Raw genomic sequence first — 57,671 nt, forward strand, 5'->3', positions numbered from 1 at the left:
GCATCGGTGGAGGCATCGTTGGGATACCACCCTGATCGTATCGGAGTTCTAACCTAGGACCGTAATCCGGTTCGGGGACAGTGTCAGGTGGGCAGTTTGACTGGGGCGGTCGCCTCCTAAAGAGTAACGGAGGCGCCCCAAGGTTCCCTCAGAATGGTTGGAAATCATTCGAAGAGTGCAAAGGCAGAAGGGAGCTTGACTGCGAGACCTACAAGTCGAGCAGGGACGAAAGTCGGGCTTAGTGATCCGGTGGTACCGCATGGAAGGGCCATCGCTCAACGGATAAAAGCTACCCTGGGGATAACAGGCTTATCTCCCCCAAGAGTCCACATCGACGGGGAGGTTTGGCACCTCGATGTCGGCTCATCGCATCCTGGGGCTGAAGTAGGTCCCAAGGGTTGGGCTGTTCGCCCATTAAAGCGGTACGCGAGCTGGGTTCAGAACGTCGTGAGACAGTTCGGTCCCTATCTGTCGCGGGCGCAGGAAATTTGAGAGGAGCTGTCCTTAGTACGAGAGGACCGGGATGGACGTACCGCTGGTGTACCAGTTGTCTCGCCAGAGGCATGGCTGGGTAGCTACGTACGGAAGGGATAAGCGCTGAAAGCATCTAAGCGTGAAGCCCCCCTCAAGATGAGATTTCCCAATTAGTAAGACCCCTTGAAGACGACGAGGTAGATAGGTTCGGGGTGGAAGCACAGCAATGTGTGGAGCTGACGAATACTAATCGGTCGAGGGCTTATCCTAACTACAATGATTCTAGAGCAAATGAAACTTTCGCGTTCAGTTTTCAAGGCGCAATCCTTGAATATCTGTTTGGTGGCGATAGCGGAGGGGTTCCACGCGTACCCATCCCGAACACGACCGTTAAGCCCTCCAGCGCCAATGGTACTTGGACCGCAGGGTCCTGGGAGAGTAGGACGTTGCCAAGCAGATTGTTATGACTATTCTATTTAGTCAAGTAATAGTCCGCAATATTCCCTGATAGCTCAGTTGGTAGAGCACTCGGCTGTTAACCGAGTTGTCACAGGTTCGAGTCCTGTTCGGGGAGCCATCTGGAGAGATGTCCGAGCTGGTCGAAGGAGCACGATTGGAAATCGTGTAGGCGTCACAAGCGTCTCGAGGGTTCGAATCCCTCTCTCTCCGCCAGTTTGGACTTTACTGAGGCCCGTTGGTCAAGGGGTTAAGACACCTCCCTTTCACGGAGGTAACAGGGGTTCGAATCCCCTACGGGTCACCATAGAATATACATAAGGACACTTAGCTCAGCTGGGAGAGCACCATCTTGACAGGGTGGGGGTCAGCGGTTCGAACCCGTTAGTGTCCACCATAATTTTTTCAACGTCGCGGGGTGGAGCAGTCCGGTAGCTCGTCGGGCTCATAACCCGAAGGTCGTAGGTTCAAATCCTGCCCCCGCAACCAAATGGAGCTGTGGTGTAGAGGCCTAACATGCCTGCCTGTCACGCAGGAGAACGCGGGTTCGAATCCCGTCAGCTCCGCCATTCATTTTTATAGGCACTTGCCTATGGCCCGTTGGTCAAGGGGTTAAGACACCTCCCTTTCACGGAGGTAACAGGGGTTCGAATCCCCTACGGGTCACCATATTCTCAATTCATGAGAGCCATTAGCTCAGTTGGTAGAGCACCTGACTTTTAATCAGGGTGTCGAAGGTTCGAGTCCTTCATGGCTCACCAGAATATACAAACGAAGTCTGCGTGTTGACGCTGGCTTTTTTTTATTTTCAAAATTCAAGATGGAAATATACTTATTTGTTCCCTTCTTATCACTCTCCCCTCTATTCAGAATAGCATTTGCTAATTCTTCAAACACTTTTTGCTTTACTCTATCATCTAAAGAACCGTGTAATCTTAAGCCATGTCTCTTCGTTCTTTCCTTCCTCACCACCGTTCCACATCGTTATGCCCTTTCCCCATGCGATAGGCCGACGGACTCACTCCGTACACCGAAGCGAATTGATTCGAAAAATAATGAATAGAGTCGTAACCGAGCAAGAGAGCGATTTCCGTTATGGATTGACGGCTTTCCATCAAAAGGACGGCCGCCTTCTTCATGCGTGAGCGAAGAACGTATGCCTTGGGCGACATGCCGGTTTCTTGCTTGAACAAACGGTAGAATTGGGACTTTTCCAGCCCGCACTGCTCGCACCAGCGGCCATGTGTATATCGGCGTTCGGGATGCTCGTCCATCTGCTGCAGCACTCTTGCGATTCGATAATCCATGGGATAATCCGCTGAAGTAACGTCGCTCCATTGCAGCAGCCAAGCATAGAAGCAGGCCGATACGGCTTTGGACGTATATTTGCCGCTGCGATTATAGGCCGCGAGAGTATGCTTGATAAGCTCGATTAGGTGCGGATACGGACGCAGCGACATGCACGTCGGTATTGAGTCCAATTCGGGGCAAGGCTCAATCGCCGTTAGCCACCGAGGATTATAATCATCCCATTCATAGGCAAAGGTCGGTTGTTTCGGCTGTGGCACACTCCATAAATCACAGTATATATTGCATGCATCCATTGTCTCGCTCGGGGTATGTTCGAAGTAATGCCACTCTCCAGGTCGGACGAAGATTAAAGTGCCGCTGGATACGGCATAGCGCTGGTCATTCACCAGCATATGTCCGTGTCCCTCCGTGAATAGGTGAAACGCATAACTGTAGCCTCTGCGCCGCTGTTCTTCCGGGGCTCCGCGATAATTATACATATGAGCCGCTCGGATATGAGGAAGCGTGTCCGCCAGTGATTTCATCATTTTACCTCCAACATGATCGGAATATTGTATAAATGAAAGGAAGCTATCTTAAATACGAAACGTTACGTAAATGATACAATGATTCCATAAAAATGTCATGTAGTAGGAGGAATATCATGCGTTTTAGACAAGTGCATCTCGATTTTCACACTTCGGAGCATGTTCCCCATATCGGGAGAAAATTTTCTAAAAGTAATTTTCAGGAGATGCTCCGTGTCGGTCATGTCGATTCGATTACGGTCTTCGCTAAATGCCACCACGGGTGGGCTTATTTCCCATCTGCAACGAACGAAATGCACCCAGAGCTTGACTATGACCTGCTAGGGGAGCAAATTGAAGCTGCACATGAAATCGGCGTAAATGTGCCAGTCTACTTATCGGTTGGCTTGGATGAAAGATTGGCTTGGCAATACTCCCAATGGCTCATTCGCAGTGAGGAAGATCGGACGAATTGGGTCGACTCCTTCATGAAGCCGGGCTATCATCAATTTTGCTTGAACACGCCGTATTTGGATATCGTTATCAAACAAATTCAAGAAGTTGCGCGCAAATATGATGCGGACGGCATTTTCTTGGATATTGTCGGCGAACGGACGTGCTATTGCCCAACCTGCTTGAAGCAAATGCAGGAAGACGGCTTGGATCCGCACAATAAGGAGCATGTTATCGAAAATGGGCGCCGCATATACGCAAACTATACGAAGAGCGTGCGCGATGCCATCGACGAAATCAAACCGGGCCTGCCCGTGTTTCACAATGCAGGGCACATACATCAAGGACGCCGCGATTTAATGAATATGAATACGCATCTTGAATTGGAATCGCTTCCTACCGGGGGTTGGGGATACGATCACTTCCCATTATCGGCACGTTACGCTCAGCCTATCGGAATGGACTTTCTTGGGATGACCGGTAAATTCCATACATTCTGGGGCGAATTCGGCGGATACAAGCATCCGAATGCGCTGCGTTACGAAACGTCGCTGAATCTGGCTCACGGCGCCCGCTGCTCTATTGGCGATCAGCTTCATCCGGAAGGTGAGATGGATAAGGCAACGTATGAACTTATTGGCAAAGCCTATGCGGAAGTACAACGGAAAGAAGCATGGTGCGCAGGCACGGTGAACCATGCAGACGTAGCGCTGCTTACGGTTGAGGCGGCAGGCGTTCAGCAAGATAGCGGGGCGATGTACTCCGGAAAAATCGATATGGGAGCAGGACGAATGTTGCTGGAAGGCAAAATCCTGTTCGATGTGGTTGATTTGAAATCGGACTGGAGCCCTTACCGCGTGCTCATTTTGCCGGACGCGATCGTCATGACGGCGCAGGTGCGCGACAAAGTGGAAGCGTTTATTGCAGCAGGCGGCAAAGTGCTTGCAACAGGACGCTCCGGCCTGAACGAGGAACTCACGAACAACCTGCTGCCGTTAGGCTTTAAAGACGTCGGAGCCAATCCGTTCCGTCCGGATTATTTCCGTCCGGCGTTCGCGTTGCCGAACCTTGGGGACGCTGCTTACATTATGTATGGCGAAGGCCGCCGCATTGAACTGACGGACGGCACGGAGCTTGGCCGCCGTGAAGATCCGTATTTTAACAGACAAGCTTTCCGTTTCTGCTCTCATCAGCATACCCCGACTTCTGCACAATACGGCGGTCCTGGAATGGTGGAGTCGAAGCACGGAATCTATATAGCATGGAATGTATTTGAGGATTATGCGACAAAGGGCAGCCTTGTATTAAGAGAAATGGTAGTCTATGCTCTTCGCCGCTTGCTGGGCGAACAAATTTCCTTGAAGACGACATTGCCGGCTCAGGGTATCACGACGCTGCAGCATCAATCACAAGAGAAGCGGTTCATCAATCATCTCTTGTATGCTTCGCCAGTGAAACGCGGGGAGCGGGTTGAAATTATCGAAGACATTATTCCGCTTTTCAATATTGAAGTGGAGGTTCGGCTTCCAGAGCAGCAGGTGAAGCGGGTCTATTTGGCGCCACAGATGACGGAGATCGGTTATGAAGCGACTGGGCGCGGTATCCGCTATGTTGTTCCTCAATTGGAATGCCATCAAATGGTCGTTCTGGAGTATAATTAACTCGTACCTTTCATAGGAGGCAAGCGGCCGTATTGAGGGGGAGCATGTGACATTAGCATTAAAAGACACCTTGGGAATGGCGAGGGAGGAACGAACGTGGTTGACTTAGGAAAAGTGTTAGTGGAAGAGTTTCGGGGAGACTGGCTTGAATGCGCGTATACGGGCCATGTGGCAGGCGTCAATGAACATGGGGAAACGCTGTTTCATGTCGGCGACGAAGGCTATGTGAGCTTCATGCGCTCTTCGTCCAAGCCGGTGCAGGCTTTGCCTGCGTTATTGGCTGAAGTTCCGGAGCATTACGGCTTAAGCGATGAAGAAATCGTGCTGATGACAGCCTCTCACCGCGCTCAGAAGTTCCATGTGGAAGCACTTGAGTCTTTTATGAAGAAAACGGGAATTACGGAGGATAAGTTCGTGTGCAAGCCTACTTATCCGCTGAACAGCGCCGCCAAGGACGAGCGGATCGCGCATGGCGAGCCGCCGCGCTCTTTGTATCACAATTGTTCAGGCAAGCATTTGGGCGTGCTGGCTTTGTGCAAAATGATGGGCTGGCCGACGCATAATTATGCAGAGCCGGATCATCCCGTACAGCAGCACGTGTTAAAATTGATGTCGCAATTGTCGGATATGCCGGCGGATAGAATCAAGCTCGGCACGGACGGCTGCGGATTTCCCGTATATGCCATACCAATCCGCAACATCGCACTATTATATTTGCGCCTGGCTTGTCCGGACTTGATTGCGGATGAAGAGGTGCGCAAAGCCGTTGTCCGGCTGACGACACTGATGAACAAGCATCCGTTCTACGTATCGGGCACAGAGTTAATCTGCCCAACGCTCCTGCAGGATGCCAATATCGTCGCCAAAGGCGGAGCCAAGGGAATCTATTGCTTCGGACTGCGCAAACAAAGAATGGGAGTCGCATTCAAGGTAATGGACGGTTCGGAGGATCAATGGCCGCTCATTGTCGCTCATATATTGAAAGAAATTGAGTATCCGAATGTAGAGACCATCGAGCGTTTGAAGCGATTGAGTCCGGCGGAAACGAAGAACGACAACGATAGAATCGTCGGATATCGCGAGCCTAAGTTTCATTTGCAATGGAGTAAGAAATAAGAGAAAAGTATCGGAGAGCCTGCTTTGGAAACTGCCAGTCAGCTTCTAAGCAGGCTTTTTTTAACTATTTGGTGTTAATTTAAGTATAAAGGATAAGAAAAAAATACCACAAAATTTCATAAAAAAAGATTTGCAATTCGATATTCAGTCTGATATATTAATAAATGTCCTCGCTAAAACGACATGTGAAACAAGGACAAAGCTAATCATTCAAGAGATGCGGACATAGCTCAGTGGTAGAGTATCGCCTTGCCAAGGCGAGGGTCGCGGGTTCGAATCCCGTTGTCCGCTCCAGATAAATATGTGCCCTTAGCTCAGCTGGATAGAGCGTTTGACTACGAATCAAAAGGTCGGGAGTTCGAATCTCTCAGGGCACGCCATATATGCTTTTCTACAGCATATTCTACTAAGCCGGTGTGGCGGAATTGGCAGACGCGCGCGACTCAAAATCGTGAGGGAAACCGTGGAGGTTCGAGTCCTCTCACCGGCACCATAAGATGTTCGGGACGTAGCTCAGCTTGGTAGAGCACTTGGTTTGGGACCAAGGGGTCGCATGTTCAAATCGTGTCGTCCCGACCACTAACATGAAGAACCGTCGGTTATATGCCGGCGGTTTTTGCATTTTATTTTGTGCATTCGATTACTCTTCGCATAATTTGGCATAGACTACTTCTTGACTAGGTTGCATCCTCTATTCATATCCGTCTTTTCAGTTCGTTTACATTCCTTTTTTCCTATACATCTTCCAGTGTGGTCACTGGGGTTTCATATTTTTTTGTGCTGCGTTGAACGATTGAACCGCCTTGTTCGTATTACTTGCGACTGCAGTCATTAGAACATAAATTACAAGGAGCGTGAGAGTAATTGACCGAACAGGATACCATTGATCGTGCTCAAGCGGGTGATACGGCTGCGCTCGCGCTCCTTTTGCAGAAGCATTACACATTTGTGCGCAGCTATGTGCTGAAGCTAACTATGAATCCAACATTGACGGATGATATTGTGCAGGACACGATGTTGAAAAGCATGGAAAAGTTGCATTTGTATAACGGCGCTTCCAAGTTTTCGTCTTGGCTTATTACGATCGCCACTCGAATCTATGTGGATCTAACGAGGCGACAGAAGGTGGAGAAGCGCTGGCAAGAACAGGCGACACGATCTCTCCGATACCAGATGGAGGCTCATAACGAAGAATGGACGGATATGATTGATTCATTAGGCAAGCTTCCGCCGGAGCAGCGCGCCGCAATCTTATTAAAGCATTATTACGGCTATACCTATCCGGAAATAGCGGAAATGCTCAATTGTAGCGAAGGCACTGCAAAATCCCGCGTATTTTACGGCATTGAGCACATTCGAAAGGAGCTGAGATAAACATGGAGCATAAGAAATTGCCGGAGACCGAAGAAGAATGGTCCGCTATGCTCAAGGAACAATGGACCAAGCTGGATGTGTATAGCGAACAGAAGCCCGTGCCAAGTCAGACGTTTCTTATCGGAATGTTAACGGAACACAAGCAAAGGCAGAAGCGCGCGTTATGGCGCGAATTAAGTGTCCTGTGGCTGGCAGCTGCAGCTATGCTGCTTGGCGGATTTACATTGGCAGTGACCGATATCTCCGTGTATGTAATGATGCAGCTCGTGTTATTTGTCGGCATCCTAGGGGGATTGCTCATGCGAGGATATGTGATGAAAAGACGCAGAAGAGGTGCGCGTCATGAATAATCTGAATTCAATTCCGTTGTGGGGATTGTTCCTGTTGGGAGCTATATTGGTGACGCAGGGGACGTGGCTTTTTCTGCATGCCCGCAAGCACGGCTATTATCCGTGGTTATGGGCCTTGTGGGGCTTCCTTAGCTTTCCGCTGCCATCCCTAGTGTACGTGCTCTTTGTAGCTCAGCCATGGAGAAGGACAATACCTAAGAACAGACATACGCGTGATGGCGAATAACTTACTTTATGGAATAGAGGGGATAACGAATGGAGATGGCTTGGGCGGATATTCCTTGGAATATCATTATGCCGCTTATCGTTGTGCAGCTCATCTTGATGGTAGTTGCTCTGGTATCGCTGAACAAGACAGAATGGACCAACGGGCCGAAATGGCTGTGGCTTATCATTATTATCGTGTTAAATATTCCGGGTTGCATCGCTTATTTCTTAATAGGTAGAAAGGAGAGAAGATGAGCCAATTCGTTATTACACAATTGAGCAAGCAGTATGGCAATCATAAGGCGGTGGATGCCGTTAACTTTACGATACAAAGCGGAAGCTGCACGGCCCTTCTCGGTCCGAACGGGGCGGGAAAGACGACGACGCTGCACATGCTGACAGGAGTGACCAAGCCAAGCTCCGGGACAGTCGCGATGATCGATGGGGCGGGACGGGAACATCGCGGGGATCTGAGACGCTGGATCGGATTTATGCCGCAGTCGCCCAGCTTTCATTATTGGATGACAGGCCGGGAGTGGCTGCAAATGATGGCTGAATTAACAGGCAGCAGCAAGCGTCAAGCTCGTGCAACGGCGGATGAATGGATGAAGACTGTCGGTCTGGAGCATGCGGGGCAGCGCAGCATTGGCGGATATTCCGGAGGTATGAAACAGCGACTCGGCTTGGCGCAAGCTATGATCGCGCGACCGGAGCTGCTCGTGCTTGACGAACCGGTGTCTGCGCTCGACCCGATCGGCAGGCGTGAGGTCATGGCATTGCTGGAATCGTTGAAGCGGCGAACGACGATTCTATTCTCCACTCATGTGCTACACGATGCCGAGGACTTATGTGATGAGCTGATTATTATGAAGCAAGGTAAAGTATTGATGCAGGGCAAATGGGATGAGCTTCGTAAACAATCGGAATCACCGTTATTTACGATTGAGGTGGAGCATACGGCGGCAGCTCTTGCTTGGCTGCGAGAGTTAGCCGATATGCCGCTCGTAAAGGAAGCGAATGTACGCTCCGCACGAGCGGAGCTAGTCGTGAGCGATCACGATGCCGCAAGGGAATTTCTGTTGAAGCAGATTCGCGAACGCAGAATACCGCTTGTGCGATTCGAGGCCGGCGTGACAACCTTAGAACAGCTATTTATGAAGGCGGTGAAGTGATGAAGGCATGGTCCGTCCTTTACCGGAAAGAATGCACGGAGATGCTGCGTAATTATAAATGGATTTGGGTGCCGCTAGTATTTGCTGTCTTAGGTATTGCTCAGCCAGTCACGATGAAGTTTATGCCCGATATACTATCGATGGCAGGAAGCTTGCCGGAAGGCACGATTCTGCAGATCCCGACACCTGTGGCAGGAGAGGTGCTCGGCCAGACCCTGAATCAATTTAACACGGTTGGAGTACTTGTACTTGTGCTTGCATTGATGGGTTGTGTATCGGGAGAAGTGAAGTCGGGAGCGGCTGCCGCACTGTTGGCCAAGCCGATCTCCCATGTCAGCTATATGATGGCCAAATGGGCAGGAGCCATCTCCTTAACGATTCCATCAGTCCTGCTTGGTTATTTATGCTCATGGTATTACACGGAACAGCTGATCGGACATGTGGATATATTAAATGGCGCGGCAGCAGCCTGCCTTGCACTAGGTTGGTTCATCTGGATCTCCAGCTTAACCGTAGCTATGAGCGCGCTGATTAATAATGCGGGCGGTTCAGCCTTTACAGCGCTTGCTGCCGCTATGTTGACGAGTATTCTAGCGGGCCTGCTTCCGGCGTCAAGCGGATGGATGCCTTCCAAGCTGCTGCAGGGAGCCCAACTGATGCTGATGAATAGTGAACTGCCATTCCCATGGCCAATTGCGGCTATGACAACTCTGTTTCTTATAGCAGCCTTTATGGTCACAGCTGTTATTCGCAACGCCCGGCGCGGCACGTGGCTGCCGGCGTCGCACTAATAAATGAAATGAGACAAGCAAGTATAGACTTCCCCTTCATTTGGCCAAACTAAGAAAAAAGAGTAAGAGGGGATTGTTATGGCTCGGGAACCCCGGACCTATACAAGGTTCTATTTTCGATTGAAGCAATGGAAAAAGCGTCTGCGGCGATGGAAGCGTCCGCTCTGGTCATTGGCAGCCATTCTATTGTTTCTAACGATGTTAACAATCGGTATTCAATTGTCGGATAACATACGCAATCTGGTGGAAGGTAAAGATAATACGGCATCGCTGGAGACATTTGCAATGTTACAGGGTGATGAATTCACACAGTTGGATAAGTCAGCACAGCTTGTCCTGAATCAACTGATGAACAAGGATGAGAAGCGAGAGGTCGTCCACCGGAAGCAATACATTTGCGGAAAAAGCGATAAAGCGCTAGGCAAGCAGAACTCGCGCGACATTATTCAAACGATGCTGAATCATCCGGATTGGCTAACTTCGGTAGACAGTGAAGGCCGCGTTATTTTGGAGGAGCAGGTTGACGATATGTCGGAAACTTGCAAGGAGCAAGCGCACATTGGGCTGGATAAAGACGGAAACTTAACTTTGTATGACGGTCCGCCGCAGAAACAGAAAGCGATAAGGACTTTTTTTCAACTGGATGTAGAGTCCATGGAGAGCGCGCTTCCGCCTAAAGTGCTCAAACAGCTGTATCAGGGCATCCGCATTACGGACATGGATGAATATCATAGTGTATTATCCACGTTCAGCGACTATGCCGTGGAAGAAACTGAAAAAGTGATGAAACCAACGCCAGTCGATTGACGTAATATTAAAAAACAAAGAAGGTAGGACGCCGTAAACCGACGTCCTTCTTTTTTTTTCTGAAGGGGTACCGGATTAAAAAGAGAGGGTGGAAATGGAATGGATTGCCCCGTTCAGCTTTAAAAGAAAAAGCGGTTTACGGTCATAATATAGCTATGCTGAAAGGGGAATGCCAATGGATCTAATTCTCATATTGCTCATTATTTTGGCGTCGACGAAGATAGCGGGGGATCTTACTGTACGATTGGGGCAGCCAGCCGTACTTGGCAAACTGCTCGTCGGTATTATTATCGGACCTGCCGTGCTCGGGTGGATTACAGATGGTGAGATTATTAAAGAAATGGCGGAAGTCGGCGTTATTTTGCTTATGTTCATCGCTGGTCTGGAAACCGATCTGGATCAATTGAAAAAGAACTGGAAAGCGGCGTTCGCCGTGGCGATTGGCGGCGTCATCCTGCCGTTCGTCGGAGGCTACAGCGGCGGCTTGCTGTTCGGACTCGATAACAATCAAGCGATGTTCCTTGGCTTGTTGCTTTGTGCTACATCCGTAAGCATTTCGGTGCAAACGTTGAAGGATCTGGGACAGCTAAGCACGAGAGAAGGCACGACTATATTGGGAGCCGCCGTCGTCGATGATGTCCTTGTGGTCATATTGCTCGCTTTCATGCTGAGCTTGCTAGGAGCGGGCGGAGAAGCATCGCTTGGACTTATAATCGGCAAAAAGGTGCTGTTCTTCGCAGTTGCGATTGTTGCGGGCATTTATGCGGTTCCCCGTCTCATGAAATGGCTGGCGCCGCTGCGGGTGACCGAAGCGGTTATTAGCGCAGCGCTGATTATATGCTTTGCGTTTTCCTGGTTTGCCGATTACCTTGGCGTGGCGGGAATCATCGGCGCCTTTGCCGCCGGAATCGCCATCTCGCAGACGAAGTTCAAACACGAAGTGGAGCACCGGCTCGAACCGATTGCGTACGGCATATTCGTTCCGATATTTTTTGTAAGCGTCGGAATTAACGTAACGTTCGAGGGGATTGGGGAGCATATTGTCTTCATTATTATATTTACGGTCATCGCCATTGTTACGAAGCTGTTCGGTTGTGGCTTCGGAGCCCGCATAACCGGCTTCGATCGCAGAAGCGCCTTTGGGATCGGCGCAGGAATGGTATCCCGTGGAGAGGTTGCGTTAATTATTGCCACAACCGGTCTGGAGGGAGCGCTTTTTGACAAGGTGTATTTCACGCCGATTGTCATCGTCATCATTTTGACCACATTGGTCACGCCTCCGATGCTGAAGGCTGCATTCCGCCAGCCTAAAGCGGAAGCAAAGCAATAGCGGCACGAAAATAACGTAGCTTTCAGAGCGAAAACATGTATCTATTGATTCATTCTCTTCCTATCGATCTGTGTTATAATGGGGTGAACACATATGTTCGCTTACGGTTATAGGGACATCGGTGAGGGAGAGATTTTTTTTGCGTATTTTAGGAATTGATCCCGGCATTGCCATTGTCGGGTTCGGGTTCGTTGACAAACAAGGCAGCAAGGTCGTTCCGGTACAGTACGGCTCGATTCAGACGGAAGCGACGACAGCGCCCGAGATCCGGCTCCTGCAGGTGTTCGAAGCAGCCGAACAGCTGCTGGACAAATACAAGCCGGATGCCATGGCGGTAGAGAAACTGTTCTTCAATCGCAATGTCACGACAGCATTCTCCGTGGGACAAGCCCGTGGAGTCATTATATTGGCTGCGGCTAAGCGCGGCATCTCGATTGCAGAATATACTCCGATGCAGGTAAAGCAGGCCGTCGTCGGATACGGGAAGGCCGAGAAGAAGCAAGTGCAGGAGATGGTGCGCATATTTTTGAAGCTGAAGGAAGTCCCCAAGCCGGATGATGTGGCGGATGCGCTTGCCGTGGCCATATGCCACGCGCACTCCAGCGGACTTAACGACAAATTGAACGGGGTATCGCGGATATGATCGATTTTTTGCGCGGGCAGGTAGCCCATTTGGAAACGGATTATATTGTTGTGGATGTACAAGGTGTCGGCTATCAAGTATATACGCCGAACCCATATGCTTTTGCCAAGAGCGATAATCCTGTTACCGTATACACGCATCATCATGTGCGGGAGGATGCCATGCTGTTGTTCGGCTTCGGTTCGCGGGAGGAGCAGAAGCTGTTCCGCCGCTTGATCGATGTGAATGGCGTCGGCCCTAAAGTCGCCCTGGGCATACTGGCCGGCGGGAAGCCGGAGAGCGTTGTGATGGCGATTCAGCAAGAGAACCTGGCTTTCTTGACGAAGCTGCCAGGCATCGGCAAGAAGACGGCGCAGCGGATTATTCTTGATTTGAAGGACAAGCTCGACGGCATTGGTTTGAATTTGGGCGCCGGCGCGCTGTTTATGGATATTGCGGTACCAAGAGACGACGCATCGGACAGCGCATGGGGAGAGGCAAGGGAAGCCTTGATGGCGCTAGGATACACGGACGCGGAGCTGGACCGGGTATGGCATGACTTGCAGCATCGTGTTCATGCTGACGAGAGCGTCGACTCTTTAATGAAGAAGGCGCTGCAATCGTTGTTTAAAGGTTAAGAAAGGCGGTTAAGATGGAAGAGCGCATCATATCAGCCAATTACATGATGGAAGACCAAGTCGTCGAATTGAGCCTCCGTCCGCGGTATCTGTCTGAATATATCGGGCAGTCGCAGGTGAAAGACAATTTGAAGGTGTTTATCGAGGCGGCGAAAATGCGAAAGGAAGCGTTGGATCATGTTCTGTTGTATGGACCGCCAGGACTGGGAAAGACGACGCTATCCAATATTATCGCGAACGAACTCGGCGTCAATATCCGCACTACTTCCGGCCCTGCGATCGAGCGCCCGGGAGATTTGGCGGCGATACTGACGAACCTGCAGGAGGGCGACGTGCTGTTCATCGACGAGATTCACCGCCTTCACCGCACGGTGGAGGAAGTGCTCTATCCCGCAATGGAGGACTTTGCGCTGGACATTATTATCGGCAAAGGTCCGAGCGCGCGGTCGGTCCGTCTCGATCTGCCCAAGTTCACGCTGATCGGGGCGACTACGCGCGCAGGCTTGCTGTCTGCGCCGCTCCGCGACCGATTCGGCGTCATGAGCCGGCTAGAATACTACAATAAGGACGAGCTCAGCTATATTGTGACGCGGGCCGCCGATATTCTGGATGTTCAGGTCATAGGCGAATCTTCCGATGAGATTGCCGTCCGTTCCCGTGGGACACCGCGGATTGCGAACAGGCTTTTGAAGCGGGTTCGCGACTTTGCGCAAGTCCGCGGAGACGGCATTATTACGCCAGAGATTGCCAAGGAAGCGCTGCAGAGCATTCAAGTCGATCCAATTGGCTTGGACCAGATTGACCATAAGATGCTGCATTCGATGATCTCGCATTTTCGCGGCGGCCCCGTTGGACTGGATACGATCGCAGCGACAATCGGCGAAGAGAGCCAGACGATTGAAGACGTATACGAGCCATATTTGCTGCAGATCGGCTTTCTTCAACGTACACCGCGCGGACGTGTGGTGACGCCACAGGCGTATACTCATTTAGGATTGCCAATTCCAGAAAATAAATAACTGAAATCATAGTGCTGTTCAAAAAAATTAAATAGTTTTCAAACGGAGAGACGTGCAGGAAGGGGCATGGGGAACATGGAAAAAAACAACCGGAACGTTATCCGAAGAACGGCAGTGGGGATGATGGCGGGAGCTTTGCTTATGAGCGGGGCGTCGCTTGCGCCGCTGCCAGGCGGAGAGTCGCAGCTCATTGCCCATGCGGCGGGAGCTGCAGCTGACAAAGAGGCAGTGCCTACGCAGAACGCCAAGAGCGAGGACATCCGTGTCGCATTATTTGCGAATCTGCCGAAGGGCTCGCCAGGGGAGACATCGCACATTACGATGTCTTCCACCTCGCAGCTTAAGATTGAAGCGCGTCATAACGCGGAGAGCGCGGGCAGCGTTGATGCCGGTGCCGGGCAGGTCAGGTTCAGCGCTGACGATTATAAGGTGAAGCTAATCGAGACGAAAGATAAAGCGGCCGCAACCGCGGTGCTGAAAAAGGCGCAAGCGGGCAATGATGCAGTCATGATCGAGATGCCGCGCCGGGGGGCAACCTTCTATGCGGTATATGCCGGGAGCTATCCGACAGGCAAAGCGGCGAATCAAGCTTTGAACCGACTGACAAACGATGACGGCGTAGCCGCTTTGCTGAAAGGCTACGAACCGGCCGTAGCGGGCCCGCATTATGTGCAGACGGGGACCTACGCTTCATCCAAAGAGGCGCAAACGGTTCAGGCAATGCTGCTGGATGCGGACGTGGACGCTTTTGTCGTCACCATGATCGCGAACGGACAGCTGCAGACCTCCGTATGGGCCGGACAGGCGGAATCTGAAGCGCAGCTTGAACGCATCAAGGCCTCCATTGAACATAAGAACCTGTCTGTATCTGTGCGTCCTGCTCAAGCGCAAGGAGCTCTTATACATACGATAGAAGAGACAGCAAGCGGAAGCTTGCCCCATTTGCGCGTCAACGGAACCGTCAAATGGCTGGTGAAGCCAGCCGATCAGAAGAATACTATTAAAATCGCGGAACGACATGGACGAGCCTATCGCGGCGAGATGGAAGTTAGCCTGCATAATGAGGCGCTTGCGTTGGTGAATGAAGTGCCGCTTGAGCAATATTTAATCTCGGTAGTCGGCGGAGAGGTGTATTCGAGCTGGCCGCAGGAAGCGCTGAAAGCGCAAGCGGTGGCGGCCCGCACGTTCGCTCTGTATCAAGGCACGAAATTCGAAATCGCCAATGTGGTGGATACGACGTTAAGCCAAGCATATTATGGCGTGGAGAAGGAACATCCGAACATTAAGCAGGCCGTCGAGGACACAGCTGGACAAGTATTGATGCAGAACGGAAAAATAATCGAAGCGATCTTCAGCTCCAACGCCGGGGGCAAGACAGCGGATCCAAGTGAAATTTGGGGCGGGTCCTATGATTATTTCCAAGTGGTGGACAGCCCTGATGATGCCGTGGAGGAAGGCAAGAAATCATGGTATCGCGTTATTATGCCTGACGGCAAATCGGGTTACGTCCGGGAAGATGTGGTCGACAAGACCGGACGCCATGACGATGCTGGATCTGAGCTCGTCATCGTGAGCGAGGATGGCACGAATATCCGCCCGACCCCGGCCATTCAATCCGATGTGAAGCCGATCGCCAAAATGAACAAGGGCACATCGCTGGCTGTCATCGAGACCGTTGCGGAGTCGACGGAAATGAATTGGATGCGCGGCCCGTATACGTCCGAGCAAATCACCAGCTGGTTGAAGAGCCGAACGAAGACCGAGTTGAATGGCCCGGTTACCAGCTTGAAGATTACGGAACGAGGCCCATCCGGCCGCGCCGTCAAGATTGAAGCAAACGGCGTTCAAGTGAGCGTCAGCTATCCTGATAACTTCCGGTATGCGTTCGGGGGACTTCCGAGCACGCTGTTCGATATTGTGTCCACCGGCGCAAATGCGGCTGCAGGCACGGATGGCAACAAGGAAGTGAACGGAGCCGGCGAAGAACAGGCCGCCAGCGGCACGAAGCAATCCGGCGAGAAAGTGCCGGAGAATGGAGTTATGCTTGACGAGAATGGAAAAAGCGGCGACGCCAGTTCGGAACCAACCTTCCTGTTCGTCGGCAAGGGCAACGGCCACGGTGTAGGAATGTCGCAATGGGGGGCCAAAGGACTAGCCGATCAGGGGTATGACTACAAGAAAATTTTGCAATACTATTACAAAAATGTAGAGCTTGTGAAGCGTTAGGACGGACAACCAATGAATGTGGACTTATTTGATTTTCATTTACCTGAACATCTAATTGCACAGACTCCTTTGCAGGAGCGGACAGCTTCTCGTCTCTTGACGTTGAACCGTCGCACCGGAGCTGTTGGACATCATATATTTTCAGACATTTTGCAATTTTTGCGCGCCGGGGATTTGCTCGTCTTGAATGATACCCGGGTAATTCCCGCCCGGCTGTTCGGCGTAAAGCCGGATACCGGCGCCAAGGTAGAGGTACTCCTGTTAAAGCAGGAGCGGGATGATTGCTGGGAAGCATTAGTTAAGCCTGCGAAGCGGTTGAAGGAAGGGGCCATCGTCCATTTCGGCGATAAGCTGCAGGCTGAGGTCATCGAGGAGCGCGAGATGGGGGGAAGAGTTCTCCGTTTCTCTTATGAGGGCATCTTCAACGAAATCTTGGACGAGCTCGGTCAAATGCCACTGCCGCCTTATATCAAAGAGCAATTAGAAGACCGGGAGCGATACCAGACGGTCTATGCGAAGCATGAAGGATCGGCGGCTGCACCGACAGCAGGCTTGCATTTTACGAAGGAAATATTGAACGATATCAAACAGATGGGTGTCCGCATCGCGTATATTACGCTCCATGTTGGGCTGGGAACGTTCCGCCCCATGTCTGCTGATACCGTGGAAGAGCATGTGATGCACTCGGAGTATTATGAACTAAGCGAAGAGACAGCCGCGCTTATCAATGATACAAAGCGTCAAGGCGGACGAATTGTGGCAGTAGGCACCACATCCGCGCGTACGCTGGAGACGGTGGCCGGGCGGTATGATGGCGCAGCTGTAGCAGCATGCTCGGGCTGGACGGATATTTTCATGTATCCGGGTTATACATTTCGGCTCGTCGATGGGCTGCTTACTAACTTTCACTTGCCGAAGTCAACACTTGTCATGCTGGTAAGCGCGATGGCAGGACGCGAGCGAATTATGGCGGCTTATCAAGAAGCTATCGAACGGGAATACCGATTCTTTAGCTTTGGCGACGCCATGTTCATTTATGACGATCGTTAAATCATATACAAGGATGAGATAATTACATGGCAGCAGTAACGTATGAGTTAATTAAGACATGCAAACAGACCGGGGCGCGCCTCGGTCGCGTTCATACGCCGCACGGGTCGTTCGAGACCCCAATCTTCATGCCGGTAGGGACGCAGGCAACCGTAAAGACGATGAGTCCGGAAGAATTGAAGGAGATGGATGCGAAAATTATTTTGAGCAATACATACCATCTGTTTCTTCGTCCGGGACACGACATCGTTAAGGAAGCGGGCGGTCTCCATTCGTTCATGAACTGGGACCGTGCCATTTTGACCGACAGTGGCGGGTTTCAAGTATTTAGCTTGAGTGACATGCGTAAGATTGAAGAAGAGGGTGTGCATTTTCGTTCTCATCTAAGCGGGGACAAGCTGTTTATTTCACCGGAGAAAGCGATGGAAATTCAAAATGCGCTCGGTTCAGATATTATGATGGCTTTTGATGAGTGTGCGCCTTATCCTGCCGAGCATGCCTATGTGAAGCAATCATTGGAGCGCACGACTCGTTGGGCGGAAAGATGCCTGAACAGTCATTCCCGCCCGCATGATCAAGCATTGTTCGCCATTGTGCAGGGCGGCATGTTTGAAGATTTGCGCCGTCAGAGCGCGTTGGATTTGACTTCAATGGATTTCCCGGGGTATGCTATTGGTGGATTGAGCGTAGGAGAGCCAAAACATCTCATGTATGATGTGCTCGATTACACGGTGCCGCTATTGCCTACTCTCAAACCCCGCTATTTGATGGGCGTCGGTTCCCCGGATGCGCTTGTCGAAGGCGCAATGCGCGGAGTGGACATGTTCGATTGCGTCTTGCCGACACGGATCGCCCGCAACGGAACCACGATGACAAGCCAAGGGCGTCTCGTCGTACGCAATGCCAAGTTCGCACGGGACTTCGGGCCGCTTGATCCGAAGTGCAATTGTTATACCTGCCGCAACTACTCGCGTGCGTATTTACGCCATCTCATCAAAGCGGACGAAACATTTGGACTTCGCTTGACAACGTATCACAATTTACACTTTTTGCTGGATTTGATGCGGCAAGTGCGTGAAGCCATTCGGGAAGATCGTCTCCGTGACTTCCGGGATGAGTTTTTCGAGGCTTATGGGATGGATCGCAACGAGAGCGGCTTCTAATGGGCGTGACTGCTCCTATTATGCAGCATGATTGATGCTGCATAACGGAGCAGCGAGTCTATACATAATTTTATATTTTAGGGAAAGGGGGATTACATATGCTTTTGGCTGGAGCAGATGCAGCAGGAGGCGGCGGAATTATGGCGATGTTATTGCCTTTTATCGCTATGTTTGCCGTATTTTACTTCTTATTGATCCGTCCGCAGCAAAAGAAACAGAAGCAGCGGAATTCGATGCTCAGCGCATTGAAAAAGGGAGACAAAATCGTCACGATCGGCGGACTTCATGGTACGATTGTTGAAATTACAGACGACATCGTGGTCCTTCGCGTCAATGACGTAACGAAGATGACTTTTGACCGCAGTGCGATTAGCAACATTGTTACAAGCGAGGAAACATCAAGCGCGTCATAATAAGGTAATTAGCAGCAATCAACAAAGAAGCGATACTCCATTGAATAGGAGCATCGCTTCTTTTGTAACTATATGCTGCTGTAAAGAAATAGCGGTTCGATGCCGAATTCCAGCTTGGATATTCTACAGCAATTCCTCGGATTCAGTATACGACTTGGCATAAGACTTCTGCCGTGCCGGGAGCATCGCTTTCCAAGACATTTGAACACCGGCCCACTTCATGCCCATCCAAGAAGCAAAGACAGCAAGCAGTGTTCCCGCCGCCATGTCGGTCAGCCAATGAATGCCGAGGTAAAAGATGGAGAACACGATAATAATCGCGCTGATCCCCGTAAAGATGGCCCAACGACGATTACGGGACTGTGAAGCGAGCAAGGCCACGGTCACGGAGATGGAAGTGTGCAAGCTAGGGAAACAGTTATCGAGTCCAGAGAAGGAGCGATAACTCTCTTCAAAGCCAGGGAATACATCCAACATACGGAACTTGACACCTGCGGGCGGATAAGACCATACCTCGTTAACTGGAAAGAACAAGTAAAAAGGGATGGCTACAATATAATTAATCATAACTGCATAACAGACGGCATGAGCCATACGCATATTGCCGTTGGCTGTATAGATGGCGAGCGAACCTACAATTAACGCCTGGAATACCACAATATAGAAAAAAGACACGATTTGCGTAATAAGCGGATGATTGAATATTTGTTGTACGCTATATACGAATTGTCCTTCCAGGCGATGAATATTGGCTGTAAAGTCCCAATTGATGTTAAGCCAGCTTTCGATCGTAAGCTCCCATCCATTCACCATCAGAATAAGAATGAGCGCAACGACGGCAAACAAGAACGAACGAGAAGTCCACAGCGCTTTTACAAAAGCGCTAACGACAGCCAGCGGCTGTCGGCCGGAACCGAACCAGATAAGCAAGATAACGGTTGCGACGGTCCAGAGCGTGACGGACTGCATGGATTGGAATAAGACCACGATAATCCCCCTAAGTATTAGCACATTGCAATGTTAAACCTTAGTAGTATATCACATTTTCGGGGGATTTACATGAATCGAATGTACCTGCTCATCAAGAGGTTGTTCAACAACCTTCGGCAGCATACGATTTGGGGCTTGTGACCTTTTCAGTTCTGAAAAGCGGCCTCTTGAACACGCACTAATGAAAAGGATTATTTTCCCGTTCTGCTCATGTTGACGCCGATAATCCCGCCCAGTGCACCGATGCAAAAAGCGAAAAGCACAAGCAGGAGCTTAGCCCCGCTCAGCCCTGCGTCCATAGCAAGAAAGCCGATAAGCAGGACGAGGAGGGCATAGCAGAACCCCGTTATTCCGCCATAATACCAGCCCTTTTTGCCGCTTCGCCGACCAGAAATCCATCCTCCAATAAAAAGAGCAATGGCGTGGACAAAATAAATATAGCTCGTCATATCATCTTCACTGGTCGAACTGGAATATAACATGACAGATAAAGCTAAGGCACCTAAGGCCATCCACACAAAAGCATAGACGACGCCGGCCAGCAACGGATGACTGACTTTCCAGTGGGAAACGCGCTGAATCGCATTCATGCTCAATAACCCCTTTCCAAATTGGAACTGTCTAGTATTCATCGTATGGGCAAGCCGTATGAAATAGTACAAGGCATAGACGAAAAAAAAAGCCAGGTGTTATAATGTGTGATTGATAAGTCATAATGGGTATAAATACTTGTACAACCAAAGCAATTCATTAGAGAGGGATGGAATTCGTGGGACAAGATGTAGCAAATTGGCAGGTGACCGCAGCGGTCATCATTTTTTTGATTTCGTATGCCATCATTATTTCGGAAAAAATAAACCGGGCAATAATCGCTCTGCTTGGTGCGGTGGCTATGCTGATTCTTCAAATTGTGGATGTGCATACGGCATTCACGACCCATATTGAGTGGAATACCATCTTTCTGCTTGTCGGAATGATGATACTCGTCGGCATTACGAACAAGAGCGGCATTTTTCAATATGCAGCCGTGAAGGCGGCGCAGAAAGCGAAAGGGAAACCGATTCGCATTTTGATTATTTTGTTTTTGCTCACTTCCATTGGTTCGGCTTTTCTCGATAATGTTACGACTGTTTTATTGATGGTGCCGATTACGTTTTCCATTACCCGCATGCTGAACATCAATCCGGTGCCGTTTCTTATATCTGAAGTTATCGCTTCAAACGTTGGGGGAACGGCAACGCTTATCGGAGATCCTCCGAACATCATGATCGGATCAGCCAACAAGCACCTGACGTTTAATATGTTCTTGATGAATTTGGCGCCGGTTATCGCGGTCATCGTTATCGCCGTCATCGGAATGCTTATCCTATTTTATCGAAAGCAACTAACAGTATCGGATAGCCAGCGGCATGCTCTGATGGAACTGTCAGCGGCGTCATACATTACCGATAAACGGTTGGTTCGTAAATCTGTGACCGTTCTGCTTATTACGATCGCGGGTTTTGCCTTGCACTCGGTCATTCATGTAGAAGCAGCCGTTGTCGCCATGGCAGGTGCTACGATTTTAATGCTGATTGGCCTGAAAAACGAAGAAGAGCTCGAGGAAGCATTGCATAAAGTGGAATGGGTCACCATCCTGTTCTTTATCGGTTTATTCATTCTCGTTGGCGGATTGATTGAAGCAGGCATTATCAATCAGTTGGCCCAAATGACGCTCAGTATAACAAACGGAGATATGACGAGCACATCCATGCTTGTGCTGTGGGTGTCCGGTATCGCTTCGGCAACGATTGATAATATCCCGTTTGTCGCCACGATGATACCGCTGCTGCAGGATGTGGGCTCGCAAATGGGGATTACGGACCCGAACCAGCTGAATCCGCTCTGGTGGTCCTTGGCGCTGGGAGCCTGCTTAGGAGGGAACGGGACGCTAATCGGCGCTTCTGCGAACGTGATTGTGGCAGGGATGGCACAGCGCGAAGGCAAAGGTTTCAGTTATATGGATTTCCTGAAAATCGGAGCGCCGATTACGATCGTGTCACTGCTCATTTCCACCGTATATATTTTAGTATTCATCCTGTAACGGTTGGCCGCGTCAAAGTAGCTTAGAGCAAGAGCTATTAATTATGTGTGCAACAGGAAGAAAGCGGATGGGAATAATTCAATAATCAAATGCTGAATGCCTTGTGGAAACGGCGGTCAGAATACCAATGAATGCGGCTTTCGCAATCCGGCCAATATCGGTAGCGAGGAGGGTGTTACATATGGAAATCTGGACCGTCGTTATTCGTACGGTCGTCATGTATTTTACGGTGTTCATCGTGCTTCGTTTGATGGGAAAGAGAGAAATCGGCAAGCTGTCCGTATTTGACCTCGTCATTTCCATTATGATTGCTGATGTTGCGGTATTTGTCATTGAGGATAAGAATCGGCCCTACTGGGAAGGATTTGTGCCCATAGGCGTGCTAATCGTCATCCAAATCGGCCTGTCCTTTGTGTCATTGAAAAGCAGAAGGCTGCGCCTTTTTTTTGACGGAGCGCCAAGCATTTTAATAGCGGATGGACATTTAAATCGCAAGGAAATGAGCAAACTGCGTTATAATCTGGATGATTTGATGCAGCAGTTGCGCGAACATGGCGTCGATAATTTCGAGGACGTGAAGTATGCGATTTTGGAGTCAACAGGCAAGCTGACCGTGATCCTTAAGGAGGATGCCAGCAATTCCAGCGAGTCATGCGGCGGAATCTCCAGTGATTCGGATTATCCGGATGTAACGGACAAATCCAGCGGGTCCTCCCCATCAAGCGCTCACGGTTCGGAAGGGTCTGCTTCAATCGATACGAATAATAATAATAATAATCAGAATAAACCAGCCCTGCGCAAGCCAGATCGCATTCGGTTTGCCGCATTGCCTCTTCCCCTTATTATGGACGGGAAGGTGCAGGACGATAATCTGCAAAGCATTAACAAAACGCGATTTTGGTTGAAAAATCAACTTCAGTCAAAAGGAGTTACTGAATTTAAACAGGTATTTTTCTGTTCGATTGATCATAAAGGCCATATGTTCATCGATCGGAAACAACCATAAGTTATTTATGGTGCGGCTTCGGGGCGAACCATTGGCGGAACAAAGGGAGCCGCGCCAAATCTTCGCGATCAATAAGACGCATCAGCACAAGCAATAGGAGATATACGGCCACCCCGGCCAGACAGGACGCGATAAACTTTGCTAAAAATTGCCCTGAAGCTGCAGGGAAGTGAATGTATATGGCCTGCATGCACCCCGCAGTGATAATCATGGCGGCACCCACCTTCAAAAAGTCTATCCAAGGCATCTTCAGCTGTATATGACGAATGACTCCTATCCCATGAAGCATAGTGACGACAACAGTATTGATGCATATGGCAATGACGGCGCCATAGATGCCGAGACTCGGATTCGAAGCAAGCTGGACGATGAGAATGATCTTGAGCGCAGCTCCGATAAATGTGTTCACCAATGCCGTGCCGGGACGCTCAAGCGCTTGCAGGGCGGCCTGAAGCGGAGCCTGCAAGTAAATGAAGACGGCGATGGGGGCCATCCATTTCAACATGGGTGCGACGCTCACGTCATTATAGAGCAGCGCGCATAACGGGATCGCCAATACGAACATGGCGACAGCAAACGGAGCTCCGCTGACCAGTGCGAGCCGCAGCGCTTGTTGGATCCGCTTATGAATCGTCTCCATGTCGTTGCGTCCCAATGCCTCAGACAAGGAAGGGACCAAGGAGACAGCGAGCGAATAGGTCAATGCGCCCGGCAATGTGAGAATCGGGATAATCATGCCCTGCAGAGCTCCATATTGAGCAGTTGCGACTGCGGTAACGACGCCTGCCATCGCTAAGCTCCTCGCAATCGTAATGGATTCCAATAAGTAGGATAAGGAACCGATTAGTCTTCCTCCGGTTACGGGCAACGCAATCCGAAGCAGGCGTGACGTGTCGTTGCGCTTGCCGGTCGAAGGCATCTCTGTTTTGCCTTCATCGTCCGATACGGATTGTCTGCGGTGAGAACGCATTAGAAACAGTAATACGAGCAGTCCCCCTAATTCGCCGACAACAACGCCTGCCATGGCGCCTGCGGCCGCCCATTCGAGGCCGTAGGGCAGGAACATATATGCAAATCCGATCACCGCGACAATGCGGATAAGCGTCTCCGTTACTTGCGACATTGCGGTAGGTACCATATTTTGCATGCCTTGGAAATAACCGCGCAGCACGGAGGAAATGGCCACGAACACAATGATTGGAGTCATCACGAGAAATGTATAATAAACCCGGCTGTCCGTCAGCAGCTTGGACGTAATCCATGGTGCCAGCACGACGTAAATGGCAGAGAAGACGATACCGGCACTAACGGTGAGCTGCATGGCGGACACCACGATTTTCCGAATCCGCTGCTTGTCCCCCGTAGCATCCGCCTCGGCGATAAGCTTGGCCACTGCCAGCGGAACTCCGCCTGTAATCAGTGTAATGATGACGATAAGAAATGGATAACCTAGCTGGTAGATGCCTACCCCTTCTGCCCCGATAATGCGCGGAAGGGTAATTCGAGGTATAAACCCAAGAATCCGATTAATGATGCCTGCGGCCAATAAGATTAGCGTTCCTTGTATAAACGATTGCTTTTTCACGTTCATCCCTCTTCCAAAGCGGACTTGTCTACCCGTTATATCCATAGATATGCGGTTGTCCCCATTCCATGCCGATTCGTTCCAATGAATCAAGGAGAACGGCAAGTTTTTCTTGCGCTGGGATGATGCCGAGCAGGAATTCGGCACCGTGAGGTCGAATGTTGTCATAAGTTAGAAAGGGGATGTGCGGCATGTCTGAGCTGTATACCGAACAAGAGCGCATTGAGGCTATCGAGCTGTGCTGCAGCAGCAAGGCGGAGGAACTGCAGTTGCTCGGTTATGAGCATGTAACGGGAGAAGATGTATGGGAATGCGTCAGTGCAAAGTATAAAAAGAATACTGACACGCCAGCCCTGCATCGCGTCGTAAATGATATCCTGTCGCTCAAATCAACGCAATTCATGAATTATATGACCATGGCGGCTTTCCGGGGGGAGCCCATCTAATAGAGGCAAGGGGGCCTTGAGGAACATACGCTTTGATTGAAGCCAAGGCTCACATTCAACATTGTAATGCAGCTCGTCATGCTCCGAGAGGAGCTTTTTTCATGGAAATAAAAATAATAATTTTTTCCATGAAATTCGCTTATATATCCAGTGGAAACAGCATGTGTAACGTCACAAGAGCACAGTGATTCCGGTCAACGCCATGATCCGTAAAATTGACTCGAAAAATGACCGCCGATATAATAGGAATATTGAATATGAAAGGGGACTTGGGACGATATGAAAAGGGTGCTCGCATTCCTGCTCATCGTTGTTGTATCGCTAGGCGTTATTGTTTGGACTAGCCCTTCGATCGTCAACAGCATACGTCTCGGGCTCGATTTAAAGGGCGGATTTGAAATTTTATATCAAGCATCGCCACTTGAACCGGGCGGGAAGATTACATCTGAGGCGCTGAAACAAACGGCAAGAAGCTTAGACAAGCGGATTAACGCGACAGGAACAAGCGAACCGGAAATTACGATTGAAGGTTCGGATCGTATTCGCGTTAAGATTGCCGACGTAAAAAACGAAGAGGAAGTACGCAAAAAATTGAAAGAACCATCCGTGCTGACATTCCGCAGCTCCGACGGCTGTAAAGAGGCGACGGATTACTGCAAGGTGGAACTGCAAGGAACGGACTTTGTAGAAGGCGGAGCAAGCGTTGTGTTCAATGAGCTCCACCAGCCGATCGTAGCGATTAAGCTGAAGGATGCCGGCAAGTTTTCTGAAATTACGAAACGATTGGCCTCTTTGGCACAGGAAGATCGCAACCGTCTTGCTATTTTCATGGACGAGCACATGATTTCCGATCCGAGAGTGAGCTACGAAATTCCGGGCGGGGAAGCGACCATCACGGGTCAACGCACGAACGAGGAAGCGAATGAGCTCAGAGATACGATTAATTTAGGGTCGTTGCCGCTGAAGCTTACCGAGAAATACTCGCAGAGCGTAGCCGCCACACTCGGCAAGCTATCGCTCGATCAGACCGTAAAAGCCGGTTTAATCGGCACGGCTCTTATCCTGCTGTTCATGCTGATCGTGTATCGCTTGCCTGGCGTTATCGCAAGCTTCTCGCTTATCCTGTTCACATGGCTGCTGCTCATCGTGTTCTGGCTGTCCGAGATTACGCTCACGCTGCCGGGGATTGCGGCGTTTATTTTGGGGCTCGGGATGGCTGTGGATGCCAATATTATTACGTATGAACGGATTAAGGAAGAGCTTCGCAGCGGCAAATCGATTAGTTCTTCCATGAAGGCCGGATCCAAGAACTCCTTCCGTACGATTATGGACGCGAACATTACGACGATTATTGCCGGCGTCGTTATGTATGTTCTGGGAGAGAGCCAAGTTAAGGGCTTTGCGCTTATATTGATGATGACCGTTGTCGTCAGTATCTTTACGAACGTGTTCCTTTCCCGTATTTTCCTGCACATGCTTGTAAAAGCGCGCGTGCTGACCAAACCGGGGTATTTTGGCGTAAAGGAGAGTGAAATCCGTGCGCTTTAAAGGAACATTCAACTTTGTTCATTCCAGCAAGTATTTCTTTATCTTTTCCATCATTATTACGATTCTAGGTGCGGCATCGCTCGGTATATTCGGTCTGAACTATGGCGTTGACTTTAGCTCAGGGACGAATGTGGACGTCACCTTGACGAAGCAGATAGAAAAGAAACAAGTAGAAGATTTGCTGAAATCGTATGATTTCAAAAAAGAACCCGTCATTACGACGGGGGCGGAACGGATGACGATTCGGTTCAGCGAGGTATTGACCGAGCCGCAAGAGAAGCAGTTCAAAGCGGACTTCAGCAAGATTGATTTCGGGGCATCCTTCGAAATCAATACAGTCGACGTTGAAATCGCGCGCGAGCTGCAGCGCAACGCCCTGCTTGCCGTCGGGATTGCCAGCTTGGGCATTATTATTTACGTCAGCATTCGTTTTGAATGGCGCTTTGCTGTCTCGGCTGTTATCGCCTTGCTGCATGACGCGTTCATGGTCATCAGCTTGTTCTCGATTTTCAGGCTGGAGGTTAACCTGCCGTTCATCATTGCGATTTTGACGATTATCGGTTATTCCATTAACGATACGATCGTTATTTTTGACCGTATCCGGGAAAATTTGCGTTTTGCCAAGGTTAAAAATATTCATGACCTGGCACACTTGGTCAACGACAGCATCTATCAGACGCTGACCCGATCCATTAATACGGTATTGACCGTGCTGGTGGCTGCGCTCTGCTTGTTCATCTTCGGCAGCGAATCCATTCGCATGTTCTCGCTGGCGATTCTGTTCGGTCTTGGATTCGGCGCATACTCCTCCATCTTCATCGCGAGCCCGCTCTGGGTAGTGCTCAAGAGCAAGGAGAAGAAGAAGCCGAAGGCAACTGCCAAGACTCAGCAAGCGCAATAAGGTCGAACTGGCGTTGTCTCATTGCAGAAACTTGCGTGACATTGTAAAAATTTCGTTTTTTCTCATTTTTGGGAAAAATGAAACATGCGATAAAGCCGCGTCCGTATGTGACGCGGTTTTGGCGTTGTGCGGCAGCGTGCCTCAAAGTTGAGGATAGGCCGCCAGCACAGACATAAATGTGTATACAAACGAGGGATGTAAATGTCTACCGATCGTTTTGCCAAAGCTGAGAGGGGTGCATGGATAGGGATCGTCGGAAATGTCGTTCTTGCCGCAGTGAAAGGCGTTGCCGGCTTTCTGTCCGGAAGCCAGGCGCTAATCGCTGATGCATTCCACTCTGCCTCCGATGTAGCGGGCTCCTGCGCCGTACTCGTTGGCTTGAAGGCTGCCAAGCGTCCGCCGGATAGGGATCATCCCTACGGTCACGGGAAAGCGGAATCGATTGCGGCTATTATCGTCTCGGTACTGCTTCTAGTCGTTGGACTTGAGCTGGCGGTGTCTGCGGTCAAATCGATATGGAACGGACATGTGGAAATACCGAAATGGTATGCGCTCGCGGCGATTATGCTTTCCATCGTAGTCAAGGAAGGAATGTTCCAGTATAAATACCGCTTGGGCAAAAGACTCTCTTCCCAAGCGCTTATCGCAAACGCATGGGAGCATCGCTCGGACGTGTATTCGTCCATTGCGGCGTTAATCGGAGTCGGCGCAGCGATGATTGGGGGGCAGCTGGGCATTGGCTGGCTGCTGTACATGGACCCGGCTGCCGGTGCCGCTGTTGCGCTCCTGGTGCTGCATATGGGCTACAAACTTGTCATGGATTCCATCCATTCGACGATGGATCACGTCCTTCACGATGAAGACGCAAATCCGCTTATCCGTGCGGTGCAAACGGTCGATGGTGTCATTACCGTCGACGAGCTGCGCGCGAGAGAGCATGGTCATTACGTCATCGTGGATGTTAAAATAAGCGTAAATCCGCGCATGACGGTTGCCGAAGGGCACATGATTGCCAAGCGGGTCAAAAATCATTTGCTGCAGCGTTTTTTGCATGTTGCCGATGTCTTTGTCCACGTAAATCCGTTCGATCCCGGATACCCTTACCGAATGCAGGATCAAGTCAGGGAGGACTCGACAAATTTATTGCAATAGATGTTGCTAAAGGAGAGGAAGGATGCTTCATCCACGCTCGCGATGGATCTGTGCGGAAACATCGGAAGCCCGCGTCGAACAGCTGGCGCACGAAGCCAATATTTCGAAGCTGCTGGCGCGTATGTTCATGGTGCGCGGGGTAGAAGATGCGGAGCAGATTCATCGTTTTCTGAATGCTGATGTTGAACTTATGCATGATCCGTTCCTTATGGCCGGCATGGAGCAGGCTGTGGAACGGATTCGGCAAGCGATTGCCAATAATGAACGAATTCGCATTTATGGGGATTACGATGCAGACGGGGTGTCCAGCACCTCATTGATGATTTATACGATGCGCCATTTGCAGGCCAACTACGATTACTACATTCCGCATCGGGCCCAAGAAGGCTATGGTCTGAACAAGGCGGCGCTTGATAACGCAAAAGCGGCAGGGTGCACACTTATCGTCACGGTCGATACGGGAATAAGCGCTCTCGAAGAAGTGGCGTATGCCAAGGAACTGGGCATAGATGTCGTTGTCACGGACCATCATGAGCCGCCGGAACAACTTCCCGACGCATACGTCCTCGTCAATCCGAAGCTGCCGTACTGCGCGTATCCATTCAAAGGGCTGGCAGGCGTAGGGGTTGCCTTCAAAGTCGCCCACGCGCTGCTGGGGCGCTTGCCCGAGGAATGGCTGGAGCTGGCTGCCATCGGCACGGTTGCCGATCTGATGCCGCTTGTCGATGAGAACCGGATCATCGTCCAGAAAGCGCTAAAACGAATGAGCCGTTCCGATTACGCGGGGATACGAGCTTTAATGAGAATCGGCGGCATTGAACCGAGCCACATAACTTCAACGGATATCGCCTTCTCGATGGCGCCCCGGATCAATGCCAGCGGACGGCTCGATCATGCGGATACGGCGGTGCAGCTTCTGACGGCGGCTGATGACGAGACCGCTCAAGCGTGCGCGGAAGAGCTCGATCGGCTGAATCGGGAACGGCAAAAAATCGTGGAAGGCATTGTGAAGGAAGCGGAAGCCCAACTGGAACAGAAGATCGAACGGCAAGAAGGCGTTCCCCACGTCATCGTGCTTGCAGCTGAAGGATGGAATGTCGGTGTCATCGGCATTGTCGCTTCGAAAATTCTAGAGCGGTATTATCGGCCTACGTTCGTGCTGGGCATTGATTCAGAGAACGGCATGTGCAAAGGCTCGGCACGTTCCATTCCTGGATTTGACCTGTATGAAGCGATGACCGAGTGCGCCGGACTGTTCGATCATTACGGCGGCCATCAGGCCGCAGCGGGCATGACGCTCCACCGGGATAAGCTGGAGGAGCTGGAACGATGCTTGAATGAATCAGCCCGAGCGAAACTAAACGAAGAACATTTCGTGCCTTGCGTGGAAGTGGACGCGGAATGTGAAGTGTCAGACGTTCCGTTATCCGAAATTGAACAGATGGGGCGACTAGCTCCATTTGGAATGGGCAATCCAAGCCCGCGTGTCGTCATTCGCAATGCAATCGTGCGCGATAAGCGGACGATGGGCAAAGAGGGTCAACATTTGAAGTTGATGTTGGCGAAAGACCGTGCTACATTGGATGCGGTAGCTTTTCATCGCGGGAGCTTATCCCATCGCATCGCGTCCGATGCAAGGGCGGATGTGCTTGGCGAGCTATCGGTCAATGAATGGAACGGGCAGCGCAAGCCTCAACTCATGATGCAGGATATTCGCATTGCTGAACGGCAATTGTTCGATATGAGGGCCACCTCCAATCCCGTGGAGAAGGCGGTGGAGCTGGCCAGAATATTAGAGCAGGACGCGCCGCAATCATGCGCGCTTGTCTTGACGCGGGAGCAGGCGGGTGTATATTCAGCCGAGCCGTATGTATGGCTATACAGCGATGAAGAGAAGGGGCCTGTCCTGGTTCCGGGCGCCTGGGGCTGGAAAGCGGACGATGCATTCGTGGCCGGCCTGTCAAGCCATGTGCGGGAACTCGTCATCTGCGGCATGCCGCCAAGCGAGGAAGAATTCGATCGAATGGCCCGGCAGCTGCCGGACGTCGAAAGAATATATGTCATCCTGCCGCGGCAACCGGAGGGAGGACGGCTGCATTCGCCTGGACGGGAACGGATCGCTCGCGCTTATAGTGAATTGAGGAGATTGGCAACCTGGGACACCGAACCGGCTTTTCTTCAGCCGCTTGCCGCCCGCTTGAACATGAGCGATAGAGAACTGTTGCTCCTGTTCGCCGTATTTCAAGATTTGGACTTTATAACTTGTACATTATCTCAAGAAAAAACAACCTATCGCATCGTCGAGCAGCCTCAGAAGACATCGCTTGAACAATCGCAGCGCTATCAGGATTGGATGATTGCCTCCGCCTGGGAAAGTCAGTGGCATGATCTGGCGACAGAGGCTTTTGCGGCTTGGTTCTGGTCATGCTGGGACCGTGCGCGCGGTGTATAACCAATTTAGGAGGAATTCGTATGGATTTTAAATCGTACATTCGTGTCATCCCTGACTTCCCGCAGCCGGGAATCAGCTTCAAGGACATTACTACGCTGCTCAAGGATGGTCAAGCTTATCAAGCTTCGATCGCAGCGATGAAAGACTTGGTCAAGGACAAGCAAATCGATCTGATCGCTGGTCCGGAAGCGCGCGGGTTCGTTGTAGGCGCGCCGCTCGCCTTGTCCATCGGCGCTGGCTTCGTGCCTATCCGCAAGAGCGGGAAGCTGCCAGGCGACACGATTGAAGCCGGATACAATCTGGAATACGGCAAAGACAAGCTGGCGATGCACAGAGATGCCATTCAACCGGGGCAAAAAGTGCTTATCGCCGATGATTTGCTCGCTACCGGCGGTACGATTTCCACTTCCATCGACTTGGTGCGCCAATTGGGCGGCGAAGTCGTAGGCGCATTGTTCTTGATCGAGCTCAGCTACTTGAACGGTCGGGACAAGCTGAAGGATATCGATGTGTTCTCGCTTCTCACGTATTAACCCAACTCAAAAAAATCCCCTTGGAACACCTGTTCCAAGGGGATTTTCTATACAATAACCGTTCACTCTTTATTGCTATTCATTCGACAGGCGGAGCTTGTCGATGATAATGAAGAACAAGTTCAGGAAGATGGCGAGCACGGTCGCAAGCGCCATTCCCTTCAATTCGACGGCGCCGAGCTGCAGCTTCGCGCCGCTAATGCCGATGACGATAACGAGCGTCGTCAAAAGGAGGTTTTTCGGCTTGCTGAAGTCGACTTTGGAATCGACCAGCACGCGCAGACCTGAAGCGGCGATGACCCCGAACAGCAAGAGCGACACGCCGCCCATGACCGGAACCGGTATGTTGGCGATAAGCGCAGACACCTTGCCGAAGAACGACATCAGCACGGCAAACACGGCCGCTCCGCCGATAACCCAAACCGAGTAGACGCGTGTCAGTGCCATAACGCCGATGTTCTCTCCATACGTCGTATTCGGCGTGGAGCCGAGGAAGCCGGAAATTACGGTAGAGACCCCGTTCCCGAGCAAGGAGCGGTGCAGTCCCGGATCCTTCGACAAGTCATTGCCTACGATATTGCTAGTTACCATCAAGTGGCCGATATGCTCGACGACGACGACGAGCGCGGCAGGCACGATGATGGCAATGGCTGTCCAGTTCCACTCAGGGAACGTAAATGTCGGTGTGGAGAAGAAGCTTGCATCGCTTACCGGGGCCATATCAACAGCGCCCATAACGTACGCCACGATATATCCGGTCACAATTCCAATCAGAACAGGTATGATTTTAAAGAACCCGCGGAACATGACATTCCCGATTATCGTTGTCCCGAGCGTAATCAGCGCGAGCGTGATAGCGGTCGAATCCAGCGGCGCATCCGCGGTGGCAGGAATCAGTCCCGACATACTGGCAGCGACCGGCACAAGTTCCAGACCGATAACGGCGACAATTGCGCCCATGGCTGCGGGAGGAAATAGAATATCCAGCCAGCGCGTGCCTACCCATTTGACGATTAACGCTACGAGTATGAAAATGATCCCGGATACGATAAAACCGCCGAGCGCTTGGGCATAGTTCTCTGTCTTCCCGGCCAGAACGACGGTTACCGGGGAGATGAAGGCGAAGCTCGACCCCAGATAAGCTGGGATGAGACCGCGGCACAAGACGAGATAGAATAGGGTGCCAAGCCCGTTCATAAGCAATACGATACCCGGATCGATGTGGAATAAGTTGGGTACGAGAACGGTTGAGCCGAACATGGCGAACAGATGTTGAATGCTAAGCAGCAGTCCCGGGGCGAGACCCGGTTTCTCATGCACTTGAATTTCGCGTTGCAAGGCGAATGCACTCCTTTAATATGTAATTGTAAAAAGTGGCCGTACAGTGAAGTTTCAGACCCAACTATATAATTTACATGTTGTTGGGGTTTCATTTCAACAACAAATTATACGAGACGACAAAAAACGACATCAATATCATAAATTTACGGTTATGTACTAAAGTTTGACAGCTCCGGACATTGGACATTGACAAAGCCGTTTCGAGACCATTGACGGGAGACACCGAATAAAGGCATAATTATAGGATAATCTGTAGTCTAGGGGTACTGCCCCGGATGTAGAAAGGAATCGAAACGACTCCAATGGGCATCGAGCAATTATTAATGAAGGCTTCGACCTATATGAAAGAACCGGACCTGCAGCGTATTCGCGAAGCTTATGAATTTGCCGACAGAGCGCATTCCGGACAGATTCGGAAGTCTGGTGAACCTTATATATTGCATCCGCTGGCGGTCGCAGATATTGTTGTGAACATGCAGATGGATCCGACCTCCGTCGTGGCTGCGCTATTGCATGATGTCGTCGAGGATACATCTGTGTCGCTGGAGGAAGTGCATGCGAAGTTCGGGGACACGTGCGCGATGCTTGTCGATGGTTTGACGAAGCTGGAACGCATCCAGTTCCGATCCAAAGAGGAACAACAGAACGAGAACTATCGCAAAATGTTCATCGCCATGGCTAACGATATCCGCGTAATTGTGATCAAGCTGGCGGATCGGCTGCACAATATGCGCACGTTGAAGTATCAGTCAGAAGAGAGCCAACGCCGCATCGCTTATGAGACATTGGAAATCTTCTGTCCTATCGCTCACCGTCTCGGGATATCGGCGATCAAGTGGGAGATGGAAGATATTGCGCTTCGATACTTGAATCCGCAGCAGTATTACCGCATTGCGAATTTAATGCATAAGAAGCGAGCTGAACGCGAGCAGTACATTTCTGACGTTATCGCCCGCATCAAAGAGAAGCTGGATGAGATGGGAATTACGGCTGATTTGTCCGGCAGGCCGAAGCATATTTATAGCGTATATAAGAAAATGACGGCAAAGAACAAGCAATTCAACGAGATTTACGATCTATTGGCGATTCGGATTATAGTCGATAATATTAAGGACTGTTATGCGACGCTAGGCATCATCCATACGCTGTGGAAGCCGATGCCTGGCCGCTTCAAGGACTATATTGCAATGCCGAAGGCGAATATGTACCAGTCGCTTCATACGACCGTCATTGGCCCGACAGGCGAGCCGACGGAGGTGCAGATTCGCACATGGGAAATGCATCGCACGGCTGAATACGGGATTGCGGCCCACTGGGCCTACAAAGAAGGAAATAATTCCACAGGGGGCAGCTTCGAAGAAAAGATGACGTTTCTGCGCGAAATCTTGGATTTGCAGCAGGAGACGAAGGATGCACAGGAATTCGTCGAATCGCTCAAAATGGATTTCTTTTCGGACTCGGTATTCGTCTTCACGCCGAAGGGAGAGGTCATCGAGCTTCCGACCGGGTCGGTGCCGCTTGATTTCGCCTACCGCATTCATACCGAAGTAGGGAACCGCACGATTGGCGCCAAGGTGAACGGCCGAATCGTGCCGCTTGATCATAAGCTGAAAACGGGAGATATCATTGAAATTTTGACGTCGAAGCATTCGTACGGGCCAAGCTCGGATTGGGTCAAAATTGCACAATCTTCGCATGCGCGCTCGAAGATCAAGCAATGGTTCAAAAAAGAGAAGCGTGAAGAAAATGTGCAAAAAGGCCGCGACATGATCGAGCGCGAGTTAAAACGGCTCGGCTTGGAGCCGCAGGCATGGATGTCCGATGACAAATTGATTGAAGCGGCGAAAAAATTCTCGTTTAACGATATTGAAGATATGATGTCAGCCATCGGCTTCGGCGGCATTACGGCAGCGCAAATTTGCACGCGCTTGACGGAGAAGCTGCGGAAGGAAGCCGAAGAAGCGAGCCAGATTGAACTGACGCACGAAGTGAAGGAAGTCAAGAAAGAGCCGGAACGCAAGTCACGGCCGACTCATGGCATCAGCGTCAAAGGCATCGATAATTTGCTGGTCCGCTTTGCCCGTTGCTGCAATCCTGTTCCCGGCGACGATATTGTCGGGTATGTGACCCGGGGACGCGGGGTATCGGTTCACCGTGCTGACTGTTTGAATATTCCTACGGCAGCGGACGGGGAGGAAGCGGAACGAATCATTGACGTTGCCTGGGGCGAATCGGTCGAGGCGAATTACAGCGTCGATATCGAGATTACCGGCATGGATCGGCGCGGATTTCTCAATGAGGTGCTGCAGGCCGTATCAGAAAGCAAGACGAATATCGCCGCGGTATCCGGCCGCTCCGATCGCAACAAGCTCGCGATGATCCATATGACGATTCTCATACGCAACACGGACCATCTCCAAGCTGTCGTCGAGAAGATTAAACGAGTGAAGGATGTATATACGGTGCAGCGAATCATGCAATAATTCGCTGCTTTTTTTCATAAGAAAATCAGGAGGAACAAAGATGAAAGTCGTTGTGCAGCGGTGCAAAGAAGCCCGTGTCACAGTAGGTGGAGAAACGGCAGGTCAGATTGCGCAGGGGCTGATGCTGCTCGTAGGCGTTACGCATGAGGATACGGAACAGGATGTGAGCTGGATGGCGGACAAAGTGGCCGGCCTGCGTATTTTTGAAGATGAAACGGAGAAGATGAATTTCTCTGTGCAAGATGTGAACGGCGCCATCCTTTCCGTTTCTCAATTTACGTTATATGGTGATTGCCGCAAAGGGAGACGGCCGAATTTCATGTCTGCGGCCAGACCGGATCAAGCGGAACGGCTGTACAATCTGTTTAACGAACGGCTGCGTTCTCTAGGACTGACGGTGGAGACTGGCCGCTTTGGCGCAATGATGGATGTCAGCTTCACTAACTGGGGACCGGTTACCCTCATTATCGACAGCCGAGGCTGAGCGTCCTGCTGCAGGAGCACGCCCATGATTAATGAACCGAAGAACCGCTCATACTAATAGTGCGTTAAATAAGTCTTGGTATTAAAAGGGAGTTATCTCGTGCGGCAGTCTTTGATTCAATTGGCGATCCAGTACAGTTCATGGACATCGGCGCAATCATTGAAGGAATCAGCCAAGCTTCTCCGCGGAGAAGCGGAACATCAAGAAGCGCTTCGCCGCAGCGGAGCGCATATGAAACGTTAGCATATTGAGAAGATGACGCCCGGGTGCTCTGTCTTGTATAAGATGGAGGTCCGGGCGTCATTGTTTCACCCCGGTAATCGTCAGGGTATATGGACAACAAGGAAGCTTCCCGCATGAAATGAATCGCAAAGCGCACAATAGGGATAATGAGGTGATACACATGAAACGGATTCAAGCCTATACACGAACAGAAGATGAAGCGGAATCCTTGCGTACAAGGCTCGTTACCGTAGAGGCGTCGAATATTGAAGTAGGCGAATTAGAGGAGTCAGTTGACGGGAGAGCGCTCTTGTTTGCCCCGTTAGCGACCAGTAATTTAAATGGCTCGACCTATGTAGGCGGCGTGGACAGCTTTGCTCCGGCAGGCGTAATGTTTGCGCGCGATGACGACAACATTGCCGCATCCGCCCCGCCGACGACGGATTCCATCGGCGAGGAGGCGGATTTCAGTCCGGAGCAGGTATCGATTTCCGAGCCAACCTCGGCTCCGGACGATCTGCGTTATGTGGTGGCGGCCAAGGTTGAACACTCACGTTATGACGAAGCCGTGCTGCTCATTCGTGAACATGGCGGGTACGTCGAAACATTCGATTGACCGCGAATGCTTTATTTTCTGTCTGAGATATGCTAGGATATCGTTAATGCGCTCATGGATATGAGCGCTTTTTTACGCATAGAAAAGGCGGCGTTGCCAGCCTTTTTTGCTTGCTTGGGAGGAATTTTGGAACGATGCGCATTACATTAATTGCTAACGAGGCGGCGTTTGAACGCTCGCTTGTCCATATTGTCCAATTGTTTGTCGAGCAGCCTGAAGTAACGTATCAGGTGAGCTTCGATCCCGATTCCGTGCCGCCCGACGGGGAAGATGCCGTCATCGGGCTGATGCAATCCGGTTCAGAGCAATTGACGCCCGAATCATTTCCGCGAACGGAAGCGGGGTTGGTGCATGTAAAGGCCACCCTTCGTCTGCCGGACGAAGGCAAGACACTGGAAGCCCGCAATGAACGCCCGTTTCCGGCGAAGGCGACATATGAGCAATATCGGAAGCAGGTGAAGAGCGCGTTTGCCCATGCGCTCTTGCAGGTATTGACGGAGTGGACCGGAATCGAGCAGCCGTGGGGTATTTTGACCGGTATCCGTCCGACGAAGCTGATGCATGACGCCCGCCGCAAAGGATTGTCCCAGGTTGAAGCGAAGCGTATGCTGAAAGAGGAATATTTGATTACGGATGATAAAATTGGCCTGATGGAGCGGATCGTCGATCGGCAATTGACGGCATTGCCGGATTTGGATCGTTTGCAGGAGGAGATTAGCATTTATATCGGCATCCCCTTCTGTCCGACCAAATGCGCGTACTGCACGTTCCCGGCCTATGACATAAACGGGCGGCAAGGCTCGGTGAATTCGTTCCTGGGCGGCCTTCATTACGAGATGCGGGAAACCGGCCGTTTCTTGAAGGAACGCGGCATTCGCATTACGACGATCTATTACGGAGGCGGCACGCCGACAAGCATTACGGCTGAAGAGATGGATATGCTGTACGAAGAGATGGCGACGTCGTTCCCTGATGTGGATCGCGTGCGCGAAATCACGGTGGAAGCGGGGCGGCCAGATACGATTACGCCGGACAAATTGGCCGTGCTGAACAAGTGGAACATCGACCGTATCAGTATCAATCCCCAGTCATATATCCAGGAGACGCTTGATATTATCGGCCGCCATCACAGTGTAGAGGAAACGGTGGAAAAATATAAGCTGGCGCGTGAAATGGGCATGGGCAACATCAACATGGACCTTATCATCGGCCTGCCGGGAGAAGGGGTTCCAGAGTTCGAGCATACGCTTGCGAAGACGAAGGAGCTGATGCCGGAATCGGTTACGGTCCATACGCTGTCGTTTAAGCGGGCATCGGAGATGACCAAGCACCGGGGCGAAGAGAAGTTCAAGGTGGCGGACCGCGCAGAAATTGGCCGCATGATGGAATTGGCCGGAAATTGGACCACTGAGCACGGTTACGTGCCCTATTATTTATACCGCCAAAAAAATATTTTGGGCAACTTGGAAAATGTAGGATATTGTTTGCCTGGAGCGGAAAGCTTATACAACATTTTAATCATTGAAGAGATTCAAACGATACTCGGACTCGGCTGCGGGGCGAGCTCGAAGTGGGTGCACCCGAAGACGGGTGTTATAAGCCGCTTTGCCAATCCGAAGGAGCCGAAGGTATATAATGACAACTATATGGAAGTGACTCGTAAAAAAATTGAAATGATGTCAGAGTTGTTCCAGTAGATGAAAATAAAACGCTTTATTTTTTGTAATCGTTTTGTAATATTCGTTTCATCTTCCTTTAACATTGACAACCTATAATAACAAGCATGACCCCCTTTTAAAAATATACTTTTGATAAACCTACATTCGATGTAGGTTTTTTTCTTGACTTTAGCGTGCTGCATCCTTACAATGTTCTTTATATTCCGACAATCGCAATATAATTTGGATTGAATAATCTTTTCATATTGATTTGATGACGGGAACAAGTAGTTCAACCCCCTTATATACAGAGAGAGGTTCCTAGGCTGGAAGAACCTTATATGATGGATGAATGAATGACATCCCCGAGAACCAACGGCGAAACAGACAGCTGGCTTTGTATGCAGGCTGTCCACTGCATGAAGTAGCCGTTCGGCGTGATACGCACGTTACACGTAAATGAAGCGCAGTCAGACGATGCTTTGCATTCGTGTGAGGAATGAACTCGTCTGTCTTGCGGAATGTGGGTGGCACCACGGGTGAATGGAAAACTACCATCTCTCGTCCCTTTGCAAATTGATTTTTGCGGGACGGGAGATTTTTTATTTATATAGGAGGTTGAAACCATGGGTATGGCTTATCAGAAACCGACGGGCACTCAGGATTTGCTGCCGGGCACGGTTGAGACGTGGCAGACGATCGAGCGGAAAGCGCGCGACTTGTGTCAACGATTCAACTATAAAGAAATTCGGACGCCGATATTCGAGCAGACCGAGCTGTTCGAGCGCGGTGTCGGCGAGACGACCGATATCGTGGAAAAAGAAATGTATACGTTCAAGGACAAAGGCGATCGCAGCATGACGCTTCGTCCTGAGAATACGGCAGGGGTCGTTCGCTCTTATGTTGAAAACAAGCTGTATGGCGAACCGGATGTTACGAAGCTGTATTATATGGGGCCGATGTTCCGCTATGAACGGCCGCAGGCAGGCCGTTACCGCCAATTCCATCAATTCGGGGTGGAAGCATTCGGTTCCGCCGCTCCGAGCTTGGATGCGGAAATTATCGCGCTCGGTTATCAATTCATGAAGGATGTCGGATTAAGCGGTGTGCGCGTAGAGATTAATTCGGTCGGCAATGCGCCGAGCCGGGCGGCTTACCGCCAGCGGCTCCTTGATTTCTTGATACCGATGAAAGAAACGCTGTGCAAGGATTGCCAATCCCGAATGGAGCGGAATCCGCTGCGCGTGCTGGACTGCAAGGTGGATCAGGACAAATTCAAGGAAGCTCCATCCATCCTTGACAGCCTTGACGAAGAGTGTGCGACGCACTTCGCCAAGGTGAAGGAATATTTAACGGCGATGGGCGTCGATTACGAGGTGAATCACCGCCTTGTGCGCGGCCTCGATTATTACACGCATACGGCGTTCGAATATAAGGCGCAGGGGATCGGCGCCATTGATACGGTTGGGGGCGGCGGACGTTACAACGGCCTTGTGGCCGATATCGGCGGACCGGACCAACCGGGCATCGGCTTTGGGATTGGAATGGAGCGGATTGCGCTTTTGCTTGAGAAGCAAGGCATTGTATGCAGTGATGTTCCTCCGTTAGACATCTATCTGGTCGGACTCGGCGAGCAGGCGGAAGATGAGGTGACGAAGCTTCTGTATGAACTGCGCAAGGCAGGGATTGCGGCGGAGAAGGATTATCAGAGCCGCAAGATGAAGGCGCAGATGAAATCAGCAGACCGGATGCAAGCGCGCTATGCGGGTATTCTGGGCGATGACGAGCTCGCGCGGGGTGAAATTGCCGTGAAAGAGCTCTCTACCGGCGAGCAGCGTTTCGTCAAGCTGAATGAACTGACAGGCGTATTGAAGCAAGGGTAACGCCGGGCAGAGACTTACATTGCAGATAACGTCATCTTAATGGCGAATCTCTACATGGCGCAGCCATGACATTATATAAGTGAGGAGCGTGCATCACATGATGTACAAGACGCATCATTGCGGAAAAATTACAAAAGCTCAAATTGGAGAAACAGTTACGTTAAACGGTTGGGTGCAGCGCCGGCGTGACTTAGGCGGCGTATTGTTCATCGATCTGCGCGACCGGAGCGGGTTGGTGCAAATTGTCTTTAATCCGGAATTCTCCCAAGAGGCGCATGACATTGCGGACCGTGCGCGTAATGAATATGTGCTTGCCGTTCGCGGACAAGTGGTTCTGCGCGACGCAGAAACGGTTAATCCGAACATGCCTACCGGCGAGGTGGAAGTTCGCGTAACCGAAATCGAAGTGTTGAACGGTGCGAAGAACCCGCCGTTCTTTATCGAAGACGGCATTGAAATCGATGAATCGCTTCGCTTGAAGTACCGTTATTTGGACCTTCGCCGTCCAGAAATGCAGAAGACGTTGGCGCTTCGTTCGAAAGCGACGAAGGTGTTCCGCGATTTCTTGGATGAGAACGAGTTCGTAGAGGTCGAAACGCCAATCTTGACCAAGAGCACGCCGGAAGGCGCACGTGATTATCTTGTGCCGAGCCGGGTGCACCCGGGTGAATTTTTCGCCTTGCCGCAATCGCCGCAGCTGTTCAAGCAGCTGTTGATGGTGTCCGGAATGGAACGCTATTATCAAATCGCGCGCTGCTTCCGTGACGAGGACTTGCGTGCGGACCGTCAGCCTGAATTCACTCAGGTCGACATCGAGACGTCCTTTGTCTCCCAAGATCAATTGCACGATATGATGGAGCAGCTGATGGTTCGCCTGTTCAAGACGACGATAGGCGTGGACATCCCGACACCGTTCCAACGCATCACTTACCAAGAAGCGATGGAGAAATACGGCTCTGACAAGCCGGACCTTCGTTTTGGCCTCGAACTGGTTGACGTCTGCGACATCGTAGCGAACAGCGGTGTCAAAGTGTTCGGTTCCGTCATCGAGAAGGGCGGCGTCGTGAAGGTGCTGAACGCAAAAGGCTGCGGCACATGGAGCCGCAAGGATATCGACGATCTCGCACCGTATGCGGCGCGCTACGGAGCTAAAGGCTTGGCTTGGATTCAAGTGAAGGACGGCGAATTCCGCGGACCAATCGTGAAGTTCATGAGCGAAGAAGAAATTGCCGCGCTTCGTGAACGGACAGGTGCCGAAGAAGGAGACTTGCTGCTCTTCTCCGCGGATAACCGCAAGGTCGTCTACGACGTGCTCGGCAACCTGCGCCTTCTGATCGGACGCAGACTGAACCTGATCGACGACAGTGTGTACAAATTCGCTTGGGTTGTGGACTTCCCGCTTCTCGGCTATGATGAAGAAGCGAAGCGTTATGTGGCGGAACACCATCCGTTCACTCGTCCGAAGGATGAAGATCTGGAGCTGTTCGACACGGATCCAGGACAAATCCGCGCTCAAGCATATGACCTTGTCTTGAATGGATACGAGGTCGGCGGCGGATCGATGCGGATATACAAGCGCGAAGTGCAGGAGAAAATGTTCAGCGCGCTGGGCCATTCTCCAGAGGAAGCGCAGGAGAAATTCGGCTTCCTGCTGAACGCATTCGAGTATGGCACGCCTCCGCACGGCGGTATCGCCTTCGGTCTTGATCGGCTTATCATGCTGCTTGCAGGCCGCAGCAACTTGCGCGAGACGATCGCGTTTCCGAAGACGGCAAGCGCGGTGGATCTCATGATGGATGCGCCGAATGAAGTGGATTCGGGCCAATTGGAGCTGCTGCAAATCAAATCGACATATAAGAAGAAAGAAAAGAAAGAAGAGCAATAAGCCACGCGGCTGTTTGACGACAGCTTGATATGACGCCCCTCGCCCGGAGACCAACTGCTGGATCCGGCGGCAAGGGGCGTTCCGACTATGTGCCGCTTATGTGGCAGGAGGAGTAAATAGACGATGTTACATCAATTTTCGCGTACTGAATTAGCGATCGGCCCGGAAGGGCTGGAGAAGCTGAAGAACAGCACGGTCGCCGTGCTCGGCATTGGCGGCGTAGGCTCGATTGCAGCGGAAGCGCTGGCCAGAACCGGCGTCGGTCGCATTATTTTAATCGACAAGGATGTTGTCGACATTACGAATCTGAACCGCCAAATTCATGCCCTTACGACGACGGTAGGGCAGAAGAAGGCGGAGCTGATGCAAGAGCGGATAAAGCTCATCAATCCAGATTGTGACGCCATTGCGTTAAATATGTTCTACACGGAGGAAACGTGCGAGGAACTGTTCAAATACGAATTGGACTATGTCGTCGACGCCTCGGACACGATTTCATACAAGATTCACCTCATTAAGGAATGCTTGCGGCGCAAGCTCCCGATCATATCCTGCATGGGCGCCGCGAACAAGATGGACCCGACACGCTTCCAGGTGGCCGACATCTCGAAGACGACGGTCGATCCAATCGCACGCGTCGTCCGTCAGAAGCTGCGCAAAGAAGGCATTAAGAAAGGCGTGAAGGTCGTCTTCTCGACAGAAGAGCCGATGAAGCCGCGAAGCGATGTAACGGAGAAGATTGTGCCGGAGACGGCGCCTGATATCCGCAAAGCAAAGCAGCCGCCGGCAAGCAATTCCTTTGTTCCGCCGGTTGCCGGGCTCATCATGGTAAGCGTCGTCGTGCGTGACCTCCTTAAAACGATAGAATAACGGTGATGAATATGGATTTATTCTCGTATCAGGAAGACCGGGAACCGGGCATGCGGCTGTTAGCCGACCGCATGCGTCCCCGGACGCTCGATCAGTATATTGGACAGGAGCATATCGTCGGCCAGGGACGGCTGCTTCGCAGAGCCATTGAGGCGGATCGTGTCTCGTCTATCATTTTGTATGGTCCGCCAGGCTGCGGAAAGACAACGCTCGCGAACATTATTTCCGAGCAGACACAGGGCGAGTTCGTCCGCTTGAACGCGGTGGACGCTTCGGTAAAAGACGTGCGGGCGGTCATTGAGCAAGCGGAGACGAACAAACATATGTACAATACGAAGACGATCTTGTTCCTGGATGAAGTGCATCGCTTCAATCGTTCGCAGCAGGATGCGCTGCTGCCGGCCGTTGAGAAGGGCACCATTATTTTTATCGGAGCAACGACGGAGAACCCGTTCCATCATGTCAACGGGGCGTTGATGAGCCGTTCGACGCTATTCCAGCTTAAGGCGCTCACGAAGGAGCATTCGCTTGCCGCGATGAAGCGGGCGCTGACTGATAAGGAGCAGGGATTAGGGTTCATGCCGATTAAGGCGGATTCCGGGGCGCTTCAACATATTGCCTCTATGGCCAACGGGGACATTCGACGCGCGTTGAACGCGCTGGAGCTTGCTGCCATGACGACGACGCCCGAAGCGGACGGCACCGTCCATATTACGGTTCCGGTAGCGGAAGAATCGGTTCGGCGTCCGTCGGTCCAAGCGGATGAGTCGGTGCAGTATGACGTCCTGTCCGCCTTTCATAAGAGCATACGCGGATCGAGCGATGCGGCCTTATTCTGGTTCCTCTACGCCGTAGAGAAGCTTGGAATGGACCCGATGACGTTTATCCGCCGCTTGACCGTAGCGTGCAGCGAGGATATCGGTCTGGCCAATCCCCAAGCGATGGTGCAGGCGGTAAGCGCCCTTGAGGCTTACCATCGCATCGGATGGCCGGAATCGAAGTATATTATTTCCCAAGCGATTTTGTTTGCGGCGGAAAGCCCGAAATCGAACTCTATTCCGCTGGCCATTGCGCGTGTCATGCAGGCATTCGACGATATCAAATCTGCGGATGTGCCCTTGCATTTGCGGGATACGCATTATAAAGGCGCGGATAAGCTCGGACACAAAGGATATCAATATCCGCACGACTATCCGGGGCACTACGTGGAGCAGCAGTATTTACCTGATTCGATTAAAAATCGCGTATTTTTCATGGCAAGCGAACAGGGGACGGAAGCAAAGATGCGGATCAATCAGGAACGCCGCCGCAATCCGAATGATGGTCACGAATAAATTCACTCGGGAGGCTAATCCCGGCAGGAGATCGGAACGGTATGGAGAATCAAACCTATAATCATCGGCTGCTGCCGGTCAGAGTGTCACCAGGGACTGCCGTTGCAGCCGGCGGATGCATCGGCGCCTGCTTGCGTTACGGCATAAGCCGGCTGCTGCCATTTGAAGCGGGGTTTCCATGGGCAACGTGGTCGGTAAATATGTTCGGCTGCTTTTTTCTCGGCTGGCTGTTTACCTATCTAGTTGTCAGGCCACGGGTCTCCGCATTATGGAAGCCGCTGCTGGGTACGGGATTGACTGGCGCATTGACGACGTTTTCCACCTTTTCACTTGAGACGGTGCAGCTGCTGGAAGCAGGCAAGCTCATGTGCGCTGCCATCTATCAGCTGAGCAGCATGCTCTGCGGACTGCTGCTCGCTTGGGGCGGTCTGCTGCTGGCAAAGCGGAGCTGCGGCGCAACAGGGGGAGTATCACGATGAGCTGGCTATTGGTTGCTGTCGGCGGAGCTTGCGGGGCGTGGTGCCGCTTCCGCCTCGGCGCTTACGTCAGTAAGCGCTCGGGAAGTGATTTTCCGTGGGGGACATTCGTAATTAACGCAGCGGGCAGCTTGCTGCTCGGCTTGCTTTACGGATGTAAAACGAGCTTGCCGCCCTTGCTGTATTTAGGGGGAGCGGCAGGGTTTTGCGGCGCATTCACCACTTTTTCGACGTTTAGTTACGAAGCGATATCACTCATGATGTCGGACAAACGGAGGCAGGCGTTATTTTATATTATGATGAGCGCGGCAACCGGCTTGCTTGCAGCAGCGATCGGTTATGGGGTGACGCGTTTCATTGGCTGAACGAATGGGTAATACAGTTCATTCATTCAAAAAAGCGAGGGAACAGAGGAGGGAACGGGTTGTCCGCGAAGATTCAACCTAAACGTAAAAAGCGTTTGTTGTATCGTCTCTTGATCGCGTCCGCAATAATGAGCTTGTCATTAATTGCCGCCGGCTGCGGCTCGGGCGACACAGATAGTCAACCTACTGCTGCCCATGCCGGTGAGGAGCATGAACGTCTGCTTCCGAATGGCGATCTGCAGCAAACGACGGCATCACGGAATGAGCTTCCGCCCTTTTTAGACGATAAAAAGGATGAGATGAGGCTCATTTATACATTAGCCGCGCAAAATCACGACCTGCTGCAGCATATTCCTTGTTATTGCGGCTGCGGGGAGAGCGCAGGACATGAAAGCAATCTGAACTGCTTTGTCGCGCAAATGGAAGAGAACGGAGCTGTGCTGTGGGATGATCACGGAACGCGGTGCGGCGTCTGCCTTGAAATCGCGGTCGAAGCATCCCAAATGCAGCGGGAGGGCAAATCGGTGCCCGATATTCGGCACACGATTGATGAGAAATATAAGGAAGACTATGCAGAACCGACACCTACTCCTAAGCCAAAAGTTTAAGTTGAAACGTGACTTTAGCGAGTTTTGAACACGCAACAATTATATGTATGATCGGGACTTGAAATCGTTTCCTAGTGTCGACATGTTTATTTTGTTTTCCTTTGTCACAACCTACAGGCATTAGCGTGCGGTACATATGTGGATATGTTCATTTCGATGGGACACCGCTGATACTTGGATGAATGAGCTTATTAAAGGAGACGAAAAACATGGATTATTTCCTGGGAAAAGATTTGGACGCAGAGGTGCTTGAACGCGTCTCGCAAACGTTTAAAGCGCTCGGTGACCCGACGCGAATTCGTATTTTAACGCTGCTTGCCCGTGAGGAGTGCGCCGTAAATCAGGTTGCCGATGCGCTGCAGTTATCTCAATCTGCCGTATCACACCAATTGAAGACACTGCGTGCATATCGTTTTGTAAGGTACCGCCGCGAAGGACAGAACATTTTATACGTTTGCGATGATGCCTATATCATCGGTTTGCTTGAAGAAGCCATCCGATACGCGACCGAACAGCAATAATATGCAAACAGCAGCCTGAATCAGGTGATAGGACGGCGTAGAGACAGAATATATATAAAGTCAATCAACGCATGGCAGGGAGGTGCATATTATTATTATAATTCAGCCGCGCGTCGGTTTGAATTGTATGTATTTTCTTATATAATATATTTATATGATTTTATTTTTTGACGATGGGGAGGTGCACCTGTCCGCTTCTTTGTAGAGGAGGATGGGGAATCGATTGGATGATCCGTTACCGATAGGCTGGGGTTTGTTATTTGTCTTGTTTCTTGTGTTTTTAAATGGGTTTTTCGTAGCCGCGGAATTCGCGATGGTGAAGGTGCGCGGCAGCCGGATTGACACGCTGGTGCAGGAAGGGAATGCGAAAGCCAAATTCGCAAGACATGTAACAGACCACTTGGACGCTTATTTGTCGGCATGTCAGCTGGGCATTACGTTAGCTTCACTTGGATTAGGATGGATTGGGGAAAAAACGGTGGCCGAATTGCTGCATGACCCGCTGACGGCCTTGGGCGCAGGACCCGCAGTGGTGCATTCCATAGCTACGGTGATTGCGTTTATCATCATTACGGTGCTGCATATCGTATTGGGTGAGCTGGCACCTAAGACATTGGCTATCCGCAAAGCGGAAGGAGTTGCGCTGTGGACGGCCGGCCCGCTGCGTTTTTTCTACAAGATTATGTATCCGTTCATCTGGCTGTTAAATGGAACGGCCAATCTGGTGCTGAAGCTGTTCGGCATTGAACCGGCATCTGAGCATGAATCGGCGCATACGGAGGAAGAGATTCGTATTCTTATGAAGGAAAGCCATAAGAGCGGTTTGATCGATAATACGGAACTTACGTTAATGGATAATATTTTTGACTTTACGGAAACGCATGCCCGTGAGATCATGATTCCGCGCACGGATATGGTTTGCTTGTACGCACAGGATTTATTTGAGGATAATAAACAAAAAGCAATAACCGAAATGCATACCCGTTACCCGGTATGCGACAACGATAAGGATAATATCATCGGTTTCGTTCACATTAAAGACTTGGTGAAGGCGCCAGCCGATCTAGAGGACATCCGTGACATCATTCGGCCGATGATGAGTGTGCCGGAATCGATGTCCATCAGCGCGCTTCTCAAAATGATGCAGAAAAACAAGGTGCAAATCGCGCTGCTTATCGACGAATTCGGCGGTACGGCCGGTTTGGTCACGTTAGAAGATATTATGGAGGAAATCGTCGGGGAAATTCAAGACGAATTCGATGAAGAACGGCCCCAAATCGAGAAAAAGGACGATATGAACTTTTCTATCGACGGCCGCTTGCTGATCGAAGAAGTGAATGCCTATTTTGGCACGGATATCGTGTCTGACGATTATGATACGATCGGCGGGTGGATCTATTCCAAGGTCGAGGTTCCGCCTCGCAAAGGGCAGCGGATTACGGTGGAACAGCATTTGGAATTTATCGTGGAAGAAACCGATCATCTCCGGATTTCCCGGTTGCATGTCAGAAGGTTAACCCGGCCCGAGTTAGATTTGAACATCAATGAGGCAACATCATAACCATAGTATAATACCCAACCCTTTTCGGTTCACATGCCGGAAAGGGTTTTTAATTGAAGACTCTCGGGAATGAAGGGGGAGCAGTTCCGGCTAGAAGTGACAGAGGCGCATGATGCGGAATGTTCTTTTATTCATTCTCCCTCTCGTTTAGAAGGACATCCCTCACCGTATATACCGGAAGTGGCTGCTCAATCCAATCCATTTATTGCAAGAGTACAACCTGTTAGAAACTATGTTTTTCGACGGGCAAGGCGGAAGCGGAAGAGACAGTGGTTAATTGCAAATGTACAGTTGCTTTTACGATATATCGCCCTTTTAGCCATTTGAACAGCAAATATGCAGTTTATAACGAGGGGCTGACATTATTTGTAAGATTACGCAAAAACGAAATGAAAAATTGCATTCCAGCGTGACGAAAGACCGAAAAAGAGAACTTTTAAAGGTATAATTGCAATTGGAGACGGTCAAATTTCGCACACCGTGGAGCGTCTGCTCGATCCACAATCGTTGTTACGGACCGCAGGGAAGAGTTGGCGGTAACGCCGAATAGAGAGAATCGCCTCTCCCATATCGCGATCCACGTTAATTTGGAATGGGAAGATTTGTCGGAGTGCAAGGAAAGCCCATGAACCGGGAAGAAGATACCGTCGATCCATGGGCGTAGGTGTGGAGGTTAGTACTATTATCCGTACAGTACTGCGATGTGATTTAGCAGGTCAATCAACGGAGGTATAACTTTGCCAATGAATTCCAATACCGCTATGAAGATTGTCATATCAATCACTCCCTGAAACGATAGCCAAGAAACTGTAATGTTCCTTGTACTATATATATCGGCATGCAGCTCTTATTTTGTTAGCGCTTTCATAAAGAAAAATTTAAAATGCTGGTGGAAAACCCACCCAACCTCCTAAAAAGGGAATTGAGTGGGATTGCTTACTTCAACTTGCCCTCGTGACTGAAGAGTGGGCAAGACAGGGGACTCAGGGGGAGCGGTATGCACGATGCCGGATCGTTCTTTTGCTCGTTCTCCTCATAATTCAGGCCCTGATCGTTTTTCTCATCACTCTCCCTCTCGTTCAGTAAGGGCATTATCCCCTCTGTATGGGGAAGGTAACATTCGGCGCACATGTCTCAAGCAGCCAGCATTGCTTGTTCGCTGAGACCAGAAAGGAGAGGCGACGACGAACTGCGAGTGTCAGACTGTTGAAAAAAGCCGTGTTTTTCGGTGCATAATGCATCAATATGATACAATATCAGTAATTAATTTGATGAGAGGCGTGTGGTGATCTTGTTGAATAGCAAGCAGTCCGAAAACAAAGCTCATAATGAAATGGAACTTATTTGTATGGATTTATTGGTACCTCAAGATCACCTGCTACGCCTTATCGACAAACATGTGGATTTCTCTTTTATCAGGGAGAAAGTTCGGCCTTACTATAGCGAAACCAAGGGACGACCGGCCTTAGACCCCGTTGTCTTATTTAAAATGATGCTCATCGGATATTTGTACGGCATACGCTCTGAACGTCAATTGGAGCAAGAAATCATTCCGAATGCTGCTTATCGCTGGTTCCTTGGCCTGCGTCTCTCCGATCGCGTCCCCGATCACTCGACGATCAGTTGGAACCGGAATAATCGGTTTAAAGATACGAATCTCTTTCAAGAGATTTTTGATGAAATGGTACATCTAGCGATCAACCATAAGATGGTGGATGGTCGTCTCTTGGTGACCGATTCGACTCATATTCGAGCCAACGCTAACAATAATCGCTACACGATGCAGGTTCTCGAAGAGACCCCTCATGACTATCTAAAAGAATTAGAGAAGGCCATCAACGAGGATCGAGAGAGCCACGGAAAAAAGCCCCTTCCTCCCCGGAAGCCTTCCGGGGAGGAAAAACCACGTAAAGTAAGTCAAACCGATCCCGAGTGCGGACTGATGAAACGAAGCGGTAAGCCGGAGGCATTCTGTTATCTCGACCATCGCACCGTCGACCATAAATATAACATTATCACCGATGTCCATGTGACACCTGGCCATGTTAATGACGCTGCCGTCTACGTGGAACGCCTCAAGCGACAAATCCAAACCTTTGCATTTCAATCGACGCTGGAAGCCGTGGCGCTGGATTCGGGGTACATGACTCCTTACATATGCGATCAGACGCTAAAGCTAGAGATCGCTGCGGCTATCGCGGAACGCAATGCTCCAACGCCCCCTGACATTTTTCCGAAGAAACAGTTTATCTACCATGCAGAAGAAAATGGCTACCTGTGTCCCGCGGGAAAAATGCTAATGTATACGACTACCAATCGACAAGGGTATCGGGAATACACGTCAAATGCCGAGGAGTGTGCAAACTGCCCCTTGCTCAATCAGTGTACGAAATCGGCCAACCACCAACGTAAGATCGAACGACATATATGGGAAGAGAGTAAAGAGAAGGTCGCTCAGTACCGGAAAACCCATTCCGGAGAGGCGGCCTATAAGTTGCGTCCTCAAACGATAGAACGAAGCTTTGCAGATGCAAAAGAGCTTCATGGATATCGTCGCTGCAAGTTCCGCGGGAGAGCTAAAACGCAGGAACAAGCTTTCATGACCGCAATAGCCCAGAATGTAAAAAAGATTGCCAGGTACCTGGCCCAAAAGGTCGGACGTGGGCAGAAGCAAAAGACCCCACCTGTTCTTTTAACCAAATTAAGGAACTTCTCGAAATCTTTAGCTCTAAATTCTGCCGCTTAAACCGATTTTTCAACAGTCTGGAGTGTGCAGTTATTTTGGTGAAATGCCGCCTTTTTCGGCGTTTGAACTGCAAACATGCAGTGTAAGTCAAGGGGGTTACCATTATATGTGCGACTTTGCGAAAATGAGCTGCACGATTGAAGTTCAGCGTGACGAAAGACGTGAAAATGAGACTTTCTAATGTATATTTGCAGTTGGAGACGCCCCCTTAAGGCTTGAGGGGAAGATGCGGGCTGAATCCATGCTCTTCTTGGAACGGGAGGCGGCCGCATCTGATTGCGTATTAGGTTTTTTCTGAATCTAAGGGTGTGGACAAAATGACTTTGTGAAGCAGCTTTTTTTAGGGAGCGGATCCGCAGGCTTGTTAGAGCACAAGGAAAGCCCATGAACCAAGGCGAACATGCCGAGAATCATGGGCTTAGGTGTAAGAGGTTAGTACGGTTATCCGTACAGTACTACGATGTGATTTAGCAGTTCAATCAACGGAGGTATGACTGCACCCAGGAATCCTAATACCGCTATGAACATCGACATATAAATCACTCCCTAATACGTTTGCCAAGAAACTGTACTGTTCCTTGTACTATATATATCGGCAAGCAATCATCTATTTGTTAGCGCTTTCAAAATAAAAATGAAATAATATTGGTGGAAAAACCACCCAACCCCCTAAAAAGGGAATTGGGTGGGAGTTGTTACGCTTCAAGCTTGCGAATGGCATCGATCGTGCCCCCGCCGAGACACACTTCGCCGTCATAGAAGACGACGGCTTGCCCCGGTGTAACGGCGCGTTGATGTATATCGAACGTCACTTCTACGGTCCCATCGCCATTCTTGACGAGAGTCACGCCTTGATCCGGCTGACGATAGCGGAACTTGGCCGTGCAGCGAATCGGTCCTTCCGGCATGTTCCCCGCAATCCAGTTCACTTGGGAAGCAAGCAGGCCAGTAGAGTAGAGGCTAGAATGATCGCCCTGTACGACATATAAAATGTTATGCTGTAAATCCTTTTCCGCTACGAACCATGGCTCGCCTGTCCCGGATCCGCCTATGCCCAAGCCTTGGCGTTGGCCAAGTGTATAATACATGAGCCCGTCATGGCGTCCCATCACATCCTTGGTGCGGATATCGACCATTTCACCTGGCTGTGCGGGCAAGTATTGACTAAGGAACTGCTTGAAATTGCGTTCTCCGATAAAGCATACGCCGGTGCTGTCCTTCTTCTTCGCCGTTGCAAGACCGGCTTCTTCCGCAATGCGGCGCACCTCAGGCTTCGGCAAATGGCCAATGGGGAACATCGCCTTCGCCAGCTGCTCTTGGTTGAGCGCATTCAAGAAATACGTCTGATCCTTGTTGCCGTCAATCCCGCGCAGCAGAGTGTGGCCACTGTCTTCGTGCACGACGCGCGCATAATGGCCGGTAGCCAAATAATCCGCACCCAGGTCAAGCGCCTTCTGGAGAAATTCGCCGAATTTAATTTCGCGGTTGCACATAACGTCTGGATTAGGCGTACGCCCGCGGCGATATTCATCGAGAAAGTAAGAGAATACTTTGTCGAAATATTGCTCTTCAAAGTTAACCGTATAATAAGGAATGCCGATTTGTTCACACACGCGGCGCACGTCTTCCGCATCTTCCTCGGCTGTGCAGTGCCCGAATTCATCCGTGTCATCCCAGTTCTTCATGAAAATACCGATAACATCATACCCCTGCTGCTTTAAGAGCAGTGCGGTTACTGACGAATCGACGCCGCCTGACATCCCAACGACGACGCGTGTTTGTGCATTGGATTTTGTCATATTATCACCGTCTTTACTGTGATCTGTTGAATGATGGATCTTGGATTCACTATTCATTATATATTGTAACACATGGCGCTTTTATATCGAAAATAAGGTTGCTTGTCAAGAGATTGCCATCATTTCATGAATACGCAACCAGATTATTGACTATAACGAGGATAGTTATGATACGATATACGGGGTGCCTTAATCGGAATACATTGAATTGATAAGATAATGAATACGGGGTGTATTATATGAAGATATCTACGAAAGGCCGTTACGGATTAACGATTATGATGGAGCTTGCGAGGAGCACCGGCGAAGGTCCGACTTCTTTGAAGAGCATAGCGGAGAAGAATCAATTGTCCGAGCATTACTTGGAGCAGCTCATCGCGCCGCTGCGCAATGCGGGACTCGTGAAGAGCATCCGCGGAGCCTATGGCGGTTATATTTTATCCCACAATGCGGAGCAGGTTACGGCTGGAGAAGTGATTCGCGTGCTGGAAGGTCCGATTTCACCGGTCGATTTCACGGAAGAAGACGATCCCGCGAAGCGCGATTTGTGGCTGCGCATACGCGACAGCATCGCGCAAGTGCTTGATTCGACCACACTCGCCGATTTAATCAACTATAAAGAAGAGGGCGGCCAAGACAGTTACATGTTTTATATTTAGGTTTAGGTTTGTGTTTAGAGGTTAGGCATATTTAGCAGTTGGGGGAAAAATGCGATGAAACGCATCTATTTTGATCATGCAGCAACGACGCCGCTTCATCCGGACGTGCTACAAGCAATGACGGCAAGCATGCATAACGTATTCGGCAACGCATCAAGCGTTCATGCATATGGACGCGAGGCGAAATCCGCCGTCAATCAATCACGCGATCGCATCGCCGCACGGCTTGGCTGCCGTCCTCAAGAGCTAGTATTTACGAGCGGAGGCACGGAAAGCGATAATGCTGCTTTGTTCGGGGCCGCCTGGGCGGCATGGCTGCAATCCGGGCAGTCTCCGCAGCAGGACAAGCATCGCATGAAGCCTCATATTGTGACGACTCAAGTCGAACATCATGCTGTTCTTCATGCTTGCGAACGATTGGAGTCTCTTGGCTTCGATGTGACTTATGTGGCGCCTGACGAGACAGGCTTCATCAGCGCGGATAAGATTGAGTCCGCTTTGCGGCCGAATACGTGTCTTGTCAGTGTCATGTACGGCAATAATGAGGTTGGCACGTTGCAGCCTATACGGGAAATTGGCGAAATCGCGCGTGAACATGGCATTTTGATGCATACGGATGCCGTCCAAGCCTTAGGCATGATACCGCTCCAATTGAACGAACTGCCTGTAGACTTTGCAAGCTTCTCCGCCCATAAGGTGAATGGTCCGAAGGGCGTAGGAGCGCTGTATATTCGTACAGGCGCTCTATGGGATCCGTTTCTTTACGGAGGCAATCAAGAACGCAAGCGCAGAGCGGGCACGGAAAATATTGCGGGAATAGCCGGATTTGCCGAAGCGGTGGAGCGGGCGGCCGGTTCGTTAGATGAGAAGATTCAAGAAGCAAGCGGCATCAGGGATGCGTTATGGACCGGGTTGAAGGATTCTTTGGGGGATCGGGTGGTGCGTAACGGTCATCCATCCCGGCAGCTGCCCCATATTTTGAATGTGAGCATACTTGACGTTCCAACCGAAACGATGCTTATGAATTTAGATCTTGCCGGCATTATGGCAGCAAGCGGCTCTGCCTGCACATCGGGATCATTGGAAGTGTCCCATGTGCTGGAAGCGATGGAGCTGTCGGAAGAACGCAAGCGCACCGCTGTACGTTTCAGCTGCGGATTGGGCAATACTAGGGAAGAGGCAGCTTTCACCGTTCAACAAATTGCAACCATCGTTTCACGTGTTCGTACTAGACAGTAAAGGGTGATTCCGCGGCGTGAAGGGAGGGGCGGCACAGATACGGCGGTAAGCGAGTTCTCGGACTTCTTGGACAAGCATCGGGCGAAGTTGCGGATGTGTGCAAGAAAGTGATTATGCCGTAAGCTGAGGAGGCCCCGATTTGAAGTTGTTGGAATTGATAGGTCTGCCTGTATATGAAATTGAAACAGGAAAGCAAGTATCCAGAGTGAAGGATTTCCGCATCACGGATCAATGGTGTATTACACATATTGAGCTTGAAGGAAAAAGCCGTAAAGCAAGCGTTATATCTGTCGTGAAATGGGAGGACGTAACGGCTTGCGGCGAGGATGCCATCATGATAGCGAACGATAAAGCCATCCGGCAGACGGAGGCTATCCATATAGAGCGATCGTTTCTTACGGGCAAGGCAGCAATGAAAGATTTGCCTGTCGTCACAACGGAAGGATCACAATTGGGATGGGTTGCCGATGTTTATTTTCAGCCAAATATGGGTAACCAAATAACAGGTCTGGAAATATCAGACGGTTTGCTTTCTGACCTTTTGGAAGGGAGACGGCAGATAGATGAGATGAGCGGCTTGAGATGGGGCGCTGATGTTATCGTCGTTGAAGAAAGCTGAAGCAATGAGTACGAACAAATTAGTCAATGGACGGAATGGTGAAAATGATGCGCTGCCCGAATTGCAATTCCAAAGATATCGGGAAAATTGGCTCCCACCAATTTTATTGCTGGGGATGTTTTATAGAGCTGACGGTGAACGGCGACAAGATGTCTGTATTTCAAGTGGAAGAAGACGGTACATTAAGCTCGTTGGACGATTTATTTTTCGGTGATGAATTTGTGACGCCTCCGTATCCGGAAGCGCATGCTTCATCCTAGAGGACGCGAACAGGAACGGATCAAATAATGCGAAAGCGCTCGAACCCGGTCGTTGACACGGGAACGGGCGCTTTTTGCGTTGGCTGTGACAAAGCGCATATTGTGTTTATAACGATTGAGGCATAATACATATTGTGTTTTGGTTCATAAAATTACACTACATATAGTGATTTTCCTGGAATATAGCACTGGAAGGACTGGACGAAGATGACGATGATACCGATGAAACGCCGCAACACGGCTTGGGAACTGCACAACAATCAAGAAGGTACCGCTGTGGCGGCAGGCTGGGACAGTCAGCTTCCCCGAACAAGAGAAATGAAGATAAATGCATCTTTAGATATAGCATCCGCTTCGGATAGGCTGGCTGACTCGCTGCATGAAATTATCGACGGCGGCAACAAAGATTTAATGCAGGAAAATGCCAATGTGGATGGCCGCTCCCCGATGGGCATGATGGGGAAGATGGCAAGCGAGAGCGCCCGTTGGTACGCTGTTGAGCATCTGCTCTCGCCGGACGTGCGCCAAGCGGTGGAGGAAAATTTGATGTATCCGCACGACTTGGACTTCTATGCTTCCGGCACGACGACCTGCTGTCAAATACCGCTCGGCAAGCTGCTTCGGCTCGGGTTCAATACCGGGCATGGCCACATGCGCGAGCCGCAGGACATCAAGAGCGCGCTGGCGCTAGCGTCCATCATTCTGCAGGCGAACCAAAATCAGCAGCATGGCGGGCAAGCGTATCCGATGTTTGACTATGATCTTGCTCCATATGTGCGCAAGACATATGAGCGTCATATGCGTTACTTATCGACTTTGCCGCTTGATCCAAGCTTCGATCCGGAAGCGGAGGCATGGCGTCTGGCAGAGCGGGACGTATATCAGGCCTGCGAAGCGTTCATTCATAATGCGAACTCGATGCATTCGCGCGGAGGCGGCCAAGTTCCGTTTATCTCGATTAACTATGGGACGGATACTTCTATTGAAGGGCGCATGCTGATGAAGCAGCTGCTGCTTGCGACGCAAGCAGGACTCGGCAAAGGAGAGACGCCGATATTTCCCATTCAAATTTTCAAGGTGAAAACAGGTGTCAACTTCGAGCCCGGAGATCCAAACTACGATTTATATTTGCTTGCGTTGGAGACGACGGCACAGCGTCTTTTTCCTAATTTTGCGTTTCTGGATGCGGCTTTCAACGCTCAATATTATGATGGGACGCCTGAGAGCGAAGCATGCTACATGGGGTGCCGTACGCGCGTCATGGGCAATGTGAACGGGAAAGAGACGGCGATTGGCAGAGGGAACTTATCATTTACCTCGCTCAATCTCGTGCGGCTTGCCCTTTTGTCTGCCGATGTGCCTGATTTCTTCCTTCGGCTCGACCAGCTGTTGTCGCTGTCGGTGAAGCAATTGCTGGAGCGCTATGAGTATCAGGCGAAGAAGCAGGTTCAGGATTTTGCGTTTTTGATGAAGCAGGGAGTATGGCGAGGCAGCGAAGCGCTGCAGGCGGAGGATGAACTGCGCGAGGTGTTGAAGGAAGGGACGCTCAGCGTCGGCTTTATCGGGCTCGCGGAGGCGCTTGTCGCCCTGACCGGAGCTCACCATGGCCAATCGGAAGAAGCATGGAAGCTCGGCCTCCGCATCGTCGCGCATATGCGTAAGCGGATGGACGAAGCTACCGAAGCCACCGGCATGAACATGACGCTGATTGCTACGCCGGCAGAAGGCTTGTCTGGAAAATTTACGTATAAGGATCGGGCCGAGTTCGGCTGCAGGGAAGGAATAACGGATCGGAATTATTACACGAATTCTTTTCATGTACCGGTTTACTACGACGTTAAAGCGTACGACAAAATTGTGATTGAGGGACCATTCCATGAGCTGTGCAATGCCGGACACATTACGTATGTTGAGCTGGACGGAAGCGCCAAAGCCAATCCGCAAGCGCTAAACCAGCTTGTTCGCGCCATGGCGGCGAACGGCATAGGCTATGGCTCCATCAATCACCCGGTGGATCGCTGCCGGGCATGCGGCCATCACGATACGATTGAAGAGGCTTGTCCGGCATGCGGCAGTTCCGGCGATCAGATTGAACGCATCCGCCGCATTACGGGCTACTTGGTCGGAGATATGAATAAATGGAACTCGGCGAAGCGTTCCGAAGAATCGGAGCGGGTGAAGCACGGATGAGCTTGCGGGTGCTTTCG

51 protein-coding genes, 12 tRNA genes, 2 rRNA genes and 1 pseudogene (2 of these 66 running past the window's edge) are annotated in these 57,671 nt (G+C 50.7%); 60 read left to right on the plus strand and 6 right to left on the minus strand.

All coding sequences use genetic code 11. The features are described 5' to 3' along the window. From JSQ80_RS18025 to JSQ80_RS18070, 10 genes are all read left to right on the plus strand, one after another. Positions 1 to 744: ribosomal RNA gene (locus JSQ80_RS18025) — 23S ribosomal RNA — on the plus strand; it begins 2,183 nt to the left of the window's first position. A gap of 68 nt (positions 745 to 812) precedes the next feature. After that, positions 813 to 929: ribosomal RNA gene (rrf, locus tag JSQ80_RS18030) — 5S ribosomal RNA — on the plus strand. 46 nt (positions 930 to 975) lie between these two features. Then, positions 976 to 1,051: transfer RNA gene (locus tag JSQ80_RS18035), tRNA-Asn, on the plus strand. Positions 1,052 to 1,054: 3 nt separating this feature from the next. Continuing rightward, positions 1,055 to 1,146 (plus strand) — tRNA-Ser (locus JSQ80_RS18040). A 16-nt stretch (positions 1,147 to 1,162) separates the two neighbouring features. Further along, positions 1,163 to 1,237 (plus strand) — tRNA-Glu (locus tag JSQ80_RS18045). A gap of 14 nt (positions 1,238 to 1,251) precedes the next feature. Further along, positions 1,252 to 1,327, plus strand: a tRNA-Val gene (locus JSQ80_RS18050). Between the two features lie 15 nt (positions 1,328 to 1,342). After that, a tRNA-Met gene (locus JSQ80_RS18055) sits at positions 1,343 to 1,419 on the plus strand. A gap of 3 nt (positions 1,420 to 1,422) precedes the next feature. Next, positions 1,423 to 1,499 (plus strand) — tRNA-Asp (locus JSQ80_RS18060). 25 nt (positions 1,500 to 1,524) lie between these two features. Next, positions 1,525 to 1,599 (plus strand) — tRNA-Glu (locus JSQ80_RS18065). A 16-nt stretch (positions 1,600 to 1,615) separates the two neighbouring features. Beyond that, positions 1,616 to 1,691 (plus strand) — tRNA-Lys (locus tag JSQ80_RS18070). Positions 1,692 to 1,895: 204 nt separating this feature from the next. Here the strand turns inward: JSQ80_RS18070 and JSQ80_RS18075 are convergent. Then, positions 1,896 to 2,768: an AraC family transcriptional regulator gene (locus JSQ80_RS18075; RefSeq protein ID WP_240463709.1), complete on the minus strand. Its 873-nt coding sequence runs from the start codon at positions 2,766 to 2,768 to the stop codon at positions 1,896 to 1,898. 116 nt (positions 2,769 to 2,884) lie between these two features. On the opposite strand from JSQ80_RS18075, the gene JSQ80_RS18080 reads away from it, so the two are divergent. The 21 genes from JSQ80_RS18080 to yajC all read left to right on the plus strand — a co-directional run bounded on the left by JSQ80_RS18080 (position 2,885) and on the right by yajC (position 19,139). Next, positions 2,885 to 4,861, plus strand: a complete 1,977-nt coding sequence (locus tag JSQ80_RS18080) for a beta-galactosidase trimerization domain-containing protein (RefSeq protein ID WP_206096216.1) — start codon at positions 2,885 to 2,887, stop codon at positions 4,859 to 4,861. 96 nt (positions 4,862 to 4,957) lie between these two features. Further along, positions 4,958 to 5,977 (plus strand): asparaginase, encoded by a 1,020-nt coding sequence (locus tag JSQ80_RS18085; RefSeq protein WP_206096217.1) that lies wholly within the window; start codon positions 4,958 to 4,960, stop codon positions 5,975 to 5,977. A 219-nt stretch (positions 5,978 to 6,196) separates the two neighbouring features. Then, positions 6,197 to 6,271: transfer RNA gene (locus JSQ80_RS18090), tRNA-Gly, on the plus strand. A 9-nt stretch (positions 6,272 to 6,280) separates the two neighbouring features. Next, a tRNA-Arg gene (locus JSQ80_RS18095) sits at positions 6,281 to 6,357 on the plus strand. 30 nt (positions 6,358 to 6,387) lie between these two features. Beyond that, positions 6,388 to 6,470 (plus strand) — tRNA-Leu (locus tag JSQ80_RS18100). Between the two features lie 9 nt (positions 6,471 to 6,479). After that, positions 6,480 to 6,556 (plus strand) — tRNA-Pro (locus JSQ80_RS18105). Positions 6,557 to 6,841: 285 nt separating this feature from the next. Further along, positions 6,842 to 7,351: an RNA polymerase sigma factor SigY gene (gene sigY, locus JSQ80_RS18110; protein WP_206096218.1), complete on the plus strand. Its 510-nt coding sequence runs from the start codon at positions 6,842 to 6,844 to the stop codon at positions 7,349 to 7,351. A 2-nt stretch (positions 7,352 to 7,353) separates the two neighbouring features. Next, complete coding sequence (locus JSQ80_RS18115; protein ID WP_087432390.1) at positions 7,354 to 7,701, plus strand: DUF5345 family protein; 348 nt, start codon at positions 7,354 to 7,356, stop codon at positions 7,699 to 7,701. Continuing rightward, entirely contained in the window at positions 7,694 to 7,927 is a 234-nt protein-coding gene (locus JSQ80_RS18120) for a sigmaY antisigma factor component (protein ID WP_206096219.1), read from the plus strand. The genes JSQ80_RS18115 and JSQ80_RS18120 overlap by 8 nt, the downstream gene beginning before the upstream one ends. A 29-nt stretch (positions 7,928 to 7,956) precedes the next feature. After that, the gene (locus JSQ80_RS18125; RefSeq protein ID WP_019423674.1) at positions 7,957 to 8,163 is read left to right on the plus strand and encodes a PLD nuclease N-terminal domain-containing protein; all 207 of its coding nucleotides are present in this window, start codon (positions 7,957 to 7,959) and stop codon (positions 8,161 to 8,163) included. Continuing rightward, positions 8,160 to 9,080, plus strand: a complete 921-nt coding sequence (locus JSQ80_RS18130; protein WP_087432392.1) for an ABC transporter ATP-binding protein — start codon at positions 8,160 to 8,162, stop codon at positions 9,078 to 9,080. The genes JSQ80_RS18125 and JSQ80_RS18130 overlap by 4 nt, the downstream gene beginning before the upstream one ends. Further along, the gene (locus tag JSQ80_RS18135) at positions 9,080 to 9,871 is read left to right on the plus strand and encodes an ABC transporter permease subunit (protein WP_206096220.1); all 792 of its coding nucleotides are present in this window, start codon (positions 9,080 to 9,082) and stop codon (positions 9,869 to 9,871) included. The genes JSQ80_RS18130 and JSQ80_RS18135 overlap by 1 nt, the downstream gene beginning before the upstream one ends. 78 nt (positions 9,872 to 9,949) lie before the next feature. Then, complete coding sequence (locus tag JSQ80_RS18140) at positions 9,950 to 10,678, plus strand: BofC C-terminal domain-containing protein (protein ID WP_087432394.1); 729 nt, start codon at positions 9,950 to 9,952, stop codon at positions 10,676 to 10,678. Between the two features lie 175 nt (positions 10,679 to 10,853). Then, a complete protein-coding gene (locus tag JSQ80_RS18145) occupies positions 10,854 to 12,008 on the plus strand; it encodes a cation:proton antiporter (protein ID WP_206096221.1) in 1,155 nt (384 codons plus the stop codon). Between the two features lie 139 nt (positions 12,009 to 12,147). Next, positions 12,148 to 12,651 carry a crossover junction endodeoxyribonuclease RuvC gene (gene ruvC, locus JSQ80_RS18150; protein ID WP_087432396.1) on the plus strand — a complete coding sequence of 168 codons (504 nt, stop codon included), beginning with the start codon at positions 12,148 to 12,150 and terminating at the stop codon, positions 12,649 to 12,651. After that, positions 12,648 to 13,268 carry a Holliday junction branch migration protein RuvA gene (gene ruvA / locus JSQ80_RS18155; protein WP_087432397.1) on the plus strand — a complete coding sequence of 207 codons (621 nt, stop codon included), beginning with the start codon at positions 12,648 to 12,650 and terminating at the stop codon, positions 13,266 to 13,268. The genes ruvC and ruvA overlap by 4 nt, the downstream gene beginning before the upstream one ends. Before the next feature lie 14 nt (positions 13,269 to 13,282). Then, entirely contained in the window at positions 13,283 to 14,287 is a 1,005-nt protein-coding gene (ruvB, locus tag JSQ80_RS18160) for a Holliday junction branch migration DNA helicase RuvB (protein ID WP_087432398.1), read from the plus strand. Positions 14,288 to 14,362: 75 nt separating this feature from the next. Continuing rightward, complete coding sequence (locus JSQ80_RS18165) at positions 14,363 to 16,513, plus strand: SpoIID/LytB domain-containing protein (RefSeq protein WP_206096222.1); 2,151 nt, start codon at positions 14,363 to 14,365, stop codon at positions 16,511 to 16,513. 12 nt (positions 16,514 to 16,525) lie between these two features. Beyond that, on the plus strand, positions 16,526 to 17,563 hold the full coding sequence (queA, locus tag JSQ80_RS18170) for a tRNA preQ1(34) S-adenosylmethionine ribosyltransferase-isomerase QueA (protein WP_206096223.1): 1,038 nt from the start codon (positions 16,526 to 16,528) through the stop codon (positions 17,561 to 17,563). Positions 17,564 to 17,589: 26 nt separating this feature from the next. Continuing rightward, complete coding sequence (gene tgt / locus JSQ80_RS18175) at positions 17,590 to 18,726, plus strand: tRNA guanosine(34) transglycosylase Tgt (protein WP_206096224.1); 1,137 nt, start codon at positions 17,590 to 17,592, stop codon at positions 18,724 to 18,726. A 98-nt stretch (positions 18,727 to 18,824) separates the two neighbouring features. After that, on the plus strand, positions 18,825 to 19,139 hold the full coding sequence (yajC, locus tag JSQ80_RS18180; RefSeq protein WP_140397841.1) for a preprotein translocase subunit YajC: 315 nt from the start codon (positions 18,825 to 18,827) through the stop codon (positions 19,137 to 19,139). A 123-nt stretch (positions 19,140 to 19,262) separates the two neighbouring features. On the opposite strand, the gene JSQ80_RS18185 is transcribed toward yajC, so the two are convergent. Both JSQ80_RS18185 and JSQ80_RS18190 read right to left on the minus strand, forming a co-directional pair. Then, positions 19,263 to 20,126: a phosphatase PAP2 family protein gene (locus JSQ80_RS18185; protein ID WP_206096225.1), complete on the minus strand. Its 864-nt coding sequence runs from the start codon at positions 20,124 to 20,126 to the stop codon at positions 19,263 to 19,265. Positions 20,127 to 20,320: 194 nt separating this feature from the next. After that, entirely contained in the window at positions 20,321 to 20,719 is a 399-nt protein-coding gene (locus JSQ80_RS18190; protein WP_206096226.1) for a TIGR04086 family membrane protein, read from the minus strand. 170 nt (positions 20,720 to 20,889) lie between these two features. Here JSQ80_RS18190 and JSQ80_RS18195 point away from each other — a divergent pair, with 170 nt between their 5' ends. Continuing rightward, positions 20,890 to 22,212 (plus strand): ArsB/NhaD family transporter, encoded by a 1,323-nt coding sequence (locus JSQ80_RS18195; protein ID WP_206096227.1) that lies wholly within the window; start codon positions 20,890 to 20,892, stop codon positions 22,210 to 22,212. Between the two features lie 181 nt (positions 22,213 to 22,393). Then, positions 22,394 to 23,218: a DUF421 domain-containing protein gene (locus JSQ80_RS18200; protein ID WP_206096228.1), complete on the plus strand. Its 825-nt coding sequence runs from the start codon at positions 22,394 to 22,396 to the stop codon at positions 23,216 to 23,218. A gap of 1 nt (position 23,219) precedes the next feature. Here the strand turns inward: JSQ80_RS18200 and spoVB are convergent, their stop codons facing one another. Then, complete coding sequence (gene spoVB / locus JSQ80_RS18205; protein ID WP_206096229.1) at positions 23,220 to 24,803, minus strand: stage V sporulation protein B; 1,584 nt, start codon at positions 24,801 to 24,803, stop codon at positions 23,220 to 23,222. Between the two features lie 191 nt (positions 24,804 to 24,994). On the opposite strand from spoVB, the gene JSQ80_RS18210 reads away from it, so the two are divergent. The 6 genes from JSQ80_RS18210 (at position 24,995) to JSQ80_RS18235 (ending at position 31,835) form a co-directional block, all read left to right on the plus strand. Then, positions 24,995 to 25,249 (plus strand): post-transcriptional regulator, encoded by a 255-nt coding sequence (locus JSQ80_RS18210; protein WP_206096230.1) that lies wholly within the window; start codon positions 24,995 to 24,997, stop codon positions 25,247 to 25,249. Positions 25,250 to 25,528: 279 nt separating this feature from the next. Then, a complete protein-coding gene (gene secD / locus JSQ80_RS18215; protein WP_087432406.1) occupies positions 25,529 to 26,797 on the plus strand; it encodes a protein translocase subunit SecD in 1,269 nt (422 codons plus the stop codon). Next, positions 26,787 to 27,698 (plus strand): protein translocase subunit SecF, encoded by a 912-nt coding sequence (gene secF / locus JSQ80_RS18220; RefSeq protein WP_206096231.1) that lies wholly within the window; start codon positions 26,787 to 26,789, stop codon positions 27,696 to 27,698. The genes secD and secF overlap by 11 nt, the downstream gene beginning before the upstream one ends. 201 nt (positions 27,699 to 27,899) lie before the next feature. After that, on the plus strand, positions 27,900 to 28,850 hold the full coding sequence (locus JSQ80_RS18225) for a cation diffusion facilitator family transporter (RefSeq protein WP_087432408.1): 951 nt from the start codon (positions 27,900 to 27,902) through the stop codon (positions 28,848 to 28,850). 22 nt (positions 28,851 to 28,872) lie between these two features. After that, positions 28,873 to 31,302, plus strand: a complete 2,430-nt coding sequence (recJ, locus tag JSQ80_RS18230) for a single-stranded-DNA-specific exonuclease RecJ (RefSeq protein ID WP_206096232.1) — start codon at positions 28,873 to 28,875, stop codon at positions 31,300 to 31,302. A gap of 20 nt (positions 31,303 to 31,322) precedes the next feature. Further along, positions 31,323 to 31,835: an adenine phosphoribosyltransferase gene (locus tag JSQ80_RS18235; RefSeq protein WP_087432410.1), complete on the plus strand. Its 513-nt coding sequence runs from the start codon at positions 31,323 to 31,325 to the stop codon at positions 31,833 to 31,835. A 75-nt stretch (positions 31,836 to 31,910) separates the two neighbouring features. Here the strand turns inward: JSQ80_RS18235 and uraA are convergent, their stop codons facing one another. After that, entirely contained in the window at positions 31,911 to 33,173 is a 1,263-nt protein-coding gene (gene uraA / locus JSQ80_RS18240; protein ID WP_087432411.1) for a uracil permease, read from the minus strand. A 305-nt stretch (positions 33,174 to 33,478) separates the two neighbouring features. Here uraA and JSQ80_RS18245 point away from each other — a divergent pair, with 305 nt between their 5' ends. From JSQ80_RS18245 to JSQ80_RS18315, 15 genes and pseudogenes are all read left to right on the plus strand, one after another. Beyond that, positions 33,479 to 35,659, plus strand: a complete 2,181-nt coding sequence (locus JSQ80_RS18245; protein WP_206096233.1) for a RelA/SpoT family protein — start codon at positions 33,479 to 33,481, stop codon at positions 35,657 to 35,659. Positions 35,660 to 35,699: 40 nt separating this feature from the next. Then, entirely contained in the window at positions 35,700 to 36,143 is a 444-nt protein-coding gene (dtd, locus tag JSQ80_RS18250) for a D-aminoacyl-tRNA deacylase (protein ID WP_087432413.1), read from the plus strand. 99 nt (positions 36,144 to 36,242) lie between these two features. Next, positions 36,243 to 36,386: a hypothetical protein gene (locus JSQ80_RS18255; RefSeq protein WP_176392739.1), complete on the plus strand. Its 144-nt coding sequence runs from the start codon at positions 36,243 to 36,245 to the stop codon at positions 36,384 to 36,386. Positions 36,387 to 36,546: 160 nt separating this feature from the next. After that, on the plus strand, positions 36,547 to 36,981 hold the full coding sequence (locus tag JSQ80_RS18260; protein ID WP_240463711.1) for a flagellar basal body rod protein: 435 nt from the start codon (positions 36,547 to 36,549) through the stop codon (positions 36,979 to 36,981). Positions 36,982 to 37,115: 134 nt separating this feature from the next. Continuing rightward, entirely contained in the window at positions 37,116 to 38,678 is a 1,563-nt protein-coding gene (locus JSQ80_RS18265; protein ID WP_206096234.1) for a coproporphyrinogen III oxidase, read from the plus strand. 593 nt (positions 38,679 to 39,271) lie between these two features. Continuing rightward, entirely contained in the window at positions 39,272 to 40,522 is a 1,251-nt protein-coding gene (gene hisS / locus JSQ80_RS18270) for a histidine--tRNA ligase (RefSeq protein WP_206097651.1), read from the plus strand. 100 nt (positions 40,523 to 40,622) lie between these two features. Then, a complete protein-coding gene (gene aspS / locus JSQ80_RS18275) occupies positions 40,623 to 42,407 on the plus strand; it encodes an aspartate--tRNA ligase (RefSeq protein WP_240464164.1) in 1,785 nt (594 codons plus the stop codon). Positions 42,408 to 42,530: 123 nt separating this feature from the next. Next, a complete protein-coding gene (locus JSQ80_RS18280) occupies positions 42,531 to 43,277 on the plus strand; it encodes a tRNA threonylcarbamoyladenosine dehydratase (protein WP_206096236.1) in 747 nt (248 codons plus the stop codon). 11 nt (positions 43,278 to 43,288) lie between these two features. Next, positions 43,289 to 44,611, plus strand: coding sequence for a replication-associated recombination protein A (locus JSQ80_RS18285; protein ID WP_206097652.1), 1,323 nt, complete (start codon positions 43,289 to 43,291; stop codon positions 44,609 to 44,611). A gap of 41 nt (positions 44,612 to 44,652) precedes the next feature. Beyond that, positions 44,653 to 45,090, plus strand: coding sequence for a fluoride efflux transporter CrcB (gene crcB / locus JSQ80_RS18290; protein ID WP_206096237.1), 438 nt, complete (start codon positions 44,653 to 44,655; stop codon positions 45,088 to 45,090). After that, on the plus strand, positions 45,087 to 45,452 hold the full coding sequence (crcB, locus tag JSQ80_RS18295) for a fluoride efflux transporter CrcB (RefSeq protein WP_206096238.1): 366 nt from the start codon (positions 45,087 to 45,089) through the stop codon (positions 45,450 to 45,452). The genes crcB (JSQ80_RS18290) and crcB (JSQ80_RS18295) overlap by 4 nt, the downstream gene beginning before the upstream one ends. A 59-nt stretch (positions 45,453 to 45,511) precedes the next feature. Continuing rightward, positions 45,512 to 46,060 (plus strand): PCYCGC domain-containing protein, encoded by a 549-nt coding sequence (locus tag JSQ80_RS18300; RefSeq protein WP_240463712.1) that lies wholly within the window; start codon positions 45,512 to 45,514, stop codon positions 46,058 to 46,060. Between the two features lie 209 nt (positions 46,061 to 46,269). Beyond that, positions 46,270 to 46,581: an ArsR/SmtB family transcription factor gene (locus tag JSQ80_RS18305; protein WP_087432420.1), complete on the plus strand. Its 312-nt coding sequence runs from the start codon at positions 46,270 to 46,272 to the stop codon at positions 46,579 to 46,581. 211 nt (positions 46,582 to 46,792) lie between these two features. Next, a complete protein-coding gene (locus JSQ80_RS18310) occupies positions 46,793 to 48,142 on the plus strand; it encodes a hemolysin family protein (protein WP_240463713.1) in 1,350 nt (449 codons plus the stop codon). A gap of 1,291 nt (positions 48,143 to 49,433) precedes the next feature. Further along, positions 49,434 to 50,795 (plus strand): annotated as a pseudogene (locus JSQ80_RS18315) (IS1182 family transposase); the annotation flags it as partial. A gap of 788 nt (positions 50,796 to 51,583) precedes the next feature. Here JSQ80_RS18315 and mnmA read toward each other — a convergent pair. Further along, positions 51,584 to 52,687 carry a tRNA 2-thiouridine(34) synthase MnmA gene (gene mnmA / locus JSQ80_RS18320; RefSeq protein WP_206096239.1) on the minus strand — a complete coding sequence of 368 codons (1,104 nt, stop codon included), beginning with the start codon at positions 52,685 to 52,687 and terminating at the stop codon, positions 51,584 to 51,586. A gap of 239 nt (positions 52,688 to 52,926) precedes the next feature. Between mnmA and cymR the strand changes: the two genes are divergently transcribed. The 6 genes from cymR to nrdG form a co-directional block, all read left to right on the plus strand. After that, positions 52,927 to 53,346 (plus strand): cysteine metabolism transcriptional regulator CymR, encoded by a 420-nt coding sequence (gene cymR / locus JSQ80_RS18325; protein ID WP_087432423.1) that lies wholly within the window; start codon positions 52,927 to 52,929, stop codon positions 53,344 to 53,346. A gap of 54 nt (positions 53,347 to 53,400) precedes the next feature. Beyond that, on the plus strand, positions 53,401 to 54,585 hold the full coding sequence (locus JSQ80_RS18330; protein ID WP_206096240.1) for a cysteine desulfurase family protein: 1,185 nt from the start codon (positions 53,401 to 53,403) through the stop codon (positions 54,583 to 54,585). A 139-nt stretch (positions 54,586 to 54,724) separates the two neighbouring features. Beyond that, complete coding sequence (locus JSQ80_RS18335) at positions 54,725 to 55,204, plus strand: PRC-barrel domain-containing protein (RefSeq protein ID WP_087432425.1); 480 nt, start codon at positions 54,725 to 54,727, stop codon at positions 55,202 to 55,204. Positions 55,205 to 55,251: 47 nt separating this feature from the next. Next, positions 55,252 to 55,464 carry a hypothetical protein gene (locus JSQ80_RS18340; RefSeq protein ID WP_176392771.1) on the plus strand — a complete coding sequence of 71 codons (213 nt, stop codon included), beginning with the start codon at positions 55,252 to 55,254 and terminating at the stop codon, positions 55,462 to 55,464. A 318-nt stretch (positions 55,465 to 55,782) separates the two neighbouring features. Next, the gene (locus JSQ80_RS18345; RefSeq protein ID WP_418888904.1) at positions 55,783 to 57,654 is read left to right on the plus strand and encodes an anaerobic ribonucleoside triphosphate reductase; all 1,872 of its coding nucleotides are present in this window, start codon (positions 55,783 to 55,785) and stop codon (positions 57,652 to 57,654) included. 2 nt (positions 57,655 to 57,656) lie between these two features. After that, positions 57,657 to 57,671, plus strand: the start of a protein-coding gene (gene nrdG / locus JSQ80_RS18350; RefSeq protein WP_206097654.1) for an anaerobic ribonucleoside-triphosphate reductase activating protein. 465 nt of this gene lie beyond the right edge of the window; the window shows 15 of its 480 coding nt (coding positions 1–15); it begins with the start codon at positions 57,657 to 57,659; its stop codon lies off the right edge, out of view.

Origin of the sequence: Paenibacillus apiarius (assembly GCF_017052585.1) — a bacterium.
GTDB lineage: Bacteria > Bacillota > Bacilli > Paenibacillales > Paenibacillaceae > Paenibacillus_B > Paenibacillus_B apiarius.

What these genes read in the sequence shown, in the direction of transcription:
- JSQ80_RS18080 (WP_206096216.1), top strand. Translation starts at nt 2,885, where the DNA reads ATGCGTTTTAGACAAGTGCATCTCGATTTTCACACTTCGGAGCATGTT.
- JSQ80_RS18330 (WP_206096240.1), top strand. Translation starts at nt 53,401, where the DNA reads ATGAAACGCATCTATTTTGATCATGCAGCAACGACGCCGCTTCATCCG.
- secD (WP_087432406.1), top strand. Translation starts at nt 25,529, where the DNA reads ATGAAAAGGGTGCTCGCATTCCTGCTCATCGTTGTTGTATCGCTAGGC.
- JSQ80_RS18075 (WP_240463709.1), bottom strand. Translation starts at nt 2,768, where the DNA reads ATGATGAAATCACTGGCGGACACGCTTCCTCATATCCGAGCGGCTCAT.
- JSQ80_RS18340 (WP_176392771.1), top strand. Translation starts at nt 55,252, where the DNA reads ATGCGCTGCCCGAATTGCAATTCCAAAGATATCGGGAAAATTGGCTCC.
- JSQ80_RS18310 (WP_240463713.1), top strand. Translation starts at nt 46,793, where the DNA reads ATGGGGAATCGATTGGATGATCCGTTACCGATAGGCTGGGGTTTGTTA.
- hisS (WP_206097651.1), top strand. Translation starts at nt 39,272, where the DNA reads ATGGCTTATCAGAAACCGACGGGCACTCAGGATTTGCTGCCGGGCACG.
- JSQ80_RS18225 (WP_087432408.1), top strand. Translation starts at nt 27,900, where the DNA reads ATGTCTACCGATCGTTTTGCCAAAGCTGAGAGGGGTGCATGGATAGGG.
- JSQ80_RS18305 (WP_087432420.1), top strand. Translation starts at nt 46,270, where the DNA reads ATGGATTATTTCCTGGGAAAAGATTTGGACGCAGAGGTGCTTGAACGC.
- dtd (WP_087432413.1), top strand. Translation starts at nt 35,700, where the DNA reads ATGAAAGTCGTTGTGCAGCGGTGCAAAGAAGCCCGTGTCACAGTAGGT.
- crcB (WP_206096238.1), top strand. Translation starts at nt 45,087, where the DNA reads ATGAGCTGGCTATTGGTTGCTGTCGGCGGAGCTTGCGGGGCGTGGTGC.
- JSQ80_RS18210 (WP_206096230.1), top strand. Translation starts at nt 24,995, where the DNA reads ATGTCTGAGCTGTATACCGAACAAGAGCGCATTGAGGCTATCGAGCTG.
- ruvB (WP_087432398.1), top strand. Translation starts at nt 13,283, where the DNA reads ATGGAAGAGCGCATCATATCAGCCAATTACATGATGGAAGACCAAGTC.
- JSQ80_RS18345 (WP_418888904.1), top strand. Translation starts at nt 55,783, where the DNA reads ATGAAGATAAATGCATCTTTAGATATAGCATCCGCTTCGGATAGGCTG.
- JSQ80_RS18135 (WP_206096220.1), top strand. Translation starts at nt 9,080, where the DNA reads ATGAAGGCATGGTCCGTCCTTTACCGGAAAGAATGCACGGAGATGCTG.
- ruvA (WP_087432397.1), top strand. Translation starts at nt 12,648, where the DNA reads ATGATCGATTTTTTGCGCGGGCAGGTAGCCCATTTGGAAACGGATTAT.
- recJ (WP_206096232.1), top strand. Translation starts at nt 28,873, where the DNA reads ATGCTTCATCCACGCTCGCGATGGATCTGTGCGGAAACATCGGAAGCC.
- JSQ80_RS18125 (WP_019423674.1), top strand. Translation starts at nt 7,957, where the DNA reads ATGGAGATGGCTTGGGCGGATATTCCTTGGAATATCATTATGCCGCTT.
- JSQ80_RS18145 (WP_206096221.1), top strand. Translation starts at nt 10,854, where the DNA reads ATGGATCTAATTCTCATATTGCTCATTATTTTGGCGTCGACGAAGATA.
- queA (WP_206096223.1), top strand. Translation starts at nt 16,526, where the DNA reads ATGAATGTGGACTTATTTGATTTTCATTTACCTGAACATCTAATTGCA.
- mnmA (WP_206096239.1), bottom strand. Translation starts at nt 52,687, where the DNA reads ATGACAAAATCCAATGCACAAACACGCGTCGTCGTTGGGATGTCAGGC.
- yajC (WP_140397841.1), top strand. Translation starts at nt 18,825, where the DNA reads ATGCTTTTGGCTGGAGCAGATGCAGCAGGAGGCGGCGGAATTATGGCG.
- JSQ80_RS18260 (WP_240463711.1), top strand. Translation starts at nt 36,547, where the DNA reads ATGAAACGGATTCAAGCCTATACACGAACAGAAGATGAAGCGGAATCC.
- JSQ80_RS18280 (WP_206096236.1), top strand. Translation starts at nt 42,531, where the DNA reads ATGTTACATCAATTTTCGCGTACTGAATTAGCGATCGGCCCGGAAGGG.
- JSQ80_RS18200 (WP_206096228.1), top strand. Translation starts at nt 22,394, where the DNA reads ATGGAAATCTGGACCGTCGTTATTCGTACGGTCGTCATGTATTTTACG.
- JSQ80_RS18165 (WP_206096222.1), top strand. Translation starts at nt 14,363, where the DNA reads ATGGAAAAAAACAACCGGAACGTTATCCGAAGAACGGCAGTGGGGATG.
- tgt (WP_206096224.1), top strand. Translation starts at nt 17,590, where the DNA reads ATGGCAGCAGTAACGTATGAGTTAATTAAGACATGCAAACAGACCGGG.
- crcB (WP_206096237.1), top strand. Translation starts at nt 44,653, where the DNA reads ATGGAGAATCAAACCTATAATCATCGGCTGCTGCCGGTCAGAGTGTCA.
- JSQ80_RS18235 (WP_087432410.1), top strand. Translation starts at nt 31,323, where the DNA reads ATGGATTTTAAATCGTACATTCGTGTCATCCCTGACTTCCCGCAGCCG.
- JSQ80_RS18115 (WP_087432390.1), top strand. Translation starts at nt 7,354, where the DNA reads ATGGAGCATAAGAAATTGCCGGAGACCGAAGAAGAATGGTCCGCTATG.
- JSQ80_RS18120 (WP_206096219.1), top strand. Translation starts at nt 7,694, where the DNA reads ATGAATAATCTGAATTCAATTCCGTTGTGGGGATTGTTCCTGTTGGGA.
- JSQ80_RS18245 (WP_206096233.1), top strand. Translation starts at nt 33,479, where the DNA reads ATGGGCATCGAGCAATTATTAATGAAGGCTTCGACCTATATGAAAGAA.
- JSQ80_RS18130 (WP_087432392.1), top strand. Translation starts at nt 8,160, where the DNA reads ATGAGCCAATTCGTTATTACACAATTGAGCAAGCAGTATGGCAATCAT.
- cymR (WP_087432423.1), top strand. Translation starts at nt 52,927, where the DNA reads ATGAAGATATCTACGAAAGGCCGTTACGGATTAACGATTATGATGGAG.
- JSQ80_RS18190 (WP_206096226.1), bottom strand. Translation starts at nt 20,719, where the DNA reads ATGAATGCGATTCAGCGCGTTTCCCACTGGAAAGTCAGTCATCCGTTG.
- JSQ80_RS18265 (WP_206096234.1), top strand. Translation starts at nt 37,116, where the DNA reads ATGCGCATTACATTAATTGCTAACGAGGCGGCGTTTGAACGCTCGCTT.
- JSQ80_RS18140 (WP_087432394.1), top strand. Translation starts at nt 9,950, where the DNA reads ATGGCTCGGGAACCCCGGACCTATACAAGGTTCTATTTTCGATTGAAG.
- JSQ80_RS18195 (WP_206096227.1), top strand. Translation starts at nt 20,890, where the DNA reads ATGGAATTCGTGGGACAAGATGTAGCAAATTGGCAGGTGACCGCAGCG.
- aspS (WP_240464164.1), top strand. Translation starts at nt 40,623, where the DNA reads ATGTACAAGACGCATCATTGCGGAAAAATTACAAAAGCTCAAATTGGA.
- JSQ80_RS18285 (WP_206097652.1), top strand. Translation starts at nt 43,289, where the DNA reads ATGGATTTATTCTCGTATCAGGAAGACCGGGAACCGGGCATGCGGCTG.